The 57,671-nt window shown below is 59.4% G+C and carries 50 protein-coding genes (2 of these 50 only partly in view); 29 read left to right on the forward strand and 21 right to left on the reverse strand.

The window, feature by feature from the left end:
- The 9 genes in view from EC915_RS13445 to EC915_RS13485 are tightly spaced (at most 29 nt apart) and all read left to right on the forward strand, a layout consistent with a single transcriptional unit that may run on beyond the window.
- On the forward strand, positions 1–505 hold the 3' end of the coding sequence (locus EC915_RS13445; protein WP_133751023.1) for an NAD(P)/FAD-dependent oxidoreductase. 743 nt of this gene lie to the left of the window's left edge; only the last 505 of its 1,248 coding nucleotides appear in the window; its start codon lies off the left edge, out of view; it ends in the stop codon at positions 503–505.
- The gene (locus EC915_RS13450; protein ID WP_133751024.1) at positions 502–1,248 is read left to right on the forward strand and encodes a class I SAM-dependent methyltransferase; all 747 of its coding nucleotides are present in this window, start codon (positions 502–504) and stop codon (positions 1,246–1,248) included. The genes EC915_RS13445 and EC915_RS13450 overlap by 4 nt, the downstream gene beginning before the upstream one ends.
- Positions 1,245–1,733: a hypothetical protein gene (locus EC915_RS13455; RefSeq protein ID WP_133751025.1), complete on the forward strand. Its 489-nt coding sequence runs from the start codon at positions 1,245–1,247 to the stop codon at positions 1,731–1,733. Before EC915_RS13450 ends, EC915_RS13455 begins: the two co-directional genes overlap by 4 nt.
- Positions 1,730–2,926, forward strand: a complete 1,197-nt coding sequence (locus tag EC915_RS13460; RefSeq protein WP_133751026.1) for a beta-ketoacyl-[acyl-carrier-protein] synthase family protein — start codon at positions 1,730–1,732, stop codon at positions 2,924–2,926. The genes EC915_RS13455 and EC915_RS13460 overlap by 4 nt, the downstream gene beginning before the upstream one ends.
- The gene (locus EC915_RS13465) at positions 2,923–3,396 is read left to right on the forward strand and encodes a hotdog family protein (RefSeq protein ID WP_133751027.1); all 474 of its coding nucleotides are present in this window, start codon (positions 2,923–2,925) and stop codon (positions 3,394–3,396) included. Before EC915_RS13460 ends, EC915_RS13465 begins: the two co-directional genes overlap by 4 nt.
- Positions 3,389–4,117: a 3-oxoacyl-ACP reductase FabG gene (fabG, locus tag EC915_RS13470; protein WP_133751028.1), complete on the forward strand. Its 729-nt coding sequence runs from the start codon at positions 3,389–3,391 to the stop codon at positions 4,115–4,117. The genes EC915_RS13465 and fabG overlap by 8 nt, the downstream gene beginning before the upstream one ends.
- Positions 4,117–5,343, forward strand: coding sequence for a beta-ketoacyl-ACP synthase (locus tag EC915_RS13475; RefSeq protein ID WP_133751029.1), 1,227 nt, complete (start codon positions 4,117–4,119; stop codon positions 5,341–5,343). The genes fabG and EC915_RS13475 overlap by 1 nt, the downstream gene beginning before the upstream one ends.
- Positions 5,344–5,372: 29 nt before the next feature.
- The gene (locus tag EC915_RS13480; protein WP_133751030.1) at positions 5,373–5,828 is read left to right on the forward strand and encodes a hypothetical protein; all 456 of its coding nucleotides are present in this window, start codon (positions 5,373–5,375) and stop codon (positions 5,826–5,828) included.
- Positions 5,829–5,855: 27 nt separating this feature from the next.
- Positions 5,856–6,302 (forward strand): excinuclease, encoded by a 447-nt coding sequence (locus EC915_RS13485; RefSeq protein WP_133751031.1) that lies wholly within the window; start codon positions 5,856–5,858, stop codon positions 6,300–6,302.
- 167 nt (positions 6,303–6,469) lie between these two features.
- On the opposite strand, the gene EC915_RS13490 is transcribed toward EC915_RS13485, so the two are convergent.
- On the reverse strand, positions 6,470–7,360 hold the full coding sequence (locus EC915_RS13490; RefSeq protein WP_133751032.1) for a LysR family transcriptional regulator: 891 nt from the start codon (positions 7,358–7,360) through the stop codon (positions 6,470–6,472).
- A gap of 115 nt (positions 7,361–7,475) precedes the next feature.
- Between EC915_RS13490 and EC915_RS13495 the strand changes: the two genes are divergently transcribed.
- Positions 7,476–8,741: an MFS transporter gene (locus EC915_RS13495; RefSeq protein ID WP_256658727.1), complete on the forward strand. Its 1,266-nt coding sequence runs from the start codon at positions 7,476–7,478 to the stop codon at positions 8,739–8,741.
- 110 nt (positions 8,742–8,851) lie between these two features.
- On the opposite strand, the gene hemE is transcribed toward EC915_RS13495, so the two are convergent.
- The 12 genes from hemE to EC915_RS13565 all read right to left on the reverse strand — a co-directional run bounded on the left by hemE (position 8,852) and on the right by EC915_RS13565 (position 25,768).
- A complete protein-coding gene (hemE, locus tag EC915_RS13500; protein ID WP_133751034.1) occupies positions 8,852–9,916 on the reverse strand; it encodes a uroporphyrinogen decarboxylase in 1,065 nt (354 codons plus the stop codon).
- Between the two features lie 172 nt (positions 9,917–10,088).
- A complete protein-coding gene (locus tag EC915_RS13505) occupies positions 10,089–10,541 on the reverse strand; it encodes a DUF805 domain-containing protein (RefSeq protein WP_133751035.1) in 453 nt (150 codons plus the stop codon).
- 535 nt (positions 10,542–11,076) lie between these two features.
- Complete coding sequence (locus tag EC915_RS13515) at positions 11,077–12,495, reverse strand: FAD-dependent oxidoreductase (RefSeq protein WP_133751036.1); 1,419 nt, start codon at positions 12,493–12,495, stop codon at positions 11,077–11,079.
- 119 nt (positions 12,496–12,614) lie between these two features.
- The gene (gene gltB, locus EC915_RS13520; protein ID WP_133751037.1) at positions 12,615–17,060 is read right to left on the reverse strand and encodes a glutamate synthase large subunit; all 4,446 of its coding nucleotides are present in this window, start codon (positions 17,058–17,060) and stop codon (positions 12,615–12,617) included.
- A 358-nt stretch (positions 17,061–17,418) separates the two neighbouring features.
- On the reverse strand, positions 17,419–19,044 hold the full coding sequence (locus tag EC915_RS13530; protein ID WP_133751038.1) for an AAA family ATPase: 1,626 nt from the start codon (positions 19,042–19,044) through the stop codon (positions 17,419–17,421).
- A 9-nt stretch (positions 19,045–19,053) separates the two neighbouring features.
- On the reverse strand, positions 19,054–20,157 hold the full coding sequence (aroB, locus tag EC915_RS13535) for a 3-dehydroquinate synthase (protein ID WP_133751039.1): 1,104 nt from the start codon (positions 20,155–20,157) through the stop codon (positions 19,054–19,056).
- Positions 20,158–20,287: 130 nt separating this feature from the next.
- Positions 20,288–20,806 carry a shikimate kinase AroK gene (gene aroK, locus EC915_RS13540; protein WP_133751040.1) on the reverse strand — a complete coding sequence of 173 codons (519 nt, stop codon included), beginning with the start codon at positions 20,804–20,806 and terminating at the stop codon, positions 20,288–20,290.
- A 4-nt stretch (positions 20,807–20,810) separates the two neighbouring features.
- Positions 20,811–22,901 (reverse strand): type IV pilus secretin PilQ, encoded by a 2,091-nt coding sequence (gene pilQ / locus EC915_RS13545; protein WP_133751041.1) that lies wholly within the window; start codon positions 22,899–22,901, stop codon positions 20,811–20,813.
- Between the two features lie 53 nt (positions 22,902–22,954).
- A complete protein-coding gene (locus tag EC915_RS13550) occupies positions 22,955–23,482 on the reverse strand; it encodes a pilus assembly protein PilP (protein WP_133751042.1) in 528 nt (175 codons plus the stop codon).
- Complete coding sequence (gene pilO, locus EC915_RS13555) at positions 23,479–24,126, reverse strand: type 4a pilus biogenesis protein PilO (RefSeq protein ID WP_133751043.1); 648 nt, start codon at positions 24,124–24,126, stop codon at positions 23,479–23,481. Before pilO ends, EC915_RS13550 begins: the two co-directional genes overlap by 4 nt.
- Positions 24,123–24,704: a PilN domain-containing protein gene (locus tag EC915_RS13560; protein ID WP_133751044.1), complete on the reverse strand. Its 582-nt coding sequence runs from the start codon at positions 24,702–24,704 to the stop codon at positions 24,123–24,125. The genes pilO and EC915_RS13560 overlap by 4 nt, the downstream gene beginning before the upstream one ends.
- On the reverse strand, positions 24,704–25,768 hold the full coding sequence (locus EC915_RS13565; RefSeq protein ID WP_133751045.1) for a pilus assembly protein PilM: 1,065 nt from the start codon (positions 25,766–25,768) through the stop codon (positions 24,704–24,706). The genes EC915_RS13560 and EC915_RS13565 overlap by 1 nt, the downstream gene beginning before the upstream one ends.
- A 209-nt stretch (positions 25,769–25,977) precedes the next feature.
- Here EC915_RS13565 and EC915_RS13570 point away from each other — a divergent pair, with 209 nt between their 5' ends.
- Positions 25,978–28,452, forward strand: a complete 2,475-nt coding sequence (locus EC915_RS13570; RefSeq protein WP_372237897.1) for a penicillin-binding protein 1A — start codon at positions 25,978–25,980, stop codon at positions 28,450–28,452.
- 124 nt (positions 28,453–28,576) lie between these two features.
- Here EC915_RS13570 and EC915_RS13575 read toward each other — a convergent pair whose 3' ends face one another.
- The 3 genes from EC915_RS13575 to rpmE form a co-directional block, all read right to left on the reverse strand.
- Positions 28,577–29,845, reverse strand: coding sequence for a malic enzyme-like NAD(P)-binding protein (locus EC915_RS13575; protein WP_133751047.1), 1,269 nt, complete (start codon positions 29,843–29,845; stop codon positions 28,577–28,579).
- A gap of 180 nt (positions 29,846–30,025) precedes the next feature.
- Positions 30,026–30,829 (reverse strand): thermonuclease family protein, encoded by an 804-nt coding sequence (locus tag EC915_RS13580; RefSeq protein ID WP_133751048.1) that lies wholly within the window; start codon positions 30,827–30,829, stop codon positions 30,026–30,028.
- A 23-nt stretch (positions 30,830–30,852) separates the two neighbouring features.
- Positions 30,853–31,089, reverse strand: a complete 237-nt coding sequence (rpmE, locus tag EC915_RS13585) for a 50S ribosomal protein L31 (protein ID WP_133751049.1) — start codon at positions 31,087–31,089, stop codon at positions 30,853–30,855.
- A gap of 310 nt (positions 31,090–31,399) precedes the next feature.
- Between rpmE and EC915_RS13590 the strand changes: the two genes are divergently transcribed.
- From EC915_RS13590 to EC915_RS13615, 6 genes are all read left to right on the forward strand, one after another.
- Positions 31,400–33,619, forward strand: a complete 2,220-nt coding sequence (locus tag EC915_RS13590) for a primosomal protein N' (RefSeq protein WP_133751050.1) — start codon at positions 31,400–31,402, stop codon at positions 33,617–33,619.
- Positions 33,620–33,809: 190 nt separating this feature from the next.
- A complete protein-coding gene (gene argS / locus EC915_RS13595; RefSeq protein ID WP_133751051.1) occupies positions 33,810–35,546 on the forward strand; it encodes an arginine--tRNA ligase in 1,737 nt (578 codons plus the stop codon).
- 1 nt (position 35,547) lies between these two features.
- Entirely contained in the window at positions 35,548–36,240 is a 693-nt protein-coding gene (locus EC915_RS13600) for an SPOR domain-containing protein (RefSeq protein ID WP_133751052.1), read from the forward strand.
- A 225-nt stretch (positions 36,241–36,465) separates the two neighbouring features.
- A complete protein-coding gene (hslV, locus tag EC915_RS13605) occupies positions 36,466–36,996 on the forward strand; it encodes an ATP-dependent protease subunit HslV (protein WP_133751053.1) in 531 nt (176 codons plus the stop codon).
- A gap of 64 nt (positions 36,997–37,060) precedes the next feature.
- The gene (gene hslU / locus EC915_RS13610; RefSeq protein WP_133751054.1) at positions 37,061–38,398 is read left to right on the forward strand and encodes an HslU--HslV peptidase ATPase subunit; all 1,338 of its coding nucleotides are present in this window, start codon (positions 37,061–37,063) and stop codon (positions 38,396–38,398) included.
- 102 nt (positions 38,399–38,500) lie between these two features.
- Positions 38,501–38,878 (forward strand): gamma-butyrobetaine hydroxylase-like domain-containing protein, encoded by a 378-nt coding sequence (locus EC915_RS13615; RefSeq protein WP_133751055.1) that lies wholly within the window; start codon positions 38,501–38,503, stop codon positions 38,876–38,878.
- Positions 38,879–38,910: 32 nt separating this feature from the next.
- On the opposite strand, the gene EC915_RS13620 is transcribed toward EC915_RS13615, so the two are convergent.
- Entirely contained in the window at positions 38,911–39,189 is a 279-nt protein-coding gene (locus EC915_RS13620) for a polyhydroxyalkanoic acid system family protein (RefSeq protein WP_133751056.1), read from the reverse strand.
- A gap of 141 nt (positions 39,190–39,330) precedes the next feature.
- Between EC915_RS13620 and ubiE the strand changes: the two genes are divergently transcribed.
- From ubiE to EC915_RS13670, 10 genes are all read left to right on the forward strand, one after another.
- Positions 39,331–40,101 carry a bifunctional demethylmenaquinone methyltransferase/2-methoxy-6-polyprenyl-1,4-benzoquinol methylase UbiE gene (gene ubiE, locus EC915_RS13625; protein ID WP_133751108.1) on the forward strand — a complete coding sequence of 257 codons (771 nt, stop codon included), beginning with the start codon at positions 39,331–39,333 and terminating at the stop codon, positions 40,099–40,101.
- Complete coding sequence (locus tag EC915_RS13630; protein WP_133751109.1) at positions 40,101–40,724, forward strand: SCP2 domain-containing protein; 624 nt, start codon at positions 40,101–40,103, stop codon at positions 40,722–40,724. Before ubiE ends, EC915_RS13630 begins: the two co-directional genes overlap by 1 nt.
- Entirely contained in the window at positions 40,721–42,340 is a 1,620-nt protein-coding gene (gene ubiB, locus EC915_RS13635; protein ID WP_133751057.1) for a ubiquinone biosynthesis regulatory protein kinase UbiB, read from the forward strand. Before EC915_RS13630 ends, ubiB begins: the two co-directional genes overlap by 4 nt.
- Positions 42,341–42,396: 56 nt before the next feature.
- Positions 42,397–42,789 carry a phosphoribosyl-AMP cyclohydrolase gene (hisI, locus tag EC915_RS13640; protein ID WP_133751058.1) on the forward strand — a complete coding sequence of 131 codons (393 nt, stop codon included), beginning with the start codon at positions 42,397–42,399 and terminating at the stop codon, positions 42,787–42,789.
- 2 nt (positions 42,790–42,791) lie between these two features.
- Complete coding sequence (locus EC915_RS13645; protein ID WP_133751059.1) at positions 42,792–43,124, forward strand: phosphoribosyl-ATP diphosphatase; 333 nt, start codon at positions 42,792–42,794, stop codon at positions 43,122–43,124.
- Between the two features lie 42 nt (positions 43,125–43,166).
- Positions 43,167–43,439: a twin-arginine translocase TatA/TatE family subunit gene (locus EC915_RS13650; RefSeq protein ID WP_133751060.1), complete on the forward strand. Its 273-nt coding sequence runs from the start codon at positions 43,167–43,169 to the stop codon at positions 43,437–43,439.
- 10 nt (positions 43,440–43,449) lie between these two features.
- Positions 43,450–43,977 (forward strand): Sec-independent protein translocase protein TatB, encoded by a 528-nt coding sequence (gene tatB, locus EC915_RS13655; RefSeq protein ID WP_133751061.1) that lies wholly within the window; start codon positions 43,450–43,452, stop codon positions 43,975–43,977.
- Positions 43,974–44,768 carry a twin-arginine translocase subunit TatC gene (tatC, locus tag EC915_RS13660; protein WP_133751062.1) on the forward strand — a complete coding sequence of 265 codons (795 nt, stop codon included), beginning with the start codon at positions 43,974–43,976 and terminating at the stop codon, positions 44,766–44,768. Before tatB ends, tatC begins: the two co-directional genes overlap by 4 nt.
- On the forward strand, positions 44,765–45,472 hold the full coding sequence (locus EC915_RS13665) for a 16S rRNA (uracil(1498)-N(3))-methyltransferase (protein ID WP_133751063.1): 708 nt from the start codon (positions 44,765–44,767) through the stop codon (positions 45,470–45,472). The genes tatC and EC915_RS13665 overlap by 4 nt, the downstream gene beginning before the upstream one ends.
- A gap of 211 nt (positions 45,473–45,683) precedes the next feature.
- Positions 45,684–47,603 (forward strand): methyl-accepting chemotaxis protein, encoded by a 1,920-nt coding sequence (locus EC915_RS13670; protein WP_133751064.1) that lies wholly within the window; start codon positions 45,684–45,686, stop codon positions 47,601–47,603.
- Between the two features lie 271 nt (positions 47,604–47,874).
- On the opposite strand, the gene mdoH is transcribed toward EC915_RS13670, so the two are convergent.
- The 4 genes from mdoH to pip form a co-directional block, all read right to left on the reverse strand.
- Entirely contained in the window at positions 47,875–50,472 is a 2,598-nt protein-coding gene (gene mdoH, locus EC915_RS13675) for a glucans biosynthesis glucosyltransferase MdoH (RefSeq protein WP_133751065.1), read from the reverse strand.
- On the reverse strand, positions 50,465–52,444 hold the full coding sequence (locus tag EC915_RS13680) for a glucan biosynthesis protein G (RefSeq protein ID WP_133751066.1): 1,980 nt from the start codon (positions 52,442–52,444) through the stop codon (positions 50,465–50,467). The genes mdoH and EC915_RS13680 overlap by 8 nt, the downstream gene beginning before the upstream one ends.
- Before the next feature lie 265 nt (positions 52,445–52,709).
- Positions 52,710–53,147 (reverse strand): D-aminoacyl-tRNA deacylase, encoded by a 438-nt coding sequence (gene dtd / locus EC915_RS13685; RefSeq protein ID WP_133751067.1) that lies wholly within the window; start codon positions 53,145–53,147, stop codon positions 52,710–52,712.
- Positions 53,148–53,373: 226 nt separating this feature from the next.
- A complete protein-coding gene (gene pip, locus EC915_RS13690) occupies positions 53,374–54,345 on the reverse strand; it encodes a prolyl aminopeptidase (RefSeq protein ID WP_133751068.1) in 972 nt (323 codons plus the stop codon).
- A 454-nt stretch (positions 54,346–54,799) separates the two neighbouring features.
- Here pip and EC915_RS13695 point away from each other — a divergent pair, with 454 nt between their 5' ends.
- Together EC915_RS13695 and EC915_RS13700 are read left to right on the forward strand one after the other, a co-directional pair.
- Positions 54,800–57,283 (forward strand): glycogen/starch/alpha-glucan phosphorylase, encoded by a 2,484-nt coding sequence (locus EC915_RS13695; RefSeq protein ID WP_133751069.1) that lies wholly within the window; start codon positions 54,800–54,802, stop codon positions 57,281–57,283.
- Between the two features lie 228 nt (positions 57,284–57,511).
- Positions 57,512–57,671: the beginning of a DUF2339 domain-containing protein gene (locus EC915_RS13700; RefSeq protein ID WP_133751070.1), read on the forward strand. Its footprint extends 2,696 nt past the window's final position; the window shows 160 of its 2,856 coding nt (coding positions 1–160); it begins with the start codon at positions 57,512–57,514; the stop codon falls past the right edge of the window.

Consider the following 57,671-nt stretch of genomic DNA (forward strand, 5'->3'; position numbering starts at 1 on the left):
GGATGCGTGCCTGCATGCCTTCATCAATGAAACGCCAAGCCTGAGCCGGGTGTTGCAACATGCGGTCTGGGACACTCCGGCGCGTACCATCGGCGGCTATTCGGCCAATGTCAAAACCCTTCACGGCAAAGGTTTCGCGCTGTTGGGCAATGCGGCGGAATTTCTCGATCCGGTCTTCTCCTCGGGCGTAACGATCGCCATGCGCTCTGCGAGCATGGCTGCTGAAGTTCTGCATCGTCAGCTACAAGGCGAGAACGTTGACTGGGAAAGTGAGTTCGCCACACCCCTCAAGCGCGGTGTTGACACTTTTCGCGCCTACGTCGAGGGCTGGTACGAAGGCAGCTTCCAGGACGTCATTTTTTACCCCGGCCGCAGCGACGACATCGGCCGCATGATCAGCTCGATCCTTGCCGGATACGCCTGGGACGAGCGCAACCCTTTCGTGGCCGAGCCCAAGCGGCGTCTGCGCATGTTGGCCGAGATCTGTGCGAGCACCGGTTCATGAGCGAACAGTTCTATTCCGACAGCTATGTCGAAGAAACCCGGCTGGGGTTTGTATTCCTGCGCAGCCACACGTGGCAGCACCACGTCTTGCGTGTGGCTATCAACGACTTGCGCAGCCTGTTCAACGAGCAACCGCCCGAAAACCCGGTGATCCTCGATGCCGGTTGTGGTCAGGGAAAATCCTTCCAGTACCTGCACAAGGTCTTCGGTGCGGTGCAAATTCTTGGCGCCGATGCAGACCCGCTCAGCCTTCGGCTCAGTGCCCAGGAAGCCGAACGCCGTGGTCTGAATGTCGAGCTGATCGGCAGCGACTGCGCGGCATTGAAACTGGCCGATGCCAGCGTGGACATGGTTTTCTGCCACCAGACGTTCCATCATCTGGTCGAACAGGAAAAAGCCCTGACCGAGTTTTATCGCGTGCTCAAACCCGGCGGCTACCTGCTCTTCGCCGAGTCTACCGAGGCCTATATCGACACTTGGGTGATTCGCTGGTTTTTCCGTCATCCGATGCAGGTGCAGAAGAGCGCGTCGCAATACCTGGCCATGTTGCGCGAAGAGGGTTTTCAATTCGCTGCGCAGAACGTTTCCTACCCTTATCTGTGGTGGAGCCGAGCCAAGGATTTCGGCCTGCTGGAACGTTTCAAGCTGGTCCAACCCAAACCCTTTGGCGAACGTGAGGAGACGCTGGTCAACGTCGTCGCCCGCAAACCCTTACAGCCATCACTCGAAGGTGACACCCCATGACCCGCGCCCTTCTGCTGTTCTGCGTCGTTTTGTTGAGTGCCTGCACCAGTCACGCACCACTACCCGCACAAATTCCGCACATCAAATTTCCCAAACAGTTGCATGTCCAGCGCGAACAGGCAGGCCAGCGCCAGGACTGGCTGCTGGTGGTCCAGAAAGAACGTCACGGTCTGCGCTGGTCATTGATGGACCCGCTGGGTATCCCGCTGGCACGCCAGCAGTTGCAGGAGGATAGCTGGAAGGCTGATGGCCTGTTGCCGCCGAACCCCGAAGCCCGAGAGCTGTTCGCCGCAGTGCTGTTCGCGCTGACCTCCGATGACGAGGTGCGCTTCGACTACCCCGGCGCACAACTGCTGCCTCACGCACGCTCGCTGGAAGATCGCTGGCGCGTCGACTATGAGGCTGAAGGCGTCTTTCGCATCACCCTGGAAAGCGGTGAGCTGCACTACCTCGTCAGCCCGCTGGAAGGCAAGTCCAGGAAATGACCGCCTATCTCAATGCTCTGGGGTTGATCTGCGCGCTGGGCCATGACCGCTCCAGTGTCGCGCGGACGTTATTCGCTGGCGACACGTCGTGCATGCGTGCCGAAACCGGCTGGATTGCGGAGCGTTCGGTACCCGTGGCGGCCATCAAACATTCGCTGCCGGCAATACCGGCTGCCATGGCCCAGCAATCGAGCCGAAACAATCAGCTGTTGCTCGCTGCGGCGCTGCAGATCGAGCCTCAAATTCAGGAGGCGATCAGCCGATACGGCCGTGGGCGCATCGGCGTGATCCTCGGCACCAGCACGTCGGGGATCGACGAAGCCAGCCGTGGCATTGCGACGTACCTCAAGGACAACTCGTTTCCCGACGACTACGACTACCGCCAGCAGGAACTCAGCGCACCGGCGAACTTTCTGGCGACCTGGCTTGATTTGAGCGGCCCTGCCTACGTGATTTCAACGGCGTGCACCTCAAGCGCCCGCGCCCTGCTCAGCGCTCGCCGCCTGCTGGACATGAACCTGTGCGACGCGGTTTTGTGCGGGGGTGTGGACAGCCTGTGCAAACTGACGCTCAACGGTTTTTCATCGCTGGAAGCCGTTTCGGATGAGCGTTGCAATCCGTTTTCGATCAACCGTAATGGCATCAACATCGGTGAAGCGGCGGTGCTGTTTCTGATGACACGCCAGGCTTCAGGCAACCCAAGAATCGCCCTGCTCGGTGCAGGCTCCAGTTCGGACGCTCATCACATTTCTGCTCCCGACCCCACAGGCCTGGGCGCACAGCAAGCGATGCAGAAAGCACTGGATAACGCGCAGCTACACCCACGCGATATCGGTTATCTCAATCTGCATGGCACGGCAACCACGCACAATGATTCAATGGAGTGCGTGGCCGTCGATACCCTCTTCCCTGATGGCGTCCCCTGCTCTTCCACCAAGCCCATGAGCGGTCACACGCTGGGCGCTGCCGGTGCACTGGAAGCGGCATTCTGCTGGCTGGCGGTGTCGCCTGAAAACCGTGCGAACCAGTTGCCGCCTCATGTATGGGATGAACAGGCCGATACAGCCCTGCCCACGCTGGCCTGGGTCAAACAGGGTGACACGCTGCACCCCACCGCACCGCGCCGTCTGATGAGCAACTCGTTTGCCTTTGGAGGCAATAACGTCAGCCTGATCATCGGAGAGCAAGCATGAATGCCACGGTTTACCCGGGCTGGCCCGTTGCAGAACTGCTCCCCCACGCGGGTGACATGATTCTCATCGACGAGGTCACGGAGTTCGATGAAGAACAGATCCGCACCCGGATCAGCGTGCGCCCTGGGGGCTTGTTCAATCGCGCCGATGGAAGTCTGCCTGCGTGGGTTGGCATCGAACTCATGGCACAGAGTGTGGCCGCCTATGCCGGATGCCAGGCACGCATGAAAAGCGAGCCCGTCGAACTGGGGTTTCTGCTGGGCACGCGCAAATTCGAATGCAATGTCGATCACTTTCCAGCGGGATGTGAACTGAACATACACGCCCTGCGCTCATTGCAGGACGAGAGCGGCATGGGCGTGTTCGAATGCCACTTGCGTGGTCCCGGTATTCAAGCCAGTGCGCGGCTGAACGTTTATCGTCCGCCTCAAGCGGCGGGTTATCTGGCCGAAGGAGCCGACAATGACTGATTCAATCCTGGTCACCGGTTCCAGCCGAGGCATCGGCCGCGCCATCGCCCTGCGCCTGGCCCGGGCCGGTTACGACATCGTGCTGCATTGCCGCAGCGGTCGGGCAGAAGCTGCAACCGTGCAAGCGCAAATCCAGGCGCTGGGCAGGCAAGCGCGGGTGCTGCAATTCGATGTGGCCGAACGCGCCGACTGCAAAGCGATCCTTGAAGCGGATGTGGAGACTCATGGTGCTTATTACGGCGTGGTCTGCAACGCCGGTCTGACCCGCGACGGTGCTTTCCCTGCATTGACCGATGACGATTGGGACATGGTCATGCGCACCAATCTGGATGGTTTCTACAACGTGCTGCACCCGGTCATGATGCCCATGATCCGTCGCCGCGCCGCCGGACGCATTGTCTGCATTACCTCGGTTTCCGGCCTGATCGGTAATCGCGGGCAGGTCAATTACAGCGCCTCCAAAGCGGGCGTGATTGGCGCCGCGAAGGCGTTGGCCATCGAACTGGGCAAGCGCAAAATCACCGTCAACTGTGTGGCACCGGGTTTGATCGACACTGCGATGCTCGATGAAAACGTGCCGGTCGATGAACTGCTGAAGATGATTCCCGCGCAACGCATGGGCACCCCGGAAGAGGTTGCTGCGGCGGTGAACTTCCTGATGTCGGCAGAAGCTTCGTACATTACCCGTCAGGTGCTGGCAGTCAACGGAGGCTTGTGCTGATGAGGCGTGTCGTCGTCACCGGCATGGCCGGCATTACCTCATTGGGCAACGACTGGGCGAGCATCGAGGCCCATTTCAGCGCCAACCGCAGCGGCATCCGGCGCATGGACGAGTGGGATCGTTTTGTCGAGTTGAACACTCGTCTGGCGGGCCCTATCGATGATTTTGCCGTGCCCTCTCACTGGACCCGCAAACAACTGCGCAGCATGGGGCGAGTCTCGCGCCTGGCGGTTGCCGCATCGGAACAAGCGCTGCTGGACGCAGGGCTGCTGGGCGACCCGATCATTCGCGACGGACGCATGGGCGTTGCGTGCGGCTCATCCACCGGTAGCACCGACGAGATCAAGGCGTTCGGCAACATGCTGCTCAACTCGGTAGCCGAAGGGCTTAACGCCAACTCCTACGTGCGCATGATGCCGCATACCACTGCAGCGAATATCAGCATCTTCTTCAACCTCACCGGGCGCCTGATTCCGACGTCGAGCGCCTGTACAAGCGGCAGTCAGGGCGTGGGTTATGCCTACGAGGCGATCAAGTTCGGACGCCTGCCGCTCATGCTTGCCGGCGGTGCCGAAGAGTTGTGCCCGACCGAGGCGATGGTGTTCGACGCACTGTACGCCACCAGCCTGAAAAACGATGCGCCGCATACCAGCCCGCGTCCTTATGACAGTGGCCGTGACGGTCTGGTGATCGGCGAAGGCGGTGGCATGCTGGTGCTTGAGGAGCTGGAGCATGCGCTGGCACGCGGGGCGAACATTCACGCTGAAGTCGTCGGCTTCGGCAGCAACGCGGACGGCGTGCATACGACACGCCCCGAGCAGGTAACCATGCGCCGTGCCATGGAGCTGGCGCTGGAAGACGCGGGTCTGACGCCGGATGCGATCGGTTATGTCAACGGCCATGGCACCGCTACCGAACAAGGCGATATCGCTGAAACCCTGGCAACGCAGAGCCTGTTCGGTTCGCGCATGCCCATCAGCTCGCAGAAAAGCTTTCTGGGTCACACGCTCGGCGCGTGTGGCGCACTGGAGTCATGGTTCAGCATCGAAATGATGAACAGCGACCGCTATATCCACACCTTCAATCTGGACGAAGTGGACAGCCGCTGCGGCGAACTCGACTACTTGCGGGGAGAACCGCGACAGATGAGCCATGAGTTTGTGATGAACAACAACTTTGCCTTCGGCGGAGTCAACACCTCGTTGATCTTCCGTCGCTGGCCATGACCCCTGCCTCAACCCGCTGGAGAAATACAATGCGTGCCCTGCTTAGCACATCCCTGGTCGTCCTGGCCCTGTTGTCCGTCACGGCCTGTAGCAGCAAGCCGCTGGTCACGCCAGACCGTACGCTACCCACCACTCTGCACCCCGACCAGGCAGAGATGAAACAGGCGATCCTGACCACGTTGGTCAAACGCAAATGGGAAGTCCAGCGCGTCAGCCCTGAGCTGATCCAGGCGCAAATTACCGTGCGCGGGCAGTACCACGCCGAAATCGACATCCCATACACCACCGATCATTACCAGATCAACTACCGCGACAGCCGCGATCTGGACTATCAGGACGGCAAGATCCATAAGAACTACAACCGCTGGGTGCGCCTGCTGGACAAAGGCATCCTGCGTGAATTGCGCGATGATCAGGCTGAAACCACCGCCAGGAACATGGCAAACGGCGTATTGCCTCAGAGCGTGACCCAATCCGCGCAGTAACTGTTTATCACCTCAAGGAGCGAAACCATGAAACTGAAAGTCTTGGCCACCACGGCCGCTATCCTGTTGGGCATATTGCCGGGGATCAGTCAGGCACGCGACACGGCGCTGTACCTGCCGTTCGACAAAGTCGTCGCACAGATGGTGCAGGAGAAGAAGCTGGACGGCACAGTGAAGTTCTATCTGGCCGGCGTTACCCCCAAAGGTAAAGTATCGGTGCTGTCGCCGAATTCGGTGACCAACAAGAAAACCAATGCTTTCAACAAAACTGACAACGAGGCCTGCGAGTGGGCACTGCAATCGGCAATCCTTCAGCTCAATGAAGCGGCCAAAAGTGCAGGCGCCAACGCAGTCGTGAACATCGCCAGCTTCTACAAGAAGATCGAACGCAAGGACCCTGCGACCTATGAGTGTCACGCTGGCGCTGTGTTGGCAGGTGTGGCGTTGAAGGGTGATCTTGCGAAGGTGCGGTGAAACGCTCCTGTGAGCTGACGCCCACTTCGTCACCCACAGATGCTCGCTCCCCTTCTGGGGGAGCGGGCTTGCTGGCGAAAGTCGGTACGGCTCGGAGAAATCCGGAAGCGTGACCTCAGCCTTCGTGAGCAACTCAACCCGCAGTACTCAACCCGACACCCTGATCATTACCCCGCCTTTCGCGTCACCAGTTCGATGAACGCTTTGGCCATGGGCGATTTCTGATCCTTGCGCTGCACCAGCCATACAGCTGAAGTCGCCTCAGGGTCCAGCAGTGTGCGATAGACCACTCCGTCGATGCGCATGCGTTGATAGGACGCTGGCAACACGGTCACCCCCAGGCCCGCCGCCACCAGACCGATAATGGTCATAGCTTCCCCTGCCTCTTGAGCGAACAGCGGACTGAACCCCGCGTCCCGCGCCAGGTTCAACAGTTGTGCGTACAAGCCGCTGCCATAACTCCGAGGAAAAAACACGAAAGGCTCACCGGCCAGTTCCTCAAGGTAAATCCCCCGTTCGTTGCCTTCAGCCAGTGGATGATCGGAACGCAAGATCGCTACCAACGGCTCGCGTAGCAATTCAACCGCAACCAGTGAGTCAGGCAACGGCAGAGGGCGCATGATGCCGACCTGCATCGATTCCTCCTCCAGCCGCTCGGCAACTTCCCTGCTGCTCATCTCCTGCAGAGCCAGATGCACGTCCGGGTGACGCTGACGAAAGGCAAAAATGGCTTGCGGGATACTGGAGGTGAACGGCGCAGACGCGGTGAACCCGATTTTCAATTCGCCCAATTCACCGAGCTGCGCACGACGAGCCACGTCTGAAGCCTTTTCAACTTGGGCCAGCACCAATCGCGCCTCATCAAGAAACAGCCGCCCGGCCTCACTCAGCGCTACACGTCGGTTAGTGCGCTCGAACAAACGCGCGCCCAATTCGCTTTCCAGGGCTTGAATCTGCTGGCTCAGAGGCGGCTGGGAAATACCGAGGGTCTGGGCAGCACGACCGAAATGCAGCTCTTCGGCCACCGCAATGAAGTAGCGCAAATGACGTAATTCCATGAACCCTCCATTAGGTCGTAAAAGCTATCAAACAGGTCGAATAATATATTGGAGGAAAACGTTAGGGGGCTATATGCTTTTTTTCATTGCCGCATCGCCCGCTTCGAGGTCCCTTGTGAATACTGCTGCATCTCCCGCCACGTCTGCGTCTGAAATCAACGTCGCCATCCCGCTGGGTGATACCTATATCGAGAAAGACACGCCGGCTTTCATTCGTACAGTTCTTGCACTGTTTTCAGGCGGCTTCGCTACTTTTTCCCTGCTCTACTGCGTGCAACCCATGATGCCGGTGCTGTCCCGTGAGTTTTCCATCAACGCGGCCCAGAGCAGCCTGATCCTCTCCGTGGCTACCGCGATGCTGGCGATCGGTCTGCTGATTACCGGGCCAATCTCCGATCGCCTGGGACGCAAATCGGTGATGGTGTTTTCATTGTTCTCGGCAGCGCTGTTCACCATCGCCAGTGCGTTCATGCCGAGTTGGGAAGGCGTACTGGTGACACGTGCATTCGTTGGACTGTCGCTGAGCGGGCTGGCCGCGGTGGCCATGACTTACCTGAGCGAAGAGATCCATCCACAACACATTGGTCTGGCGATGGGCCTTTATATCGGTGGCAACGCTATCGGTGGGATGAGCGGTCGTTTGATCACCGGTGTACTCAGTGACTACGTCAGTTGGCATACGGCGCTGTCGATCATGGGCCTCATATCCCTGGCCAGCGCCTGTGTGTTCTGGAAAATACTCCCGCCATCACGCAACTTCAGCGCTCGCCCGCTCAACGCCCGCAGTCTGCTGGAAGGGTTTGTTCTGCAGTTCCGCGATGCCGGTTTGCCGTGGCTGTTTCTGGAAGGCTTCCTGCTGATGGGGGCTTTCGTGACCCTGTTCAACTACATCGGCTATCGCCTGTTGGCCGACCCATACAACCTGAGCCAGGCGGTGGTCGGGCTGTTCTCGGTGGTGTACCTGTCTGGCATCTACAGCTCGGCGAAGGTCGGTGCGCTGGCGGATAAACTAGGCCGCCGCAACGTGCTGTGGGCGGTGATCGTGTTAATGCTTGCTGGCCTTGCGCTGACCCTGTTCAGCCCACTGGCTGTGGTGCTCATCGGCGTGATCATGTTCACCTTCGGCTTCTTTGGCGCGCATTCGGTAGCCAGTAGCTGGATTGGCCGTCGCGCTGTCAAAGCCAAAGGCCAGGCTGCCTCGTTGTACCTGTTCAGCTATTACGTGGGCTCCAGCATCGCCGGCACCGGCGGTGGATTTTTCTGGCATTACGCAGGCTGGAACGGCATCGGGATGTTCATCGGCGTGTTGCTGCTGCTGGCACTGGGCGCAGCGTTGAAACTGGCGCGAGTGCCGCCGTTAGCGGCGAATGTGCAGGTTTGAGCTAGGCAGCCGCAGATACCTAGGTGGGAGCGGATGGGTTCTCGAGCGGGTAGTCAATCCAAACAAAATGCCCAGCACTGGCCGGGCGTTTCGTTTCTGCTTATCAGCGGTTACTGGTGATACTGCGCTGACATTTCATGCACGGCATTGATGAATGCACCCGCGTTGGCCGGGTCGACTTCAGGGGTGATGCCATGGCCGAGGTTGAAGACGTGGCCAGTGCCGCTGCCGTAGCTTTTGAGGATGTTGGAAACTTCCTGACGGATCGCCTGGGGGTTGGCGTAGAGCACGGTCGGGTCCATATTGCCTTGCAGGGCGACTTTGCTGCCCACACGACGGCGTGCCTCGCCAATGTCGCAGGTCCAGTCCAGTCCCAAGGCGTCGGCACCGGCGTCGGCGATGCTTTCCAGCCACATGCCACCGCCCTTGGTGAACAGGATCACGGGCACTTTACGGCCATCGTGCTCACGAATCAGGCCATTGACGATCTTGCGCATGTAAGCCAGGGAAAACTCCTGATACGCCGCCGCCGAGAGGCTACCGCCCCAACTGTCGAAAATCTGTACGGCTTGTGCGCCTGCCAGGATCTGGCCGTTGAGGTAAGCCGTGACCGACTGCGCCAGCTTGTCCAGCAACAGGTGCATGGCATGCGGGTTGTCATAGAGCATGGCTTTGGATTTGCGGAAGTCTTTGGATGAGCCGCCCTCGACCATGTAAGTCGCCAGAGTCCACGGGCTGCCGGCGAAACCGATCAGCGGCACACGGCCATTCAGTTCACGGCGAATGGTACTGACCGCGTCCATGACATAGCCCAGGTCCTTCTGCGGATCAGGGATCGGCAACGCTTCGATGTCGGCCAAGGTACTGACGGTTTTCTTGAAACGCGGGCCTTCGCCAGTTTCGAAATACAGGCCAAGGCCCATTGCATCGGGGACGGTCAGGATGTCGGAAAACAGGATCGCAGCGTCCAGCGGATAACGCTCGAGCGGCTGCATCGTGACTTCACAGGCAAAAGCAGGGTTCTTGCACAGACTCATGAAGTCACCGGCCTTGGCGCGGCTTGCGCGGTATTCCGGCAGGTAGCGACCGGCTTGACGCATCATCCATACGGGAGTGACGTCTACAGGCTGCTTGAGCAGGGCGCGAAGGAAACGGTCGTTCTTCAGGGCAGTCATGTCGGCATCCGGAAAAAAAGTGCGGGCATTTTCTCAGACACCAACATAAAAGGCACGGTCGGTGCCGTGCCTTTTATTTTATCGAGCCAATAGCAACAGTCTTAGCGACCACTGCCGCCAGCGCTACGCATGACCGCCTGTAACTGATCGACAGTGACAGGCGCCGTTACCTTTACTTTGGGCTGGGGCCAAAGCGGTTAGGACCCGGCGTGCTATCCGTAGCCAGAAAAACCAGATTAGCGATAGGCACCAGCAACCACCATCCACTGCGGTCAGTGTCGTGGAGCCTGCGTACGCCAACCGCTATGCCCGGGACCAACAGGACAAGACTGTAGAGATTGGAAATGTACTGTGGCCAACCCATCAGGCCTTCAACGACGCCGATGGCAATAGACACCAGAAAGTTGATCAGAAAGAACATCCAATATTCTTTTCTGCGCGCTCTTGCGTTGAACACCGCATATTTCTTCAGGACATCGAAATACCCTATTCCACCCGCTGCCGCTGAAGAAGGTGCGTGCAACGACGCTGCCCCCACTTCATAAACGGAATGCTGGGCCGCACCACAATGTGGACAGGTGGCTACTTCACCGACGTCTTTACCGCAACCATGACAAAATGCCATTTCACTCTTCCCTGGTTAATTGACAACTGGACCGATTAAACCAGCAGCAACACGGCAGCCAGCGCAATGCCGGCAGTCGCCAAGCCGTTCCGGTTCTTTCTTTGTTCATGCCTGCAATGCCCAACGCAAGTCCGGTCACTGCAAACATTCCGAGGCCAACGACAGTGCCCGTATCCCATTCACTGTCATCGAACAACGCGAACACACCGACGATGCCCAACACCAAAGCGGCGACAGCCATGTATCGCCAAGCGTGGTCTATCGGCGGTATTGGAGCGGCGACCTAGCATTGGGCTGCGCCGCATTGAGGCATGTAGTCGCCGTTTCGTGTACTTCCATTGCACAACCGCGACAAAACACCATCGCCATCAATGTCCTTATATGAGCGTGAGCGCAGCAGTGTATAGGCCACTGCTTATACGCGCTCAGTCACAGTGCGGTCTTTTACGCCAGTACAGTGCTGCACACCTGCAGCCCGGCGCACACGAGCCTCAACAGCCGTGCACACCCGACAGACGCCTCTGACTGTCAGGCGTTAAACGCCCAGGTAGTCCAAAATCCCCTCAGCCGCATTGCGGCCTTCGAAGATCGCCGTCACCACCAGATCAGACCCGCGAACCATGTCGCCACCGGCGAAGATTTTCGGGTTGCTGGTCTGGTGCTTGAACTTGCCTTGTTCCGGTGCAACAACGCGGCCCTGGCTGTCAGTCTCGATGCTGTGCAGCTCGAACCAGGAAGCCGGGCTTGGACGGAAACCAAAGGCGATGACTACGGCATCTGCCGGGATGATCTCTTCGGAACCGGGAATCGGCTCAGGGCTGCGACGACCACGGGCGTCAGGTTCGCCCAGACGAGTCTCCACCACCTTCACACCTTCAACCTTGTCTTCGCCGACGATAGCAATAGGCTGACGGTTGTAGAGGAACTTCACGCCTTCTTCCTTGGCGTTCTTCACTTCCTTGCGCGAGCCCGGCATGTTTTCTTCGTCACGACGATAGGCGCAGGTCACTGCTTTGGCGCCCTGACGAATCGACGTCCGGTTGCAGTCCATCGCCGTGTCACCACCGCCGAGCACCACGACCTTCTTGCCTTTCATGTCGACGAAATCTTCCGGTGCTTTTTCGAAGCCCAGATTGCGATTGACGTTGGCGATCAGGAAATCCAGTGCGTCGTGCACACCTGGCAGGTCTTCACCGGGGAACCCACCCTTCATGTAGGTATAAGTGCCCATGCCCATGAACACCGCATCGTACTCCTGCAGCAGCTGCTCGACGGTGATGTCCTTGCCGACTTCGGTATTGAGGCGGAACTCGATCCCCATGCCGGTAAAGACTTCACGACGGTGGCTGAGCACGCTTTTCTCGAGCTTGAACTCAGGGATACCGAAGGTCAGCAGGCCGCCGATTTCCGGGTTCTTGTCGAATACCACGGGAGTTACACCACCGCGCACCAGCACGTCGGCACACCCCAGACCCGCAGGGCCTGCACCGATGATTGCTACGCGCTTGCCGGTTGGCACGACGCGTGACATGTCCGGGCGCCAGCCCATGGCGAACGCGGTGTCGGTGATGTACTTCTCCACAGACCCGATGGTGACCGCGCCGAAACCGTCGTTGAGGGTGCAGGCGCCTTCGCACAGACGATCCTGAGGGCACACCCGACCACAGACTTCCGGCAAGGTATTGGTCTGGTGCGACAGCTCGGCGGCGGCGAGGATGTTGCCTTCGGACACCAGCTTGAGCCAGTTGGGAATGAAGTTATGCACAGGGCATTTCCATTCACAGTACGGGTTACCGCAACCCAGGCAACGATGGGCCTGATCGGCCGACTGCTGGGGTTTGAAAGGCTCGTAGATTTCCACGAACTCTTTCTTGCGTTGACGCAACAGTTTCTTCTTCGGATCTTTGCGCCCGACATCGATGAACTGGAAGTCGTTACTGAGACGCTCGGCCATTCTCTAGAACCTCTAACCACAGCCTCAAGTTATACACTTGAGGCTGCAAGAATCATTACGCAGGCGTTACGCGCACTGCTGTTCACTTGCGGCGTGAAGCTCACCGCTCGCAGCTGCTGTCATTGCGGATTCGCACGAGTACTCGATAGCAACGACTTCAAGTTGGCAGCCTTGGGCTTGACCAGCCAGAAGCGGCGCAGGTAGTCGTCCAGGTTTTCCCAGAGATTGCGGCCCCACTCGCTATCGGTTTCTGCGACGTATTCGGCAAGCACGCGCTCCAGATGGCTGCGATAGGCTTCCATCGCTTCACCGCTGATGCGCTGGATTTCCACCAGTTCATGGTTGACCCGGTCAACGAAGGTATTGTCCTGGTCGAGCACGTAAGCGAAACCGCCCGTCATGCCGGAACCGAAGTTGTACCCCGTTTTACCTAGCACGCAGACGAAACCACCGGTCATGTATTCGCAGCAGTGATCACCGGTGCCTTCAACGACGGTATAGGCGCCCGAGTTACGCACAGCAAAACGTTCGCCTGCAGTACCCGCAGCAAACAGCTTGCCACCGGTTGCGCCGTACAGGCAGGTATTGCCGATGATGGCGCTGTCCTGGGTTTTGAACGGGCTGCCTTTGGGCGGCACGATCACCAGCTTGCCTGCGGTCATGCCTTTGCCAACGTAATCGTTGGCATCGCCTTCCAGATACATGTTCAGACCGCCAGCGTTCCACACGCCGAAGCTCTGACCGGCAGTGCCCTTGAAGCGGAAAGTCACCGGCGAACCGTTCATGCCCTGATTGCCATGCAACTTGGCGATTTCACCGGAGATACGCGCACCGATGGAGCGGTCGCAGTTGCAGATAGCCAGCTCATATTCGCCACCGCTCTTGGCCTGAATCGCCGATAGCGCCATGTCGACCATTTTCTCGGCCAGCAAGCCCTTGTCGAACGGCGGGTTGCGATCTACCTGGCTGAACTGAGGCTTGTCCGCCGGAATATGATCGCTGCCCAACAGCGGCGTCAGGTCCAGATGCTGCTGCTTGGCGGTTTCGCCCGGCAGAATGTCCAGCAGGTCGGTACGGCCGATCAGTTGTTCCAGCGAACGAACGCCCAGTTTGGCCAGCCACTCACGAGTCTCTTCAGCCACGTAGGTGAAGAAGTTGATCACCATGTCGACAGTGCCGATGTAGTGATCCTTGCGCAGCTTTTCGTTCTGGGTCGCTACGCCGGTGGCGCAATTGTTCAGGTGACAGATGCGCAGGTATTTGCAGCCCAGCGCGATCATCGGTGCGGTACCGAAACCGAAACTTTCGGCGCCGAGAATCGCGGCCTTGATCACGTCCAGACCGGTTTTCAGTCCACCGTCGGTCTGCACCCGGACTTTGCCCCGCAGGTCGTTGCCGCGCAGGGTCTGGTGGGTTTCGGCCAGGCCGATTTCCCATGGCGCGCCGGCGTATTTGATCGATGACAGCGGCGAGGCACCGGTGCCACCGTCGTAGCCGGAAATGGTGATCAGGTCGGCGTAGGCCTTGGCCACGCCAGCGGCGATGGTGCCCACGCCCGCTTCTGCCACCAGCTTGACCGAGACCAGCGCCGCCGGGTTGACCTGCTTGAGGTCGAAAATCAACTGCGACAAGTCTTCGATCGAGTAGATGTCGTGGTGTGGCGGAGGCGAGATCAGGGTCACGCCAGGCACTGCGTAGCGCAGCTTGGCGATCAGACCGTTGACCTTGCCGCCTGGCAGTTGCCCGCCCTCGCCCGGCTTGGCGCCTTGGGCAACCTTGATCTGCAGCACGTCGGCGTTGACCAGGTATTCAGGGGTCACACCGAAACGGCCGGTGGCGATCTGCTTGATCTTGGAGCTGCGGATGGTGCCGTAGCGTGCCGGATCTTCACCGCCTTCACCCGAGTTGGAGCGCGCGCCCAAGCGGTTCATCGCCTCGGCCAGCGCTTCATGGGCTTCCGGCGACAGTGCGCCCAGCGAGATACCTGCCGAGTCGAAACGCTTGAGAATTGCCTCAAGCGGCTCGATGTCTTCCATCGGCAGCGGCGTCTCGAGTTCCTTGACCTTGAACAGGTCGCGGATCATTGACACCGGACGGTTATCCACCAGCGCGGTGTATTCCTTGAATTTGCTGTAGTCGCCTTGCTGCACGGCAGCTTGCAGCGTTGCCACTACGTCAGGGTTGTAGGCGTGGTATTCGCCGCCGTAAACGAACTTCAACAGGCCGCCTTGCTGAATCGGCTTGCTCGGACTCCAGGCTTCACCGGCCAACGCCTGCTGTTCGGCTTCGATATCAACGAAACGCGCACCCTTGATGCGGCTCGGCACGCCACGGAAGCTCAGGTCGCAGACTTCTTCAGACAGGCCAATGGCTTCGAACAGCTGTGCGCCGCGATACGAGGCAATGGTCGAGATACCCATCTTCGACAGGATCTTGAGCAGGCCTTTGGTGATGCCTTTGCGGTAGTTCTTGAACACTTCATACAGGTCGCCCAACACTTCGCCGGTACGGATCAGGTCGCCCAGCACTTCATACGCCAGGAACGGATAGACCGCCGACGCACCGAAACCGATCAACACGGCAAAGTGGTGCGGATCGCGAGCAGTGGCGGTTTCGACCAGGATGTTGCTGTCGCAGCGCAGACCTTTTTCGGTCAGGCGGTGGTGGACCGCGCCGGTGGCCAGCGAAGCGTGGATCGGCAGCTTGCCCGGTGCGATGTGACGGTCGCTCAGCACGATCTGGGTGCGACCGGAGCGCACGGCTTCTTCGGCTTGATCGGCAACGTTGCGCACCGCGGCTTCAAGGCCGGTGCTTTCGTCGTAGTTCAGGTCGATGACGGCGCGATCAAAGCCCGGACGCTCCAGGTTCATCAGCGAACGCCACTTGGCCGGAGAAATAACCGGGGAGCTGAGGATCACGCGCGAGGCGTGCTCCGGCGATTCCTGGAAGATGTTGCGCTCGGCACCGAGGCAGACTTCAAGCGACATGACGATGGCTTCGCGCAGCGGATCGATCGGCGGGTTGGTGACCTGCGCAAACTGCTGGCGGAAATAGTCGTAAGGGGTGCGCACACGGCGCGACAGCACCGCCATTGGCGTGTCGTCGCCCATCGAACCAACCGCTTCCTGCCCCTGCTCGCCCAACGGACGCAGGACCTGATCGCGTTCTTCGAACGTGACCTGGAACATCTTCATGTACTGCTTGAGCTGATCGGGGTTGTAGAACGCCGAACCGTGATCGTGATCTTCCAGGGTCGCCTGAATACGCAGCGCGTTCTTGCGCAGCCACTGTTTGTACGGGTGGCGCGACTTCAGACGGCTGTCGATAGCGTCGGTGTCGAGGATCTGGCCGGTTTCGGTGTCCACGGCGAAGATCTGCCCCGGCCCGACACGGCCCTTGGCAATGACGTCTTCGGGGGTGTAATTCCACACACCGATTTCCGACGCCAGGGTGATGTAACCGTTTTTGGTAGTGACCCAGCGCGCAGGACGCAGACCGTTGCGGTCGAGCAGGCAGACCGCGTGGCGACCTTCGGTCATCACGACACCTGCCGGACCGTCCCACGGTTCCATGTGCATCGAGTTGAATTCATAGAACGCACGCAGATCCGGGTCCATGGTTTCAACGTTCTGCCAGGCTGGCGGCACCAGCATGCGCACGCCACGGAACAGGTCGATGCCGCCGGTGACCATCAGTTCGAGCATGTTGTCCATGCTCGATGAGTCGGACCCCACGCGGTTGACCAGTGGGCCGAGTTCATCCAGATCCATCAGGTCGTTGGTGAATTTGGTGCGACGTGCCTGCGCCCAGTTGCGGTTACCGGTGATGGTGTTGATCTCACCGTTGTGCGCCAGGAAGCGGAATGGCTGGGCCAGCGGCCATTTGGGCAGGGTGTTGGTCGAGAAGCGTTGGTGGAACACGCAGATTGCGGTCTGCAGGCGCTCGTCGTTGAGGTCTGGATAAAATGCCGTGAGGTCACGCGGCATCATCAGACCTTTATAGATGACGGTCTTGTGCGAAAAACTGCAAATGTAGTGGTCGCTGTCAGTTGCGTTGGCTACCGACGAACGGCGGCGGGCACTGAATAGCTTGATTGCGAAGTCCTGATCGCTCAGGCCCTCCCCACCGATGAATACCTGCTCGATCTTCGGCAGACGCTCAAGCGCCAGACGGCCCAGAACGCTGGTATCGATAGGCACCTGACGCCAGCCGATCAATGTCAGGCCGGCAGCCAGAATTTCGCGGTTCATGTTTTCGCGGGCGGCCTGGGCCTTGGTGTCGTCCTGATTGAGGAACACCATGCCTACGCAATACTGGCGTGGCAACTCTACGCAAAAGTGTTCCTGCGCCACGGCGCGCAGGAACGTGTCGGGTTTTTGCATCAACAGCCCGCAACCGTCACCGGTTTTGCCGTCGGCGTTGATCCCACCACGGTGGGTCATGCAGGTCAGGGCTTCGATAGCCGTCTGCAACAGGTGATGACTGGGCTCGCCTTGCATATGGGCGATCAGGCCGAAACCACAGTTATCCTTGAATTCTTCTGGATGGTACAGACCTGCTTTCATAGACACATTCTCACCAGGCTGCCTCTTGAAGAGGCAAATTTCTTTTCAATTCAACCCGTTACCTTCCACGCTGAACGTATGCCAGCTTTGCGGGAGCAAAAGGGAGGTCATTGTACACACCGACACAAAGCCCCACAAATTTGGCGACGAAATGTCGCAAATTTATGTCGCATAAATGAAAGTCTTTAAAGCATTTCTCGTGCTAGTCAGAGCTATTTTGCGAGTCTGACCAATGAGAATCCAACGCTCATGGCGTGTCTGAGACGCAGACACCGCAAGGCGCGCTGCTCATTGGCGGCACGCTCATGCGTTGAGATTGGGGGGCCAAGCGAGCGACCTGGATAAGGTCGCTGCGTCATTAGCGAGCGGCGGCGAGTTCCTGTTGGATGCTGCCGACGGTACGAGGCCAAGGTTTACCAGCCTGAACCTTCTCTGGCAAGGCCTTGATAGCGGCGAGTGCTGCATTGCGGTCGGCAAAACTGCCGTAAGTCACTACGTACAGCGGCTTGCCCTGCAGGACTTTCTTGAAGTAACGGTACTCGGCGCCCTGCTCTTTCACGTAGCTCTGAGCCGCGGCTTCCGAACTGGTACCGAGGATCTGCACCACATAATGAGTAGGGGTCTGGCCGGCGTACCAGGTACCACCGGCAGATGCCGGAGCTACGGCGGCAGGAGCCGGTTTTTCAGCAGGTTTAGGCGCAGGCTTGGCGGTCACGACCTGAGTGGGCGCAGGCTTGGCTGTAGGTGCCGGAGCAGGTGCCGGTTTGGCAGCCGGGGCTGGCGCAGGACGCGGCGCTGGCACTGGCGTTTGTGTCATTGCCGGCGCTGGACCGGCAGCGGCGCCTGCAGGTGGCGCAGTGGTCGTTACGGTAGGCGGTTGCAACGGCTGGTTGGCAGCCGGACCGCCGTCTTCACCATCACCTTCACCGGAGCCTGCGGCTTCGGCCAAAGGACCGCGCATCACCGGTTGCGAGTTACCGCCCAACGGCAGCGGCACCGGCTGTGAATTACCGGCGAACTCGATGGCCGGGCCACCATTGTTCGATTGCTGGGCAGGCGGCGTGCCTTGGCCCAGCGGCAGTTGTGCCTGGGAGTTGGCAGGAGCCGTCGGCGCGCTGTTGCGCCCTGGAATCAACCATGCAGCGAGCACCGCTGCAACAACAACCCCACCCAAAGCCAACACGTGTTTCTTAGGCATCTTAAACCCCATACTTGGACGCTTGACCGCAGAGCGGCTGGCGATCATGGCTTCAATCATCGAGTCGCGCGCGACCTGGTTGATCGCACCCGGCCATCCATTGGACTGTTCGTGAATATCGGTGATCTGCTCGGCACTGAAGACTTCTACGCCTTGACCGGCGCCGTCCAGGCGTTGAGCCAGATATTCACGGGTTTCTTCTTCGGAATACGGTGCAAGCTCGATAACGTGGAAGCGTTCTTCTTCCGAACCGGTCTCGGCACACAGCTGATCCAGACGGTCGATGATCGAAGCCTCGCCGAACAGGAAGACGTGCGGACGCCCTTCCGGAGTGCCCGCCGCCAATCCCAACAACGCTTCGAGTGCGGATTCGCCCAGTTGTTCGGCGTCGTCTACCAGCACGTAGACTTCCTGGCCGGTCAGCGCCAGTTGCACCACCTGCGAAAGGATTGCGCGCATTTCCGGCTGGGTGACATTCAACGCTTGCGCCACCTGCCGCAGTACGCCGGCGGCATCGCTTGCGCCGCGGGCAGAAACGACCACGCTTTGCACCGACTGCTTGTTGGTGCTGGCAACCAGCGCCTGGCGCAACAAGGTCTTGCCGCTGCCTTGAGGGCCGGTGACGAGCAGCAGCAACTGGCTGTAACGGGCCAGATGGTGCAGTTGCCCCAGCACCGGTTTGCGCTGGGCAGGAAAGAACTTGAAGCCGGGGACCCGCGCGGCAAAAGGGTCATGACTCAATTGATAGTGACCGAGGAAGGCCTCATCGGCGTGCAGACTAGTCATGGGTTCTCATTAACCTCTAAGCTGATCCACCAAGGCGCGGTAATCCGCGGCCAGTGTGGCCTGTAGTACTTCTTTTGGATATTCGTCAGTCACCACCGCCTCGCCCATACGGCTCAGCAGCACCAGGCGCAGACGGCCATCAATCACTTTCTTGTCCACCGACATGTGCTCAAGGAAATGCTCAGGCGTCATGTCTTTAGGCGGCACCACTGGCAAACCGGCTAGCTGGAACACACGGATACCACGATTGCGGTCCTGTTCGCTGATCCAGCCCAGGCGCGCCGACATCTCCAGCGCCATGACCGTACCTGCAGCGACAGCCTCACCATGCAGCCAGACCCCGTACCCCATATGGGTTTCGATGGCGTGGCCGAATGTATGGCCCAGATTCAAGGTAGCCCGTACGCCCGACTCTCGCTCGTCGGCGCCGACCACGGCCGCCTTGGCGGCGCAGGAGCGCTCGATGGCGGAGGTCAGCGTGGCCTGATCCAGACTACGCAGCTTGTCCATGTTCTCTTCGAGCCATGCCAGGAACGGCTCGTCACATATCAGACCGTATTTGATGACCTCGGCGAGCCCGGCAGACAGCTCGCGTTCAGGCAGACTGTTCAGCGAGGTGGTGTCAATCAATACGGCATTGGGCTGATAGAACGCGCCGACCATGTTCTTGCCCAGCGGGTGATTGATCCCGGTCTTGCCGCCCACTGAAGAGTCGACCTGAGACAGCAGCGTGGTGGGTACCTGAATGAAGTCCACGCCGCGCTGATAGCAGGCAGCCGCGAAACCGGCCATGTCACCGATTACACCGCCACCCAGCGCGATGACGGTGGTGCGACGGTCGTGGCGCGCAGTCAGCAGGGCATCGAAGATAAGCTGCAGGGTTTCCCAGTTCTTGAAGGCTTCGCCATCGGGAAGCACGATCGGCAGCACGTTGTAGCCGGCCAGCGTGCTGGTCAGGCGCTCCATATAGAGCGGCGCGACGGTGCTGTTGGAAACGATCGCGACCTGTTTGCCGGCGATGTAGGGCGTGAACAACTTGGGCTGATCCAAAAGACCTTCGCCAATATGGATCGGGTAGCTCCGCTCGCCAAGCTCGACCTTAAGTGTCTGCATGTATCCCCACACTCTTATAACAATTGGATGCCTGTTCGGCACTGATGTACCGATACGGACCACAGCACAGGGCCATTTGGCGACCCTGCTTTATTATGGTCGCCGAGGATAGCGCATTTCCGTCCGCGCTTTAACGGGGAGCAAGCTCGGCCAACAGGGCAAGGATGTCAATAACCACCATTCGTGGTGGCCGCTCATCGGTTTCGATGATGACATCAGCGATTTCCCGATAGAACGGGTCACGGATAGCCAACAGCTCACGCAGCACCCGCGCCGGATCGGCGGTACGCAGCAGAGGCCGGTTACGATCACGTGAGGTGCGCCCGACCTGTTGCTCAACGGAGGCATGCAGATACACCACACGCCCGCCAGCATGCAGGGCACGACGGTTCTCCTCACGCATGACCGCGCCGCCGCCGGTCGCGAGCACGACGCCATCGCAGGCGCACAGCTCGGCGATCATCGCCTGTTCACGATCACGAAAGCCCGCTTCACCTTCCTTGTCGAAGATCCATGGGATATTGGCGCCCGTTCGCAGTTCGATTTCCTTATCGGAATCCTTGAACGGCAGTCGAAGCTCTTTGGCCAGCAGACGACCGATGGTGCTTTTGCCAGCCCCCATCGGCCCCACAAGTATTAAATTTCGCACAGAATCAACGACTCACAGCAATCGCCTGGTTGTTCATGATACGCGGAGTGAGGAACACCAACAGCTCGGATTTTTTCTCCGAGACCACATCCCGCCGGAAAAGGCGGCCAACATACGGCACATCGCCCAAAAATGGCACCTTGTCGACGACTTTACTCTGCGTATTTGAGAACACACCACCGATCACGATGGTTTCGCCATCGGCCACCAACACCTTGGCGTTGACTTCGTTTTTCTTGATTGGAGGTACGCCCAGCACCGTGTTCACGTAGTCAGGCTCATCCTTGGTGACCTTCACTTCCATGATGATGCGGTTGTCCGGGGTGATCTGAGGGGTCACTTCCAGGGACAGCGAAGCCTCTTTGAACGACACGGAGGTTGCACCGCTCGAACTGGCTTCCTGATACGGCACTTCCGTACCTTTGAGGATTTTCGCGGTTTCCTTGTCCGAGGTAACGACCTTGGGTTGCGACACGACTTCACCGTTGCCGGTTTTTTCCATGGCCGTCAGCTCAAGATCGAGAATAGTGTTGTTGGTCAGGAAACCCAGGCCGATCGACGATGTGGGGCTGGTCACACCCATGTCCACGTAGGGACCATTGGTTGCCGCGGCGCCGGTCACCGTACCGCTGCCGCCGGTGGTGTACTTGCCACCGGTTGTGGACCCGCCCCATTGCACACCCAGTGCTTTGTCATAGTCGACGTTGGCTTCTACGATGCGCGCTTCGATCATCACCTGACGCACGGGGATATCCAGTTGCGAGACGATACGCCGCAGCTCATCCAGGCGATCCTGAGTCTGGTAGGCAATGATGTTGTTGGTGCGCTCATCCACGGTGATCGAACCGCGCTCGTCGGTCTTGGACTCTGCGCTGGTGACCGACTGGAACAGTTTGGCAATGTCTGCGGCCTTGGCGTAGTTCACCTGCAACAATTCGCGGCGTAGCGGCGCAAGCTCGGCAATCTGTTTCAGAGACTCCAGCTCCTGACGCTCGCGGGCCGCAATCTCGTCAGCCGGTGCGACCAGCAATACGTTGCCGATCTTGCGCTTGTCCAGACCTTTGGTCTTGAGCACCAGGTCCAGCGCCTGATCCCACGGCACGTTCTGCAGACGCAGCGTTATGCCGCCCTGAACGGTGTCACTGGCGACCAGATTGAGGTTGGTGAAGTCGGCGATCAGTTGCAGCACCGAGCGCACGTCGATGTCCTGGAAGTTCAGCGACAGCTTTTCGCCTGTGTAGACCAGTTTGTCGGCGTTGCGACGCGCCACGTCTTCGTTGGTCAACGGACGCACGCTGATGGTCAGCTTGTTTTCGGTCTGATACGCGGAATAGTCGAAGGCGCCGGACGGCTCGATGGAGATACTCGCCTTGTCGCCGCTCACGCTTGAGTTGACGAACTGCACCGGCGTGGCGAAATCCTTCACATCGAGGCGCACGCGCAACGGCTCAGGCAGTTGGGTCCTGGCGAAGTCGACACGGATCTTGCCGCCCTGCTCTTGAATGTCCGGGGCGATCCCGGCATCGCTCAGTTCGATGACGACGTTACCCTCACCCAGCTCGCCACGCTGAAAGTCGACGTTTTTGACCGCTCTTGGGCCAGGGCCCCACGACCGGGCAGCCGGCTTGACGGGCGCGGAACTGACCGCTGCCGGCGGCACACTGACGCGTGGCGCACTCTGAGCGGAGCTCGGCTGCGAGCCTTGGGCAGCCGTTGCGCCCTGGCCGACAACCACGAACAGGTTATTGCCATCGACACGGGAGCTGTAGGGCGCCAGCGTGGTCAGGTTGATGATGACGCGAGTACGATCCCTGGCTTCCACCACCACGACGCTGTGGGCATTACCCGACCCCAGGTCACGGCTCTTGATCGCCAGCTGGCTGGTGACGCCGGGCAGGTCCAGGGCAATTCGCGCCGGCTGCTCGGTGGTGTAACCGCGCGGGGCCGCCACCGGACCGTCGAAGGACAGTTTCAATTCGACCCGATCCCCCGGCAGGGCGGCGACATCCAGCGTCTTGAGGTTGGCCGCCTGGAGAATCGGTGAAAGCATCGCCATCCATAGCGACACGCCGATAATCGAAAGAATCCTAGTCATGTTCACATTCCACCACTGTGCAGATCCGAAGGTGTTTCGCTTGCTTGCCGTCTTCATGAGCGTTCTTTAAGGGATATGCTGCGCGGCCGCTCCAGCCACGCTCCCTCTCCATCAGGAACGATTTCAATCACCTGCACCTCGGAATCGGTGATAGAGACAATCCGGCCATCGTTGCGACCCAGATAATCGCCCACCTTGACGCGATGAACCCCACCGGCACCACGCAACAACGCGAACATCCCGGTTTCGTTGCTCAGCGTCCCGACCATTACAAAGCCGTCGATATTGAAGCCTTCCAGGAACTGCTTGACCCGCGTCGGATCCGGCTGTACCAGATGCGAGCCTTTCTGGCGCGCCACCAGATCGACCTTGATGGGTGGCTGAAACGGGCTGCGCAAACTCGCCGCTGCGTAGGTAAAGGCTTTGTAGGGTCGAAACTTGGGCATCGGCTCGATATTGCCTACCGGCCGCGTGCGCACCTCGGACATGAACTGCTTCAAATCGTCGAACTCAGTGGAACTGTCGCAACCTGCCAACCCCATCAGCGCGGCGCCGATGCACAAACAATGCACGGCCCTCATTTCGCCTGTCCTTTGTTGTCAGCGCCCTGAAGGCCCTTGTCGTTGTAGCGATACGTCTTGGCAAGAATGCTCATCCGCAGCTTTCCAGGGGACTTGGGATCCACCGGTTTGATTGCGAAATCATGCAGGGTGACGATGCGCGGCAGGCTGGCGACACCGCTGACGAAGGTCGCCAGGTCGTGATACGCGCCCGTGACGGTGATCTGGATCGGCAGCTCGATATAGAACTGCTGAGCGGCCTCAGGCAGGAGCTTGATCTCCTCGAACTCAAGCCCGCTGCCAAGGCCGGTGCGAGTAATGTCTTCAAGCAAGCCAGGCACTTCGGTGTCGCTGGGCAACTGCCGCAGCAATGCGCCGAACGTATTCTCCATTTCCACCATCTGGGCCTTATAGGCTGGCAGGTTAGCGGCCTGAAACGCCTTGCTGGAGAACTGCTCCCGCAGCGCGGTTTCTTCGTTGCGGGACTGGTCCAGTTGAGCCTGCATGTCCTGGATGTAGAAAAAGTATCCTGCCGCCAGCACCAGCACCAGCAGCAACGCGCCGGCGATGGTTTTGACCGCGGCGGGCCATGAGCCCAGGTTGTGAAGGTCCAGATCGTTGATGTCGATCTTGCGCAGGCTATCCAGCCATTCCTTCAGATTCATGGCTTGCCCCCTTGGACGTCAGGGTCCGCCGCAGGCTGAGTCTGACGTACCGTCAGCTGGAAGGCGTTGGATTGATCAGATGAACCAGCAGCGCCATTGGCTTTCACCTCGGTCAGATTTGGCGCATCCAGCCAGTCCGAGGCCTCAAGATTACGCAGCAGATCGGATACCCTATTGTTGGAGTCCGCGACGCCGGAAATGCTGATCAGCTTGTCGGTCATCTTCACTTCGTTGAAATACACCCCGTCCGGCAGCGTGCGCGCCAATTGATCGAAAATGCGCCCGATGATCGGCCGGTTGCCTTGCAGGTCCTGGATAATCTTCATCCGTTCCAGCAGCTGTTTGCGCCGGGACTTCAGTTCGCTGATCTCTTTGATTCGCGCATCGAGCTGGACGATTTCGGTTTTGATGTATTGGTTGCGGGCGTTCTGGTGGCTGATGGCACCGCTCAAATATTGATCAACCAACAGAGTGGCACCGACCCCTGCGATCAAGACGCCAACCAAAGAAAGCAGGAAGCGCTTTTTGCGCTCTTCGCGCTGCTGTTCGCGCCAGGGCAGTAAGTTGATCCGGGCCATCAGTCGAAGCTCCTCATCGCCAGACCGCACGCGATCATCAATGCAGGGGCATCACTGGCCAGCGCGCCGGCGTTGACCTTTGAACTGAGCGCCATGTCGGCGAACGGGTTGGCAACCATGGTCGGGGTGCCCAGGCGCTCCTGGATCAAGCGATCCAGCCCGGCAATGGACGCCGTCCCGCCCGCCAGCATCACATAGTCGACGCGGTTGTACTGGCCTGCGGCGAAGAAGAACTGCAAGGATCGGGAAACCTGTTGCACCACGGCGTCCTTGAACGGCTGCAACACCTCCATGGTGTAGTCGTCCGGCAAGCCGCCCTGCTTCTTCGCAAGACCCGCCTCGCCTTGGGACAGGCCGTAACGGCGCTGAATTTCCTCGGTCAATTGACGCCCGCCGAACAGTTGCTCGCGGGTATAGATGATGCGGCCGTTGTGCAGCACGCTGAGGGTGGTCATGGTGGCGCCAATGTCGATGACCGCCACCGTAAGCTGGTCATGATCCTGACCAAGCTGAGCGGACAGCAGCCCGAAAGCACGCTCAAGCGCATAGGCCTCGACGTCGACCACACGCGCCGTGAGATTGGCGAGTGCCAGCGCGGCTTCGCGGACTTCAACGTTTTCCTTGCGACAGGCGGCGAGCAGCACCTCCACGCGCTCGGGATTGCGCGCCGAATAGCCCTGCACTTCGAAATCGATGGCCACTTCTTCCAGCGGATAAGGAATGTACTGGTCGGCTTCGATCTTGAGCTGGTTTTCCATCTCATCATCGGAAAGGCCAGCGTCCATCTCGATGGTTTTGGTAATGACTGCGGAGCCTGCTACCGCAACCGCCGCGATTTTGACGTTGGTCTTGGCCTTTACCAGCACGCGCGTCAAAGCACTGCCGACCCCTTCCAGCTCGGCAATGTTTTTCTCCACCACAGCGTTGGCAGGCAATGGTTCGACCGCATAAGACTCGACCTTGTATCGGGTGCCAGAACGACTCAGTTCAAGAAGCTTTACCGAGGTGGAGCTAATATCGATCCCTAGAAGGGTTTTGGCCTTCTTACCGAAGAGTTCGAACACAACCGATTCCCTATGCGTTTCCGTCACTTACGGACATTTTTCTGTCAAATACCACTGCCGGCAGCCTTGACAGTAGCGCAAATAACGCTTGGCGACGAAAAATGCTTATAATGCCCAGCGTTTTTTTCGTGTAGCAAAGCTTCAAGGCGTGTTCATTTGTAAATGCCTGCGCTTAACTCATTCTTTTTTCTGGAAATCCAAAAGCCTTGATACGCCTGCTGAAGTTTTTCTGGTGGTCCCTTGTCGCTGTCGTCTGCGGGCTGCTGCTCGGCTTGAGCGGTGCCTTCCTTTACCTGTCGCCGAATCTTCCTTCGGTCGACGCTCTGCGCAATATTCAGCTGCAAATCCCGCTGCGCGTGTTCAGCAGCGACGGCAAGCTGATTGCAGAGTTTGGCGAAATGCGCCGTTCCCCGATCCGTTTTGCCGACATTCCGCCCAATTTCATACGCGCTCTGCTGTCTGCCGAGGACGACAACTTCGCCAATCACTATGGCGTAGACCCTGGCAGTCTGATGCGCGCCGCCAGCCAACTGCTCAAGAGCGGCCACATTCAGTCCGGCGGCTCGACCATCACCATGCAGGTCGCCAAAAACTACTTCCTGACCAGCGAGCGCAGCTTTTCACGCAAAACCACCGAGATTCTTCTGGCCTTGCAAATCGAGCGCCAACTTACCAAAGACGAGATTCTCGAGCTTTACGTCAACAAGATTTACCTGGGCAACAGGGCTTACGGTATCGAGGCCGCAGCGCAGGTGTATTACGGCAAATCCATTCGCGATCTGAGCGTTGCGCAGATGGCGATGATTGCCGGCCTGCCCAAGGCACCGTCACGATTCAACCCGCTCGCCAATCCGGTACGCGCCAAAGAACGTCGCGACTGGATCCTGGGTCGCATGTTCAAACTGGGCAAGATCGATCAGAACACTTACCAAACCGCGCTGGCCGAGCCGATCAACGCCAGCTATCACGTCCAGAGTCCGGAAGTGAACGCGCCGTATATCGCTGAAATGGCCCGTGCCGAGATGGTGGGCCGCTACGGCAGCGAAGCCTACACAGAAGGTTTCCGTGTCACCACTACTGTTCCGAGCAATCTTCAGGAAGACGCCAACCATGCGGTTCAGGAAGGCTTGATCGAATATGACCAACGACATGGCTATCGCGGGCCTGAAAGCCGCTTCCCGGGCCAGACCCACGACGGCTGGGTGCAGGAGCTGACCAAACAGCGTCCGATCAGCGGTCTGGAGCCGGCGATCGTGAGCATGGTGGACAAGAGCGGCATCCACGTCCTGACTCGTAATGGCGAGAAAGAAGAAACCGTTGCCTGGGACACCATGAAGTGGGCCAGGACCTTCCTGAACACCAATAGCGTTGGCGCCAATCCGAAGCAGCCTGCGGATGTCGCGCACGTTGGCGATCTGGTGCGCGTGCAGCGTCAGGCTGACAACTCGCTCACGTTCAGCCAGATCCCTCAGGTACAAAGCGCACTGGTCTCGCTGGATCCTGGAAATGGTGCAATCAGGGCACTGGTCGGTGGCTTTGCCTTCGAGCAGAGCAACTACAACCGTGCCATGCAGGCCAAGCGTCAGCCGGGTTCGAGCTTCAAACCGTTCCTTTATTCAGCGGCGCTGGATAACGGCTACACCGCTGCCAGCCTGGTCAACGATGCACCTATCGTGTTCGTAGACGAGACCGTCGACAAGGTCTGGCGTCCGAAGAACGACACGGGCACCTTCCTGGGTCCGATCCGCCTGCGCGAAGCGTTGTACAAATCGCGCAACCTGGTGTCGATCCGCTTGTTGCAGAGCCTTGGGGTCAACACGGCGATCAACTACATCACCCGCTTCGGCTTCAACAAACAAGACCTGCCGCCGAACCTGTCGCTGGCGCTGGGGACTGCGACGCTGACACCGATGGAAATCGTCAGCGGCTGGAGCACCTTTGCCAACGGCGGTTACAAGATCAGCCCGTACCTGATCGACAAGATCGAGGACCGCGAAGGCAAGACCCTGTTCGTCGCCAACCCGCCGACCGTTCCGGCCAATGACCCGAACCCCAAGGCGGTCAATCAGGCGGCCATCAGCGATGCTTCGACGTTCGCCGCGCCGCAAACCCCGGCCCTGACAGCCAACACCGTGCCGAACGCACTGGATACCAACGGCGCGCCGCCCACACCTGCCGTGGCCGAACGCATTGTCGACGGCCGTACCACGTACATCCTTAACAGCATGCTGCAGGACGTGATCAAGCGCGGTACGGGGCGACGTGCGCTGGCGATGAATCGCCCGGACATCGCGGGCAAGACCGGCACCACCAACGACTCGAAGGATGCCTGGTTCACCGGCTACAACGGCGACTACGTGACCACCGTCTGGACCGGCTTCGACCAGCCGGAAAGCCTTGGACGCCATGAGTTTGGCGGCACCGTTGCCCTGCCGATCTGGATGAATTACATGGGCGCGGCACTGAAAGACAAGCCGCCACATGTCCAGGCCGAGCCGGACGGCATCCTTAGCCTGAGGATCGACCCGGTCAGCGGCCGCTCTGCCACGCCAAGTACGGCAGGCGCGTTCTTCGAGCTGTTCAAAAGCGAAGACACCCCGCCGAGTGTAAATGAACTGAACGGCAGCCCTGCACCGGGCAGCCCGTTGCCAGCAGACGAGTCGGCACCGATCGATCTGTTCTAAAGCAGAAGCTAGCTGCGAGCCACACGCTGAAGCAAGTGCGGCTCGCAGCCTTCAACTCGAAGCTGCCCCCACAAAAAAACCGGCTCCAGCGCCGGTTTTTTTTGTGGGGGGCAGCGAGTGCTCTTTAGCCGTTGAAGACCTGATCCACATTAGTTAGTGGGTAGTGCTTCGGATACGGCAGGGTCGCCACCCCGCTCTCGATGGCCGCCTTGGCAACAGCGTCGGAGACGACGGTCAACAGGCGTACATCGAGAGGTTTCGGAATGATGTACTCGCGACCGAACTCCAGCTTGATGCCACCGTAAGCGTCGCAGACTTCCTGAGGTACAGGCTGTTTGGCAAGTTCACGCAACGCATTGGCTGCGGCGATTTTCATCTCTTCGTTGATGCGCTTGGCGCGAACGTCCAAAGCGCCACGGAAAATGAACGGGAAGCCCAGCACGTTGTTGACCTGGTTAGGGTAGTCCGAACGGCCGGTTGCCATGATCACGTCGTTGCGAGTCGCATGCGCCAGTTCCGGGGCGATCTCCGGATCAGGGTTCGAGCACGCGAAGACGATCGGGTTGGGCGCCATCGACTTCAAGCCTTCAGCGCTCAGCAAATTCGGGCCAGACAGACCAACGAACACGTCAGCACCGTCCAGGGCGTCAGCCAGCGTGCGCTTGTCGGTCGCATGAGCGAATTGAGCTTTGTACTGGTTCAGATCGGAACGCTCGGAGTGGACCACACCATTACGGTCGATCATGAAGATGTTTTCGATCTTCGCACCCATGCTGACCAGCAACTTCATACAGGAGATGGCCGCGGCGCCCGCGCCCAGGCAAACGATCTTCGCTGCTTCCAGGGTTTTGCCAGCGATTTCCAGCGCGTTGATCATGCCGGCTGCGGTGACGATTGCAGTGCCGTGCTGGTCATCGTGGAAAACCGGGATGTCGCACTGCTCGATCAGCGCCTTTTCGATCTCGAAGCACTCAGGTGCCTTGATGTCTTCCAGGTTGATGCCGCCGAACGTGATGGAAATGCGCTTAACGGTGTCGATGAAGGCTTGCGGGCTCTCGGAATCGACTTCGATGTCGAACACATCGATGCCTGCAAAGCGCTTGAACAGTACGCCCTTACCTTCCATTACCGGCTTGGAGGCCAATGGACCGAGGTTGCCCAGGCCAAGAATCGCGGTGCCATCGGAGATAACCGCTACCAGGTTGCCTTTGCCGGTGTACTTGTATGCCAGCTCAGGATCGCGGCCAATTTCGCGTACAGGCTCGGCTACGCCCGGGCTGTAAGCCAAGGACAGGTCGCGGGCAGTGGCGGTGGCTTTGGTGAGTTCGACGCTCAGTTTCCCAGGGCGAGGGTTGGCGTGATATTCGAGCGCGGCAGTTTTCAAATCTGACATGGGGGCATTCCGCTTTTTTGCTGTTGGACAGACGGACGGACGAGCATACGCAAGTCATAAAGTCCTAACAAGACTGCCGAGTCACCTGTGTCAAGAGGCCGCATCTACGACTTTCAGCGTATAACCGCGAAATACAAGGCCTGCAACGAGAACAATACACCACACGAATTGTTCACAATATTAGCTATTTTCTGTATTCAACATGACAGGATGAGTGATGGGCATCATCCAGCGCGACTGTCCAGGCTTGAGACCGCCGCGGCGGGAACGATCCACGACCCATCCACGGGCTTCAACCTGCAGCCCTTTCAGAGCCTGTAGCCCAGCAACGTCGAATTCTGCGACGAGATCCGGCGCCACACGCAGCACCAACGCATCGCCAAGTTCGATCCAGATACCGCCACGGTTGTGCTGCACGCTACTGACCCGGCCGGAGACCACTGCGAATCCGCCGCTGCCTATCTGATCAGCCGATTGCACCGGCGAATTGCGCCACAGCCCAAGCCCCGCCTGCCGCGCGGCCTTTTCGGCAGCCTGCTGGCAATCGACCAGCGCCACGTTCGGCGACACGGCCACCAGATAGCCCAGGCCTTCAGCCAGCAATATGGCTTCGAGGTTCTCGCCGTCGCGGCCATAGACGTTGGCCAGCGTGCGCCCGTAGCGATCGGTGGCCTGCTCGCCGATTCGTAGGCTGACCTGCCCGTCACTATCATCGACCAGGGCCTGCAAACGACGCTTGGCAGCCTCGGCAAATGGCTGGGCTGACTGACCTTTCTTGCCAGTCTCAGGCGCATTCAGGCCAATCATGCGCACGCTGCGCCCGTCATTCAGACGCAGCGTATCGCCATCGACCACGCGCTGAACCTGCGCAGCGGGCAGATTCGCAGGCGCCGGGCATAAGGCGTTAGCGGCGCCGAGCCAAATCGCAGACATAAAAAAGGCGCCCACGAGGGACGCCTTCTTTAGCAGTCTGGAGAAATCCACTGGAGCCCCCAGAGCGACCAACCTTACTCTGCAGCCGGAGCTGGAGCTTTGGTTGCGCCGAACGCACCGAAACGCGACTTGAACTTGTCGACACGACCGCCAACGTCCAGAGTCTTTTGCTTACCGGTGTAGAACGGGTGGCACTCGTTGCAAACGTCCAGGCTCAACGGCTTGGCCAGGTTGGAACGGGTGTGGATGACGTTGCCGCAGCTGCAGGTTGCAACGACGTCTTCGTAAACTGGATGGATATCAGCTTTCATCGGTATTTCCTCAGGCTAGCGTGCCGCCACCCAACACTATTGTTGAATACCGCACGGAATTAGGCCGCGTATTTTAACAGGCATTACAAATCAAGCAAGCAGGCGGTGTGAAAACCCCTGCACTTGCCAATCCTGCGTTAAAACGGGCGAAAAACGCTCATTTAGAACATACAGGCTCCGCTTTTCGTCCGTTTTTGCCTTGTCTTGGCTTCGCTCGCCACATTTTCACGCGGCCTGCCAGAGAACGTTAACGCGGGTCGTCTGCTAAGATCGCGCCCTTGGTCATACTCCGTAACAGGAAATTCCCCGCGTGCCCGACGCCATTCTGCGCCTCGCCCTGCCCTCGCCTCTGCGTCGCCTGTTCGACTACCGCGCCCCCGCCGGCATCGCACTCAGCGCGTTGCAGCCCGGTATGCGTCTGCGCGTGCCGTTTGGCCGCAGGGAGATGATCGGCATTCTGGTGGAAATCACCGATCACAGCGAAGTCCCCGCCGACAAACTCAAACCGGCCATCGCTCTGCTCGATAACCAGGCCCCGCTGCCACCGGCCCTGTTCAAGCTGTGCCTGTGGACCGCACAGTATTACCAGCACAGCCTCGGCGACACATTAAGCTGGGCATTGCCGGTGTTGCTGCGCCAGGGCGAGCCGGCCGAGGTGCGGCAAGAGCGCTTCTGGCACATTGCGAACGGTGCCAGCGTCGATGATCCGCGTATCGCCCGCGCCCCGAAACAGAAAGAAGCTCTGAGAACACTGGCGCAACATCCCCACGGTGTTGCCCATCAGTTGTTGAGCAAATTGATGCTTAACCGCGACAGCCTGAACCTGCTGCTGGCCAAGGAACTGGTGACGGTAGAAGTACGCGGCCATGCACCGGTGGCGCGACACGAGCATTGGCTGGCTCAGCCGGAACTGCCTCTCAATGCCGAGCAGCGCGCGGCGTTTGAAGCGATACGCTCCGGTTTCGGCAGTTTTCACGCGTCATTGCTTGCAGGCGTCACCGGCAGCGGCAAGACAGAGGTTTACCTGCAACTGATTCGCGAAACGCTGGAAGCGGGCAAACAGGCACTGGTGCTGATCCCGGAAATCAATCTTGGCCCGCAGACACTGGCCCGCTTCGAGCAACGCTTCAATGCGCGCATCGCCTTGCTGCATTCGGCGGTCAATGACCGGGAGCGTCTGGACGCCTGGCTGGCAGCACGGGACGGCGAGGCTGACATCATCATCGGCACGCGCTCGGCGCTGTTCACGCCTATGAAGAACCCCGGCCTGATCATCATCGACGAAGAGCACGACGGCTCTTATAAACAGCAGGAAGGGTTGCGCTATCACGCCAGGGACCTCGCTTTGGTCCGCGCGCGTCAGGAAGACATCCCGATCGTGCTGGGTTCGGCCACGCCTTCACTGGAAAGCCTGCACAACGCCTACACCGGCCGGTACGCTCTCCTGCGCCTGAATCAGCGGGCCGGTGGTGCGCAACAACCCCGATTCCTGCGCCTGGATGTAAAAAGCCGTCCGCTGGACAGCGGTATTTCCGGGCCGATGCAACAAGCCATCGGACAAACCCTGGCCGCCGGGCAGCAAGTGCTGGTGTTTCTCAACCGCCGCGGATTCGCGCCGACCCTGCTTTGTCACGACTGCGGCTGGCTCTCGGAATGCAATCGCTGCGATGCACGCATGACGGTTCATCAACGCTCAGGCGAGCTGCGCTGTCATCACTGCGGTCATGTCGAGCGCGTGCCGCGTAATTGCCCGGCCTGCGGCAAGGTTGACCTGCGCCCTGTCGGTGCCGGCACGGAGCGCGCCGAAGAACGCCTGGCGATTCTGTTCCCCGACTACCCGGTACTGCGCGTCGATCGCGACAGCACCTCGCGCAAGGACGCGATGAACCAGCTGTTTGCCACCATTCAGAAGGGCCATCCGTGCATTCTGGTAGGCACCCAAATGCTTGCCAAAGGGCATCACTTTCCACGCGTAACGCTGGTGTCGATTCTGGACGCGGACGGCGGATTGTTTTCCGGAGATTTCCGCGCCAGCGAGCGCATGGCGCAATTGATCGTGCAGGTCGCGGGGCGTGCCGGGCGCGCGGAAGAACCGGGCAAGGTCATCATCCAGACGCATCTGGCCGATCACCCGCTGCTGATTCAGCTCACCGAACAAGGTTACTTCGCCTTTGCCGAACAGGCGTTGAGCGAGCGCCGCGCTGCTGGTCTGCCACCTTTTTCGCATTTGGCGTTACTGCGTGCCGAGGCTCATAAACCTGGACAGGCCGAAGGGTTTCTCGATGAGGCCTGTAGGGAAGCAGAGCACCTGCTGAAAGAAATGACGCTAGGTGGCATAGAGCTGCTAGGGCCTGTGCCAGCGCCAATGGAACGCCGCGCAGGACGGTATCGCGCTCAGCTATTGGTCCAGGCCAATGCGCGCGCGCCACTGCACAAGCTGCTGGCGACCTGGATGCTGGCCCTTGAGAATATGCCCAGCGGGCGGCAGGTGAGGTGGTCGCTGGACGTGGATCCGGTGGACTTGTACTGACGGAACGTCATCACGCTAATGATCGTTCCTACGCAGAGCGTGGGAGCGATCAAGAGGCAACCGTGTAATCGGTGACAAATAACAACCGTGTATCCAACGCGGTTGGCAAGGTGGCTCCGGCCACGGATAATGCCCAGTTTTTCCACCCGCGCATCGAAGCGCTGCCGCGCTTGCGGTCGAAGAGAGCACCATGAAAGACATCATCCGCCAGCTGATTCAACAAGCTCTGAGCCAACTCGTCACAGAAGGCGTCTTGCCGGAAGGGCTGACGCCGGCGATTCAGGTGGAAAACGCCAAGGACAAGAAAAACGGCGACTTCGCCAGCAACATCGCCATGATGCTGGCCAAGCCTGCGGGCATGAAACCACGCGATCTGGCTGAGAAAATCGTCGCTGCCTTGCCTGCCGACGAGCAGATCAGCAAGGTCGACATCGCCGGGCCCGGCTTCCTCAACTTCTTCCAGAACACCCAGGCGCTGGCTTCGCGTCTGGACGCGGCTTTGATCGACCCTGCCCTTTCGGTGCACAAGAACGGTCCTGCCCAGCGCGTGGTAGTCGACCTGTCCGCACCGAATCTGGCCAAAGAGATGCACGTCGGCCACCTGCGCTCGACCATCATCGGCGACGGTGTTGCCAACGTTCTGGAATTTCTTGGCGACACAGTGATTCGTCAGAACCATGTCGGCGACTGGGGCACCCAGTTCGGCATGCTGCTGGCCTACCTGCAGGAAACCCCGGCCACCAGCGACGAGCTGTCGGACCTGGAAAACTTCTATCGCGCCGCCAAGGGCCGTTTTGACGAGTCCGAAGTATTCGCCGGGCGCGCCCGTGGTCTGGTGGTCAAGCTGCAAGCAGGCGACCCCGAATGCCTGACGCTGTGGACCCGTTTCAAGGACATTTCCCTGTCGCACTGCCAGCAAGTGTACGAGCGTCTGAACGTGAAACTGACGCCGAACGACGTCATGGGCGAAAGCGCCTATAACGATGACCTCGCCAATGTAGTCGCCGACCTGAAAAAAGCCGGGCTGCTGGTCGAGAGCAACGGCGCGCAGTGCGTATTCCTCGAAGAATTCAAGACCGCCGAAGGCACGCCGCTGCCGGTGATCGTGCAAAAGGCCGGTGGCGGCTATCTTTACGCCACTACCGATCTGGCGGCCGTGCGTTATCGCAGCAACGTGTTGAAAGCCGATCGTGCGCTGTACTTTGTCGACCAGCGCCAGGCCCTGCATTTCCAGCAAGTGTTCGAAGTGGCCCGTCGCGCGGGTTTCGTGACCAACGACATGCAAATGGAACACATGGGCTTCGGCACCATGAACGGCACCGACGGCCGCCCCTTCAAGACTCGCGATGGCGGCACTGTCAAGCTGGTGGACCTGCTGGACGAAGCCGAAGAGCGCGCCTACGTACTGGTGAAAGAGAAGAACCCGGAATTTGCTGAAGACGAATTGCGCCACATCGCCAATGCGGTAGGGATCAGCGCAGTCAAATACGCCGACCTGTCCAAGCACCGCGCCAGCGATTACAGCTTCAACTTCGATCAGATGCTGAGCTTCGAAGGCAATACCGCGCCTTACCTGCTTTATGCCTATACCCGCGTGTCCGGAGTGTTCCGCAAGCTGGACGAAAGGTTCGACAAAAATAAGGGCAAGATTACCCTTGAGACGCCGCAGGAGCTGGATCTGGCAGCACGTCTGGCTCAGTTCGGTGAGACGGTGAACAACGTCGCTGAAAAAGGCACGCCACACGTGCTCTGCGCTTACCTGTACGATCTGGCCGGGCTGTTTTCCAGCTTCTATGAAAACTGCCCTATCCTGAGCGCGGAAAACCCCGAGCAACAGCAAAGCCGTCTGCGCCTGGCGCACCTGACCGGCCGCACTCTCAAGCAAGGCCTGCAACTGTTGGGTCTGGAAACTCTGGAGCGTATGTAAGTTGGCCGTCAAAAAGAAACCTGCTCCCAAGCGCGGCGCCAGCCGATATCAGGCCCCCGCAAAAAAGCCGATTCCGGGATGGGTCTGGATGGCAATCGGCCTGTCCGTGGGCGCATTCGTCGTTTTCCTGATGAAGCTGGAACCCGGCAGTGGTGAGGACATCAAGCGGGTCAAGGCTGATGCCAAGGCGGCAAAAATCGCCGAGGCCAACAAGACCCCGCCGAGCCCGACCGCGCCCGTGAAGCCCAAGTACGATTTCTACACCCTGCTGCCGGAGTCGGAAGTGATCGTGCCGAACGAAGCGGTGCCAGAGAAGACCCCGCCTTCCGTCGCGGCGCCAACGACGCCGGTCAGCCCTGAGCAGGCCGCGAAGATCGATACCGCACGTGCCCAGGCGGCGCTCAGCGGCCTGACGCCGCCGCCCGCGCCTGCGGTGTCGAAACCTGCACCGGTGACGACGTTCTTCCTGCAGGCGGGCTCGTTCCGCAAACAGACGGATGCCGACAAGGTCCGTGCGCAGATCATTCTGCTGGGGCAAGCGGCGACGGTTGAATCCGGTACCGTGAAGGATGAAACCTGGTACCGCGTACTGGTCGGCCCGTTCAGCAATCGCGAACAACTGACGACCGCCCAGAAGCAATTGGCCGGTGGTGGCTTCAGCAATCTGTTGCTGCAACAACGCCAGGCTCGCTAAGACCTTACTGAGTAGCTGCCGCGGGTAAGCCCCGTGGCAGCTAATTCATTCTCGATGGGCAATACAGCTTGACCCATTTTTAACGAATGAATCAGCCCCACAGGGCTAAACCTCATAACGCTGTCCCAGCGCTGCCGTTCATCCCACGCGGTTGAAATACCCGCCTGCACCCCCATATGAGTTTTCATCAGGGCATTTTCGCCCAACAGCGTGGAGACTCTCCCCTTGACCACCATCGTTTCAGTACGCCGCCAAGGCAAAGTCGTCATGGCGGGTGACGGCCAGGTTTCTCTGGGCAATACCGTCATGAAAGGCAACGCCAAAAAGGTTCGACGCCTTTATCACGGTCAGGTAATCGCCGGTTTCGCAGGGGCCACTGCCGACGCCTTCACCCTGTTCGAACGCTTTGAAGCCCAACTGGAGAAACACCAGGGGCATCTTGTTCGCGCTGCTGTCGAGCTGGCTAAAGACTGGCGCACCGATCGCTCCCTGAGCCGTCTCGAAGCCATGCTGGCTGTGGCGAACAAGGACGCCTCGCTGATCATCACCGGCAACGGCGACGTCGTTGAGCCCGAAGACGGGCTGATCGCCATGGGTTCCGGCGGCGCGTTCGCCCAGGCGGCTGCACGTGCCCTACTGCTGAAAACGGAACTGTCGGCGCGTGAAATCGCCGAGACCGCGCTGCACATTGCTGGCGACATCTGCGTATTCACCAACCACAACATCACCATTGAGGAGCAGGACCTCACTGAGTGAGGTCCTGCCACGGGCCGCAATGCATCGCGGCCTGCACTCACTCGTCCAAGGACCGTTGAAAACCATGTCCATGACTCCCCGTGAAATCGTCCACGAACTCAATCGCCATATCATCGGCCAGGACGACGCCAAACGCGCCGTTGCCATTGCGTTGCGCAACCGCTGGCGCCGGATGCAGCTGCCCGAAGAGCTGCGCGTCGAAGTCACCCCGAAAAACATTCTGATGATCGGCCCGACCGGTGTCGGTAAAACCGAAATCGCCCGTCGTCTGGCCAAGCTCGCCAACGCGCCGTTCATTAAGGTCGAGGCCACCAAGTTCACCGAAGTGGGCTATGTAGGTCGCGACGTCGAGTCGATCATTCGTGACCTCGCAGACGCGGCGATGAAGCTGTTGCGCGAGCAGGAAATAACCAAGGTGCGCCACCGCGCCGAAGATGCCGCCGAAGAGCGAATCCTGGATGCGCTGCTGCCGCCAGCGCGCGTGGGCTTTAATGAAGATGCCGCCTCCAGCAGCGATTCCAACACCCGCCAGCTGTTCCGCAAGCGCCTGCGTGAAGGTCAGCTGGACGACAAGGAAATCGAGATCGAAGTGGTGGAGATGGCCGGTGTCGACATTTCCGCGCCTCCGGGCATGGAAGAGATGACCAACCAGCTTCAGAGCCTGTTTGCCAACATGGGCAAGGGCAAGAAGAAGAGCCGCAAACTCAAGGTCAAGGACGCGCTGAAGATGGTCCGCGACGAAGAAGCGAGCCGTCTGGTCAACGATGAAGAACTCAAGGCCAAGGCCCTCGAAGCGGTCGAGCAGCACGGCATTGTGTTCATCGACGAAATCGACAAGGTCGCCAAGCGCGGCAATGTGGGTGGCGCGGATGTCTCCCGCGAAGGCGTCCAGCGTGACCTGCTGCCGCTGATCGAAGGCTGCACCGTCAATACCAAGCTGGGCATGGTCAAGACCGACCACATTCTGTTCATCGCCTCTGGCGCGTTCCATCTGAGCAAGCCAAGCGACCTGGTGCCTGAACTGCAGGGTCGTCTGCCGATTCGTGTCGAGCTGAAAGCCCTGAGCCCGCAGGATTTCGAGCGTATCCTCAGCGAGCCTCATGCATCGCTGACCGAGCAATACCGCGAGTTGCTGAAAACCGAAGGGCTGAACATCGAGTTCCTGCCTGAAGGCATCAAGCGCCTTGCCGAGATCGCGTGGCAGGTCAACGAAAAGACCGAAAACATCGGTGCCCGTCGCCTGCATACCCTGCTCGAACGCCTGCTGGAAGAGGTCTCGTTCAGTGCAGGGGACATGGCCAGCGCACAGGACGGTGGCACGATCCAGATAGACGCGGAGTACGTGAACAGCCATCTGGGCGAGCTGGCCGAAGACGAAGATCTCTCTCGCTACATCCTTTAAACGCAGTGACAAGTTACGGGCTTCAAGCTGCAAGCAGATATCAGTCACCACCGAAATTTGCTCCACTTGAAGCTTGTCGCTTGAAGCTCAAAGGCTGCTTTTATGTCCCGAATGCCATCCGCCATTCAGCTTCACAAAGTCTCGAAAATCCTCACGCTGGAATATGGCCCGGGTGAGCGGTTTCACCTTCCCGCCGAATTCCTTCGTGTGCACTCGCCTTCCGCTGAGGTTCAAGGCCATGGCAAGCCGATCCTGCAATTCGGTAAGTTGGGTGTCGGCCTCATCAAAGTAGAACCCGCCGGTCAGTACGCATTGAAACTGACCTTTGACGATGGTCATGACAGCGGATTGTTCACCTGGGAATACCTTGAGCAACTGGCGCAGCGTCAACAGCAACTGTGGCAAGACTACCTGACCGAGCTCAAAGCCGCCGGTAAATCCCGTGATCCTTCCGAGCAGGTCGTTCGGCTAATGCTCTGATCGTGCCAGGCCGCGCCAGCAATGAGCGTTGATCAGGCAGCCAACGCCTTGTCCAACTGGCGCTCTACCTCGGACTGAATCGTGCTGCTCATGGCCGAAAGGAAAAAATTCAATTCTAGGTTCACGCGCACCAACGCGTCCTCGACCTGGACGGTGCCCTTGGCGCCTTTGCCTTCCAGCGACACAGTGTCGCCTTCCCAGCTGTGCTCGATGCCATATTTTTCGCCCAGCTTCCCGGCCAGCAACTCGGCTTTTTCACGGGCCTTGTCCTTACCCAGCGCATGCGGGCGTTCTACGGTAATTCGGGCCATCAATGGGCTCCTTCATCGAGGTAAATCGTCGGGCCACTATACCAGTGGCGCTCGCTGAAGAAACTGTTGGCCGTGAGCCTTGTCAAGACAAAGCCAGCCCCGGCGATTAGAATGGCCGCACTTTATTCCGGTGACAGCGATATGAACGATCCGCGCAAAGGCAGCGATGCCGAACCCACCACCCACTTCGGCTATAAAACCGTAGCGCAAAGCCAGAAGGCCGAGAAAGTCGCCGAGGTTTTCCACTCCGTCGCCGCCAAGTACGACCTGATGAACGACGTACTGTCCGGTGGCATGCACCGCCTCTGGAAACGCTTCACCATCGAGCTTTCCGGTGTGCGTACCGGCAACCGCGTGCTGGACATCGCTGGCGGTACTGGCGATCTGGCGAAGAAGTTTTCCCAACTGGTCGGCCCGACCGGTGAAGTGGTGCTCGCCGACATCAACGCCTCGATGCTCAAGGTCGGTCGCGACCGTCTTCTTGATCGTGGCGTGGCCGGCAACATCAAGTTCGTTCAGGCAGACGCTGAAAAGCTGCCGTTCCCGGACAATCACTTCGACTGCGTGACCATCGCCTTCGGCCTGCGCAATGTGACGCATAAAGAAGACGCCATCCGTTCGATGCTGCGCGTCCTGAAACCCGGTGGTCGCCTGCTGGTGCTGGAGTTCTCAAAGCCGACCAACAAGGTCATGTCCAAGGTATACGACGCTTACTCGTTCGCCTTCATGCCCCTGGCAGGCAAGCTGATCACCAATGACTCGGAAAGCTACCGCTATCTGGCTGAGTCGATCCGCATGCACCCGGACCAGGAAACCCTGAAGTCGATGATGGTAGAAGCCGGCTTCGACCGCGTGACTTACCACAACATGACTTCAGGCATCGTCGCCCTGCACCGCGGCATCAAACCTTGATGCTGATCAGCGGCTTGCTCGCCAGCGTCGAGCACGGCATCAATCGCGTGCTGCACATGGACAGCACGGCCTTGCCACGCTTTGAGAGATTGAGCGGTAAGGTGATTGCTGTCGAATGCACCCGCCCGGCATTCCTTCTGCACATCTTGCCCAGCGATCAGGGCCTGATGCTGGCCACTCGCTGGGAAGCGGGTGCGGACGTGACGCTACGCGCGCCCGCCGCCAGCCTGATGCGCCTGGCGCTGAGCAAGGACAAGAACGCGGTGTTACATAGCCCGGAACTCGAGCTGGACGGCGAAAGCGCCGTGCTGCTGGAGCTGGTGAGTGTGCTACAGGATTTGGATCTGGACTGGGAATACGAGCTGCAACGCTGGCTCGGTCCGGTTGCCACGCCGCTGGTGGGTGGCCATTTGCGCAACAGCGCACGCTGGACCCGCGACAGTTTCGCCAACCTGAGCCACAACATGGCCGAATACTTGGCAGAAGAATCACGCACTCTGGTCGGCAAACGCGAGGCACAAGCCCGCTTCGCCGAACTGGATCAGACCAAACAAGACCTGGAACGCCTCGAAGCCCGCTTCGAACGTCTGGCCCAATCCCTCAAATCCAGCGATCACGCATGAGCCTGCTTGCCGTCCGTCGCCTGTTTCGCATCCAGCGCGTCGTAATCCGTTACCGCCTCGATGACCTGCTGTTCGCCCTGCCTCTGCCCTGGTGGTTGCTCGCCGTGCGCTTCGTGCTGCCGTGGCGGTGGATTCCGCGACGCAAGAATGCGTTGAGCCGAGGTGCGCGCCTGCGTCTGGCCCTGCAGGACCTTGGGCCGATCTTCATCAAGTTTGGCCAGTTGCTTTCGACCCGACGCGACCTTCTGCCGGAAGACATCGCCGACGAGCTGATGATGCTGCAGGACCGAGTACCGCCCTTCGAGTCCCAAAAGGCCATCGCCCTGATCGAGTCGCAGCTTGGTGCGAAGATCAGCGAAGTGTTCAGCCGTTTCGACGTCGCCCCGCTGGCCTCTGCATCGGTGGCCCAAGTCCACGCCGCCCGTCTTAAGACCGGCGAAGAGGTGGTGGTGAAAGTCGTGCGCCCAGGTTTGAAACCCATCATCGGCTCCGACCTCGCCTGGCTGTTCATCCTCGCGAAAATTGCCGAACGCCTGTCGGCCGACGCCCGTCTGCTCCACCCGGTGGATGTGGTGGCCGATTACGAACGAACCATCTACGACGAACTCGACCTGTTGCGCGAAGCGGCCAACTCCAGCCAGCTGCGCCGTAACTTTGAAGGTTCTAGCATGCTGTATGTGCCGCAGGTCTATTGGGACTGGTGCCGACCGAAGATACTGGTGATGGAACGCATCTATGGCGTCCAGGTCACCGATCTGGCGACCCTTGCCGATCAGCGCACCGACATGAAGAAGCTCGCTGAACGCGGTGTGGAGCTGTTCTTCACCCAGGTGTTCCGCGACAGTTTCTTCCACGCCGACATGCACCCCGGCAACATTTTCGTCAGCACGGTCACGCCGTGGGACCCACAGTACATCGCCATCGACTGCGGCATCGTCGGCAGCCTGACACCCGAAGACCAGGACTATCTGGCGCGCAACCTGTTCGCCTTTTTCAAGCGTGATTATCGTCGCGTGGCTCAGTTGCACATCGATTCGGGCTGGGTCCCGGCGGAAACCAAACTCAATGAGTTCGAGGCCGCCATTCGTACGGTATGCGAGCCGATTTTCGAGAAGCCACTCAAGGATATTTCCTTCGGTCAGGTGTTGATGCGCCTGTTCCAGACCGCGCGCCGCTTCAATATGGAAGTGCAGCCGCAACTGGTGCTGCTGCAGAAAACCCTGCTCAACATCGAGGGGCTGGGCCGTCAGCTGTACCCGGAACTGGACCTTTGGAGCACTGCGCAACCCTTTCTGGAACGCTGGATGCGAGAGCGCGTCAGCCCCAAAACGCTACTCGGTAACCTGCAATCCCAGGTCGAACAGATCCCGCATCTGGCCAACATGACCCGCGACCTGCTCGAGCGTCTGTCGCAGCCACACAGGTCGGATCCGCCACCGCCCTACGCGCACCGGGACGATCATTGGGCCCTGCGCCTGCTCGGTGCCGGGCTGCTGGCCGGGGGCGTGATCCTGGCCACTGCCCACACGCGCTCGGGCGCCGAGCTGATGGCAATCAGCGCTTGGCCCGCGCTGCTGATGCTGGTTGCGGGGCTCTATCTGGTCGTACGCCGATAGCCATCGGCGGTCACCGCTGGCACACTAACCCATCCACCCATCGGCCGGAGCCGACGATGAAAGACTGGCTGGACGAGATTAAATGGGACAGTGACGGTTTGGTCCCGGCGATCGCGCAGGATCATAAAACCGGGCGCGTCCTGATGATGGCTTGGATGAACCGCGAAGCCCTGAGCCTGACCGCCGCCGAAAATCGCGCCATCTACTGGTCACGTTCGCGTGGCAAATTGTGGCGCAAAGGCGAAGAATCAGGCCATGTACAGAAACTTCACGAGCTGCGCCTGGACTGCGACGCCGACGTCATCATCTTGATGGTCGAGCAGATTGGCGGCATCGCCTGTCATACCGGCCGTGAAAGCTGCTTCTACCGCGTCTATGACGATGCAGCCTGGAAAGTCGTCGAGCCGGTGCTGAAAGACCCGCAAGCCATTTATCAAGCAGGACACTGAACATGACTGATACCTTGTCTCGCCTGGCGCAGGTACTCGAAGAGCGCAAAGGCGCGGCTGCCGACTCTTCCTACGTCGCCAGCCTGTATCACAAGGGATTGAACAAGATTCTGGAGAAGGTCGGCGAAGAGTCGGTCGAAACCATCATCGCCGCCAAGGACGCCGCCCTCAGTGGCGACTGCAGCGATGTCATCTATGAAACAGCGGACTTGTGGTTCCATAGCCTGGTGATGCTCGCCGCGCTTGGCCAGCATCCACAAGCTGTACTCGATGAACTGGACCGCCGTTTCGGGCTGTCCGGCCACGCCGAAAAAGCCGCGCGCTCGGCGGACTAAACACCGGGCCCAAGGGCCCCGAATTTTTGTGAGGAACGTTTGATGGGCATCTTTGACTGGAAACACTGGATCGTCATTCTTGTGGTCGTCGTATTGATATTCGGCACCAAGAAGCTCAAGAACCTGGGCACTGACGTGGGCGAGTCGATCAAAGGCTTTCGCAAGGCCATGAACGATGACGAAAAAGGCCCGGAGCAACCGCCTGTGCAGCCACAGCCGACCGCGCAGCCAACGCCACCGACCCCACCGCTGCATCAGCCGCACACCATTGACGGCACTGCGCAGAAAGTCGAAGACCCCCTCCGCAAAGACTAGGTCGTGACGCATGTTTGGTATCAGCTTCTCTGAACTGCTGCTGGTCGGTCTCGTTGCCCTGCTGGTGCTGGGTCCTGAGCGCCTGCCGGGCGCAGCACGTACCGCCGGGCTTTGGGTCGGGCGTCTGAAACGCAGCTTCAACGCGATCAAACAGGAAGTGGAACGCGAAATCGGCGCCGATGAAATTCGGCGTCAGTTGCACAACGAACATATTCTTTCGCTGGAAGAAGAAGCGCGCAAAATCATGCAACCGCAGCAACCGCCGGCCCCGCCAGTGGTGCAGCCGACGGTTCAGCCTGCTGCCGGGCCCCCCGGCGAGCCGAGCACGCCGGTCATGGGCGCTGCGCCCTCGCCGGGGCCCAGCGCAGACCTGGGCCCCGCAGCACCGGCAGAAAGCGCCTCGGTGTCTCCACCGCCTGCGCATGTGGAGCAGGCTCAACCCTCGACACCTGCACCCGCGCCCGTGACCACGCCTGCCGCTGCCGTGCAGAGCGCGCCTTCCGCCAATGATTCGACACTGCCCCCACGAGCCCCATGAGCGAAATTCCGGAAAACGACCAGCAAATGCCCTTGGTCTCGCACCTCACTGAACTGCGCTCGCGTCTGCTGCGTTGCGTGTTGGCGATCTTCGTGATCTTCGGTGCGCTGTTTTATTTCACGCAAAAGATCTACACCTTCGTCTCAGCGCCCCTGCGCAAGTTTCTGCCCGAAGGCGCGACGATGATCGCCACCGATGTGGCCTCGCCGTTCCTCACGCCGTTCAAGCTGACCATGATGGTCGCGCTGTTCCTGGCCATGCCGGTGATTCTGTATCAGATCTGGGGCTTCATCGCGCCGGGGCTGTACAAGCACGAGAAGCGCGTGGCCGTGCCATTGCTGATTTCCAGCATCTTTCTGTTCTACGCCGGGATGGCATTCGCTTACTTCCTGGTGTTCCCGCTGATATTTCACTTCTTCGCCAGCGTGACCCCGGAAGGCGTGTCGATGATGACCGACATTGCCAGTTATCTGGACTTCGTCATGACGTTGTTCCTGGCGTTCGGCGTAGCATTCGAGATCCCGGTGGCAGTGGTGCTGCTGGTGTGGATCGGCGTCGTCGACGTGAAATACCTGAAAAAGATCCGCCCCTACGTCGTGATTGGCTGCTTCGTGGTCGGCATGATTCTCACACCGCCGGATATCTTTTCGCAGACCTTGCTGGCCGTGCCGATGTGGCTGCTGTTCGAAATCGGCGTGCTGTGCAGTTCAATGGTGACCAAGCGCGGTGACCATGAAGACGATGAGAAGGCAGAAGACCGGCAAGATCAGCCCCCAGCGACCCAGCCGTGAATCTGCTGCTTTTGGAAGAGGCCGACTTCATCTCGGCCGACCGGGTAGTTCTGCGTGACCGGCGCCTCAAGCACCTGCAAGAGGTGCATCGCGCAGAAATCGGCGACTGCCTGCGCGTGGGTCGCGTGGGCGGTCTGCTCGGCAGTGCAGAGTTGCTGCGCCTTGAAGGCCGAGAAGCCGAGCTTTGCGTCACCTTTGATCGCCCTCCTCCATCCAAGCTGCCCCTGACGCTGATCCTGGCCCTGCCTCGCCCGAAAATGCTGCGCCGGGTGTTCCAGACGATCGCCACCATGGGCGTGCCAAAGGTCATCCTGATCAATAGCTACCGCGTCGAGAAAAGCTTCTGGCAAACCCCGTTCCTTGAGCCTGCGGCCATTCGTGAGCAGTTGATTCTGGGGTTGGAACAAGCACGGGACAGCGTGCTGCCGGACATCATCATCGAGAAGCGCTTCAAACCATTTGTCGAAGATCGCCTGCCGGCTATCGTTGAAGGGACGCTGGGGCTGGTCGGGCATCCGGGTGGCTTTCCGGCCTGCCCACGTGTGGTAGGGCAGCCGGTGACGTTGGCCATCGGCCCGGAAGGTGGCTGGATCCCTTACGAAGTGGATCTGCTGCGCGAATCTGGACTGGCTCCGGTGCAGTTGGGCGAACGCATCTTGCGTGTCGAAACCGCTGTCACTGCTCTTCTGGCGCGATTGTTCTGATATCTCCCTTGCAGGCACCGGTGAGTGTGTTCGAATGCGGTGTATCCGAGCCATTGATGCCTTCTTATCCACCGCATTCGCGGCCTCCAAGTGACCCTTTGTGCGTACCAGCGGCAGCACTTGGCAGGATCGCCGCCTAAGCGCTGCTTCAGCTTTAATCCATTTGCGCCGATAACCAGACGTCCATAAAAACAATGCGCAAGGAATCGTCATGTATCGCTGGACTGCTCAACGCCTCGGAAATATCAATGTCGGCCGCAAACTCGGAATAGGGTTCGGGCTGGTTCTGTTGCTGACGCTGATCATCACCGCCACAGGTTGGTCGAGCCTGGCGTCGCTGATCGAACGCGGCGACAAGCTGGCGACGATCTCGCAAATCTCTGAGCGGACGCTGGAACTGCGCACCGCGCGCATGGTGTACGAAGCCCAGTTCAGCGCCGATGCTGAAAAGGCAGTCATGACCGCGCTGGACAAACTCGACGCCGACCTCAAAACAGCCCATGGCCAGATCACTGCAGGTGAAGACCAGAAGCTGCTCAATACCCAAACCCAGTCTGCCAACGACTACCGCCACGCCTTCGAAGACATGACCAAGGCCATTAAGGTGCGCGAAGCCACCCGGGTTAATCTGGGTACCACGGCGGATGCCGCCGTTGTCGAGGTGAACAAGATCGAAGAAGCGCTGATTCAGCATGACAACATCCTGCAATTCAACAGTGCGGTGGATGTCAGCAAACTGATTCAGCAGGCCCGATTCCAGGTACGCGGTTACACGTTCAGCGGCAATCCTGACTTCGAAAAAAATGCCAACACCGCCATCGACGATGCCATCATCGGCGTGAACACCCTGGCAGGGGACGTGTCGTCTCAATACATTGCGCAGTTGCAAAGAGCGAATCTGGCGCTCAAGGACTACCACGCCGCCGTGGGGCAGTACCGGGACGCGCAACAGGTGAGTCGTCAGGCGCTGGATAAAATGACCGGTCTTGGCCAGCAATTGCTCGACAGCAGCGACCAACTAACCGCCTCGCAGAACTCAAAACGCGACGCCGATAGCCGTCAGGCGCAGTTGATGTTGAGCCTTGCCACTTTGCTGGCTTTGTTCCTGGGCGTGCTGGCGGCCCTGACCATTACTCGCCAGATCACCCTGCCGTTGAAACAAACATTGGCGGCAGTCGACCGTGTCGCGTCCGGCGACTTGACCCACGACCTGCATGTGGACCGCCGCGACGAGTTGGGCCAGCTGCAGGGCGGCATTCAGCGCATGACCCTCAGCCTGCGCAACCTGATCGGGGGTATCAGCGAGAGCGTGACGCAAATCGCCAGCGCAGCCGAGCAGCTTTCTGCTGTGACAGAGCAGACCAGCGCCGGGGTAAACAGCCAGAAAGTCGAAACCGACCAGGTCGCCACGGCGATGCACGAGATGGCCGCAACGGTCCAGGAAGTCGCGCGTAACGCTGAAGAGGCCTCGGAAGCTGCGGTGGCGGCCGATCAGCAGGCGCGTGAAGGTGACAAGGTGGCCAATGAAGCGATCGCCCAGATCGAGCGTCTGGCCAGTGAGGTGAGCCATTCCACCGAGGCCATGGGTGAACTCAAGCGTGAAAGCGACAAGATAGGCAGCGTGCTGGATGTGATCAAGTCGGTCGCCCAGCAGACTAATTTGCTGGCCCTTAACGCGGCTATCGAAGCGGCCCGTGCCGGAGAGGCCGGTCGTGGCTTTGCCGTGGTCGCCGATGAAGTTCGCAGCCTCGCGCTGCGTACACAGAACTCCACCGAGGAAATCGAAGCGCTGATTGCCAGTCTGCAGAACGGCACACAACAGGTGGCGACGATCATGGACAACAGTCGTGACCTGACCGCCAGCAGCGTAGAACTGACGCGCCGGGCCGGTAGTTCGCTGAAAAGCATCACCCAAACCGTGTCAGCCATCCAGGCCATGAACCAGCAGATCGCCGCGGCCGCCGAGCAACAGAGCGCCACCGCAGAAGAAATCAACCGCAGTGTGTTGAATGTTCGGGATGTATCGGAGCAGACGTCGGCAGCCAGTGAAGAAACCGCCGCCTCCAGTATCGAACTGGCACGCCTGGGGACGCATTTGCAGAGTCTGGTGGGGCAGTTTCGGGTGAGTTGAAACGCAGATGGCTGATACAGGCGGGAGCCGCACCCGCGTTTAAGCTCGGCATGGGTGCACGGCCAGCACGTTTCTATGGGAGCGCATTCATTCGCGATCAAGGTGTCAGGCAACAAAATTTGACGACTGCGCCAGCCGTTCGCGAATAAATTCGCTCTCACAGGTTTGCGTCACCCACTCATTAGGCTCTGCGGCAGACTGAGAATCCCAGAAACAAAAACGCCGCTAAAGATCACTCTTTAGCGGCGCCTTCAATGCATCGAGCCCTTAATCAGACATTGGCAAGCGACGACACATTGACGTGGTTCGCAGGCTGCAAAGGCAGCAGCGGCGCGTGAGGATCGGCCTTGACCGACGCTCTCCATGCCGCCAACCAAGCCTCATTGCCTTCCGTCCACACCGCTTCGTGCAACCGAGCCAGCGCAACCGGATCGCTCAACAGCTGCAAGCGTTCGTGGTTGTTCAGATGCTCAGGGCCACCTTTGATCGCATGCCGCACGCGTTCGACACGCATCCACTCGATCGGCTCGGCGTGACGATGACGCGAGGTCGCCAATGCACACGCCAAGGCGTTCTGCTGTGGATCGACAACCGCGCGTACAAACCCGTCGTTCAGCGCATGCCAGCGATTCTCGTGGGTGTACTGATCGGTGGAAACCAGCTCCTGCGGCGGCGTGTGTTCTTCCGGAATCAGGAACAGGTTTTCGTCACGCGCCTTGAGCCCCAGATTGGTCCGGCTGGAAATCACGGACACCGGGATCGACAGCATCAACGAACCGACAATCGGCGCCAACCACCACAGAAAGCTCGGGTTCAGCCAAGCCACCAGCAGTGCCCAACAGAAACCCAGTAGCGTCTGTGGACCGTGACGCTTGAGCGCTTCGCTCCATGGGGTGGAGTCGTCATCACGCTGTGGCGAGTTCCAGGTTGCCGCCCAGCCCAGAAACGCAGCCAGTACGAAACGGGTGTGGAAGATCATCCGTACCGGCGCCAGCAGCATGGAGAACAGCATCTCCATCAGCATCGACAGGGTGACCTTGATCCGACCGCCATAACCGACCGCGCCTTTGGCCCAGATCAGGATAATGCTGAGCAGTTTTGGCAGGAACAACAGCACAACGGTGGTCGAGAACAGGGCGACGGCTTTTTCCGGGTGCCATTGAGGCCAGAGCGGATACAGCTGACGCGGCTCCATGAAGTACGTTGGTTCCATCAGCGTGTTGACCGCCAGCAGCGCCGTCGACAACACGAGGAAGAAGAACCACAACGGCGCCGACAAATACGACATCACACCTGTGAGGAACACCGCGCGGTGCACCGGGTGCATGCCTTTTACCAGGAACAGGCGGAAGTTCATCAGGTTACCGTGGCACCAGCGACGGTCACGCTTGAGTTCATCCAGCAGGTTCGGCGGCAGCTCTTCATAGCTACCTGGCAAGTCATAGGCAATCCACACGCCCCAACCGGCACGACGCATCAGCGCGGCTTCAACAAAGTCGTGAGACAGAATCGCTCCGGCAAAGGCGCCTTTACCGGGCAACGGCGCCAGCGCGCAGTGCTCGATGAATGGCTTCATGCGGATGATTGCGTTATGACCCCAGTAGTGGGATTCACCCAGTTGCCAGAAGTGCAGACCGGCAGTGAACAACGGGCCATAAACGCGAGTGGCGAACTGCTGCATGCGTGCATACAACGTGTCCATGCCCGAAGCGCGCGGCGCGGTCTGGATGATGCCGGCGTCCGGCGTAGCTTCCATCAAGCGCACCAGACTGGTCAGGCATTCACCGCTCATCACCGAGTCGGCGTCGAGCACGACCATATAGCGGTAGTCACCACCCCAACGGCGGCAGAAGTCATCGAGGTTGCCACTTTTGCGTTTTACGCGACGGCGGCGGCGACGATAGAAGATCTTGCCAAAGCCACCGGTTTCGCGGCAGACGTCCAGCCAGGCTTGCTGCTCAGCCACGGCGATGTCGGTCTCGTTGGTATCGCTGAGTACGAAGAAATCGAAGCGATCCAGATCGCCCGTCGCGGCGACCGATTCGAACGTAGCGCGCAGACCTGCGAAGACGCGAGGCACGTCTTCGTTACAGATCGGCATGACCAGCGCAGTACGAGCGCCGGCTTCGATAGGTTCGTTACCGGCGCTGGCGCCGGAGATGCGGTACTTGTCATGGCCGGTGAGCAGCTCGAGGAAGCCCATCAGCGCAGTCCAGAAACCGGCGGAGACCCAGCAGAACAAAATCCCGAACAACAGCAGAATGCTGGTCTGCAGCGCGTACGGCATGACCTGGACGGCGGTCTGCCACAGGGTCTGATGACTGATTTCGTCGAACGAAACCAGCGACCAACCTTGATACGGCAGGATGCCTTTCATGTACCAGCCAGCGACGATGGTCTGGCCGAGCATCAAGATCAGCAGGATGTAGCGACGAATCGAGCCAACCGTACGCCAGCGAGACTTGGGCAAGTCGCGCGGCAGGTCGTCCTTGGGCTGTGGCGGGTTCGACTTACCGGTCATCCGGCGCCAACCGCGGTGCAGGATGTTGGTGCGCCACGGTTCAGGCACGACCTTGGTGCGGCGAATCGGCGGCGTAGCCTTCAGGGTCACCCGACCGCTGGCATCTACTGCCAGCATTTCTGCCTCGTGCAGCGCGTCAGCGGTGGTCAGGGTCAGGCGACGGCCCACCGAAGCTTGGGCGGCCTCGGTAGCGTCGGTAACGGTCTGCGCCGAAAGGCGCTCATGCAGCTCGGCGAACGAAGCGCAGCTGGCAAGCTCTGACCGCTGCTCATCACTCATTGGCAGATGAGCGAGGTACTCACTCAGAGGCTCGCTCGAAGGCTCTGGTACGTCTTGTGAATTACTCATCGGCTGGCAACTGGTAGCTCCAGGTTTCGGTCAGAATCTGTTGATTCATGGCCGGCCCCTGCGGGTTGGATGCGGCCCCTACAGCTGGCTGCGGGGTTTCTTTGCTGCCTTTATTGGCCTTGGCAGCGTCGCCCAGAGCGGCTTCAGGTCTTGAAGCTTCGTCGGACCGGGCTTCAGCGACCTTCGCAGCGTCTGCCGGTTTGGCAGCATCGGCCTTGTCACCCTTGGCAGCGTCTTTGCCATCAGCCTTCGTGTCGGCTTTGGCCACTTTCGCGTCTTTAGCGTCGCCAGCCTTCACCGCGTCGGTTTTGACGATTTCTGCCTTGTCATCCTTGGGCGCCGCAGCAACTACAGCCGGTTTGGCGTCTGCTTTTTTCTCAGGTTTGCTGTCTGATGTGTCAGCGGTGATGAGCGCAGGCTCCTTGCCAGGCTCGACCGGTGTTTCACGCAACAGGTAAGCGCGCATATCCACCGACTTGTTCGCGTCCTTGACCTTCAGGCGCAGCGTCAGGCGCCAGCCCTTGGTGACCGGGTTGTAACGCAGGTTGTTTTCGACCAGCTCGGTATTGTCATCAGTGGTGACCTGGCTACGAATCGCCGGGTCTTCACCCAGTTTGGCCAGGTTCGGACCGACGAAATCGACCAGATAGGCAACGCTGCCATCGGGCTGACGAATCAGGTTGGACTGCTTTACGTCACCGGTCGAACGCAGGGTCTGCTTGACCCAGCCCAGATCCGGCGAGTGGATGGAGTCTTCATCCATGGTCCAGTGCAGACGGTAGTTGAAGTCGATTGGCTGACCGGGCTCAGGCGGGGTTTCCGGCTTCCAGAAGGCAACGATGTTGTCGTTGGTTTCGTCAGCGGTCGGGATCTCTACCAGATCGACAGTGCCTTTGCCCCAGTCGCCTTTAGGCTCGATCCAGGCGCTTGGACGCTTGTCGTAACGGTCGTCCAGGTCCTCGTAGTGGCTGAAGTTACGGCCACGTTGCAACAGACCAAAGCCGCGCGGGTTCTCGACCGAGAAGCTGCTGACCGCCAGATGCTTGGGATTGTTCAGTGGACGCCAGGTCCACTCGCCATTGGCTGCCTGAATCGACAGACCGCTGGAATCGTGAAGTTCACGACGGTAGTTGAGGACCTTGGACGGCTGATTGGCGCCGAACAGGTACATGCTGGTCAGCGGGGCAACGCCCAGTTTGTTCACCTTGTCACGCAGGTACATGCGCGACTGCACGTCAACCAACGTATTGGTGCCCGGACGCAGGGTCATTTTGTAAGCGCCGGTGGCACGCGGAGAGTCCAGCAGCGCGAAAATCACCAGATGGTTGTCATCCGGGTTGGGCTTCTCGATCCAGAACTCGGTGAAACGCGGGAATTCTTCACCCGATGGCGTCGCGGTGTCGATGGCCATGCCGCGAGCGGACAACCCGTAGACCTGACCTTTACCGATGACGCGGAAATAACTCGCGCCCAGCATGGTCATTATTTCGTCCTGCTTGTCGTCCTTGTTGATCGGGTACAGCACACGGAAACCGGCGTAGCCGAGATTTTCGGTGGCCTTGGGGTCGACTTTCACATCACCGAAATCGAAACGGCTCGGATCATATTTGATCTCGTTGACGGTCGTGGCGGTGACTTCGTTGATTTTCACTGGCGTGTCGAAGTGCATGCCCTGGTGATAGAACGAGATTTTGAACGGGGTCTTGTCGTTAGCCCATTCAGCCTTGTCCTGCAGGAAACGGATCTTTTGGTAATCGGCAAACTTCATGTCGCGGAATTCCGCTGGAAGGTTGCTCTTGGGCGTTACGAATTTCTGTCCGGCCAGATCTTTGGCCTTTGTCGCCACGTCGTCGAGATCGAACGCCCACAGCTGGCTGGCGCCGAAAAGACAAAACAGAGTCGACCCGGCCAACAAGGCGCTGCGCAGGCGCTTGCCAGGGGTCTTTGGTGCATTACATGGACTAACAATCACGAGCAACCCTCGCCGAAAACAGATGAAGAAACCAACGGCCAGCTTTCAAATGCCGGGTTGGCGAGCATTGTTCCGACTCCAAAAGGGGCCAATGATTCCCCAAACGGATTCGGACCAGTCTGCGTTTGTATCGTTTTGACGTGCAATGGCCCGTCCTTAACAGCGCGCGATTATCCAGTAGCGCGCGTTACAACGCATCAGGCGATACAAAGTATTTGTGGCATTGCGCCTAAGAAATCGGGGTCCGCCAGGTAAAATCGGCGGTTTAGCTCTCCAGCAAAAATGTCACAGGGCCATCATTCACCAAATGCACCTGCATATCCGCGCCAAATTGGCCCGAAGCGACCGTCGCATGCGAAGTTTTAGCCTCTTCCAACAGGTAGTCGAACAACTCGGCACCCCACGCAGGAGGCGCTGCCTTGGAGAAACTCGGCCGCATGCCGCTGCGTGTATCGGCTGCAAGGGTGAATTGGGAGACCAGCAACAATCCGCCGCCTACGTCTTTGAGGGACAGGTTCATCTTGCCGTCTGCGTCGCTGAACACCCGATAGTTGAGCAGCTTGTGCAGCAGTTTATCGGCGCTTGCGCGAGTGTCTTGAGGCTCGACGCCCACCAGCACCAGCAAACCCTGATTGATGGCGCCAACTGTTTCGCCCGCCACATCGACACGTGCCCCGCGCACGCGCTGGAGTAATCCTTTCATTCACAGCCTTTGCGGTAGTTGTCTGGATTCACAGTTCAATGGAACCGCCTCACCGCTATCGCGCCGCTGAGACGGGTCCTGCCGGACTGCACTATCTTGCGTCTGGCCCGTATCCCCTGTGGGAGCGAATTCATTCGCGAAGCATCTATCAGGCCAAATGTGCATGAACAGTCCCGCCCTCTCGCGAATGAATTCGCTCCTACAGGTTCCATTCGCGTACAGCCGTTTATGCCTCTTCCGGCGGAAGCTCCAGCAACCGCCGCGCCACTTGTGAGGCGGCACGCACCAGTGCGTCGGTTATACCGGGCTCGGAGGCGGCGTGGCCTGCGTCACGGATGACCTGCAGTTCACTGTTCGGCCAGGCCTGATGCAGTTCCCATGCGTTATCCAGCGGGCAGATCACGTCATAACGGCCGTGCACGATGATCCCTGGCAGATGAGCGATCTTGGGCATGTCGCGGATCAGCTGGTTTTCGTCCAGAAAGGCATTGTTGGTGAAATAGTGGCATTCGATACGGGCGATGGACAGCGCACGTTGTGGCTCGGAGAAACGGTCGACCACCAGCGGGTTCGGGCGCAACGTCGCGGTGCGGCCTTCCCATGTCGACCAGGCCTTGGCGGCGTGCATCTGGGCGATCTGATCGTTGCCCACCAGCCGCTTGTGGAATGCGGTCAGCAGATCGCCACGCTCATCCTGAGGAATCGGCGACAGGTAGTCCTGCCAGTAATCCGGGAACAGACGGCTCGCCCCTTCCTGATAGAACCATTTGATCTCCTGCGGGCGGCACAGAAAGATGCCGCGCAGAATCAGGGCATGCACATGATCCGGGTGGGTCTGGGCGTACGCCAGCGAGAGGGTCGAACCCCAGGACCCGCCGAACAGCACCCACTTGTCGATGCCCAGGTGCTTGCGGATGCGCTCCAGGTCTTCGACCAGGTGCCAGGTGGTGTTGTTTTCGAGATTGGCGTGAGGGATAGAACGACCGCAACCGCGTTGGTCGAAGGTGATGATGCGGTACAGGTTCGGATCGAAGTAGCGACGGCTTTGCGCATCGCATCCCGCTCCTGGCCCACCGTGGATGAACACCACCGGCAAGCCTTCCGGCGAGCCGCTTTCATCGACATACAGCACATGAGGCTCTTCCACTGCCAGATCGTGCCGGGCATAGGGTTTGATCTGCGGGTACAAAGTCTGCATAGGTGCTCCACAAGTCCGATTCAGGGGCTTCTATCTATCTGCCGTTGGGCATCATAAACCCGAATCGGCAAATGATCATATTTGCGCATCAGCAGGCTTTTGTAGCCTGCTGACTTGCTGGCGGAATGCGATCTGTCAGCCGTCATCTGCGTCAATGATTCGACGCATTCGGTGGCCAGCCGCCGCCTCTTTTGCGGTGACTAGCCACGGTCGTAAGCCGCGTTGACAGGCATCAGCGCTCGGAAGCAAACCTTATCCGCCGAAACTGGAACGATCAATGCAAGCGGGCCAGGCCGCCTTGCAGCGAGAGAAACCGGCGAACCAGAGCGCTGCGTCCGAGTCGAACCGAGGGCCGTGCTGCCGGATATTTTTCCCTTGAGCAGGAAATAACCGGTAACACGCCCTACAGTCAAACAACCCATCAAATCGTCCAACCAACTTGAGGTCGTACCCGATGTCTCCGGAACCCAACGTTCGTGACGCTGAAGTGGCAGCCTTTCGGGAAGCTGTGCTGAATAAACTCGAGTTTGCCGTCGGCAAGGATCCCGACCATGCGTTCGACCATGACTGGTTCATGGCAATCGCCTTGGCGACCCGCGACAAGATGGCCGAAAAGTGGATGAACCATACGCGTTACATCTATCGGCAAGAGAAGAAGCGCGTTTATTACCTGTCGCTTGAATTCCTGATCGGACGCCTGATGTTCGACAGCCTGAGCAATCTGGGCATCCTGGAAATTGCGCGCGAAGCCCTCAAGGACCTGAAAGTCGATCTGGAAAGCATCCGCACGCTGGAACCCGACGCGGCGTTGGGCAACGGCGGCCTGGGTCGTCTGGCCGCCTGCTTCATGGAAAGCATGTCGACGCTGGGCGTCGCCGGTCACGGTTATGGCATTCGTTATGAGCATGGCCTGTTTCGTCAGGCGATCGTCGATGGCTGGCAACAGGAACAGACCGAGAACTGGCTGGACTTCGGCAACCCGTGGGAGTTTGAACGCCCTGAGGTGATCTACCAGATTGGCTTCGGCGGCAGCGTACAGCCCGTGCTCGATGCCAGCGGCGCACCGGTACTCGATGCCTCGGGTGAAACCCGGCAGACCTGGAGCGCAGGCGAAACCGTGCGGGCGATTGCCTACGACACGCCAGTGGTCGGTTGGCGCGGCAAAGCCGTGAACACCCTGCGCCTGTGGCGCGCCCGTGCGGTGGAAGATCTACACCTGGAGCGGTTCAACGCCGGTGACCACGTGGGCGCCGTTGCAGAGGTTGTACGGGCCGAAAGTATCTCGCGTGTCCTGTACCCCAACGACAGCACCGAAGCCGGTCAGGAGCTGCGCCTGCGCCAGGAATACTTCTTTGTCTCGGCATCGCTGCAAGACCTGCTGCGCCGTCACAAGAACATGGGCTACACCATCAATAGCCTGCCGGAACACGCAGCGATCCAGATGAACGACACGCACCCCTCGATTGCTGTGGCGGAGCTGATGCGTATCCTCATCGACCTGCACGACGTGCAGTGGGACGAGGCGTGGCGCATCACCGTCGGCACGCTGGCTTATACCAACCACACCCTGCTGCCCGAAGCGCTGGAAACCTGGTCGGTCGGCCTGATGGAGCGCATGCTGCCACGGCACATGCAGATCATTTACATGATCAATGCCCAGCACATCGACAAGGTTCGCGCCGACCACACCGACGACCCCGATCTGTTCGGGCTGCTGCGCGCCGTTTCGCTGATCGAAGAAGACAATGGCCGCCGTGTGCGCATGGGCAACCTTGCCTTTCTCGGTTCGCACAGCGTCAACGGTGTATCGGCCCTGCATACCCAGTTGATGCGCAAAACCGTGTTTGCTCAGTTGCACAATCTGTATCCAGAGCGGATCAACAACAAAACCAACGGCATCACCTTCCGCCGCTGGCTGTTCCAGTCCAATCCGCAGCTCACCGCAATGCTGGTCAAGGAACTGGGCGAGCAGGTGCTCGACAACCATGAGACGGCGTTACTCAAGCTGGAGCCATTGGCTGACGATCCGGCGTTCCAGAGAGAGTTCGCGGCGCAACGGCTGCAGAGCAAGACCGCGCTGGCCAGCATCGTTCAGGACCGCCTGGGTATTACCCTGAACCCTGAAGCGATGTTCGACGTACAGGTCAAGCGGATTCACGAGTACAAGCGCCAGTTGCTCAACCTGTTCCACACCGTGGCCCTTTATCAGGCCATGCGTGCCGACCCGAGTACTGATTGGGTACCACGGGTGAAGATCTTTGCCGGCAAGGCAGCGGCCAGTTATCACTCGGCCAAACTGATCATCAAACTGGCTAACGACATTGCCCGCACGGTGAACAACGACCCGACCCTGCGCGGTCGCCTGAAAGTGGTGTTCCTGCCTAACTACAACGTAAGTCTGGCGGAAAGCATCATTCCGGCGGCTGACTTGTCCGAGCAGATTTCCACTGCGGGCCTTGAGGCATCAGGCACCAGTAACATGAAATTCGGCCTCAACGGCGCGCTGACCATTGGCACACTGGACGGCGCCAACGTGGAAATGAGCGAGCAGGTCGGGCTCGATCACATGTTTATCTTCGGCATGACCTCTCAGCAAGTCGAAGCGCGTAAACATGCGGGCGAGTTCAACGCCCACAACGACATCGCCTCCTCCCCGCGTCTGAGCGATGTACTGCAAGCGATCCGGGGCGGGGTGTTCTCGCCGGATGATCCGTATCGCTATGCAGGGCTGATCGAGCAATTGATCAACTACGACCGTTTCTTTGTTTGTGCCGATTTCGAATCGTACTGGGCAGCCCAGGCCCGCGTCGAAAAACGCTGGCATGACAACCAGCAATGGTGGCGCTCGGCGGTGCTCAACACCGCGCGCATGGGTTGGTTCTCTTCGGACCGGACCATCCGCGAATATGCGACCGATATCTGGCAAGCGCTGGATTAAGTTAGCGACGCTGCCGTAGCTTTACTTGCAGCACCGCGCTTGCCCGCGATGAACGATGACGCCGTCTCCAGATACCGCGTCGTTGTTCCTCGCGGGTAAGCTCGCTTGTGCAGTCGTGGTTGAATATTCGACCCTGTTCACGGCCCCGACACAAACTGTCTTCTCTCGCCCTACGCCCGATATACTCGCCGCCATCGCCGCTTAACGGCAGAGAACGGATGTCATCGCGTGCAATGGATTCTTTTGCTGGCTGGCCTGCTCATCGGTGCAGTGCTGGACGAGTCGTTGATGGGCGGGGCTGTGGGCGCGGTTGTCGGACTGACGCTGGGGCTTGGCATTCGCCTGTCCGCCGTAGCTCATGACGCAGCTGCGCAAAAAGCTGAACTTG

The organism is Pseudomonas sp. LP_7_YM, from assembly GCF_004364435.1.
In the GTDB taxonomy this organism is placed as follows: Bacteria; Pseudomonadota; Gammaproteobacteria; order Pseudomonadales; family Pseudomonadaceae; genus Aquipseudomonas.

Excerpts from the sequence above, each read along its gene's own strand:
- EC915_RS13450 (WP_133751024.1), top strand. The coding sequence starts at position 502 with ATGAGCGAACAGTTCTATTCCGACAGCTATGTCGAAGAAACCCGGCTG.
- EC915_RS13455 (WP_133751025.1), top strand. The coding sequence starts at position 1,245 with ATGACCCGCGCCCTTCTGCTGTTCTGCGTCGTTTTGTTGAGTGCCTGC.
- EC915_RS13460 (WP_133751026.1), top strand. The coding sequence starts at position 1,730 with ATGACCGCCTATCTCAATGCTCTGGGGTTGATCTGCGCGCTGGGCCAT.
- EC915_RS13465 (WP_133751027.1), top strand. The coding sequence starts at position 2,923 with ATGAATGCCACGGTTTACCCGGGCTGGCCCGTTGCAGAACTGCTCCCC.
- fabG (WP_133751028.1), top strand. The coding sequence starts at position 3,389 with ATGACTGATTCAATCCTGGTCACCGGTTCCAGCCGAGGCATCGGCCGC.
- EC915_RS13475 (WP_133751029.1), top strand. The coding sequence starts at position 4,117 with ATGAGGCGTGTCGTCGTCACCGGCATGGCCGGCATTACCTCATTGGGC.
- EC915_RS13480 (WP_133751030.1), top strand. The coding sequence starts at position 5,373 with ATGCGTGCCCTGCTTAGCACATCCCTGGTCGTCCTGGCCCTGTTGTCC.
- EC915_RS13485 (WP_133751031.1), top strand. The coding sequence starts at position 5,856 with ATGAAACTGAAAGTCTTGGCCACCACGGCCGCTATCCTGTTGGGCATA.
- EC915_RS13490 (WP_133751032.1), bottom strand. The coding sequence starts at position 7,360 with ATGGAATTACGTCATTTGCGCTACTTCATTGCGGTGGCCGAAGAGCTG.
- hemE (WP_133751034.1), bottom strand. The coding sequence starts at position 9,916 with ATGACTGCCCTGAAGAACGACCGTTTCCTTCGCGCCCTGCTCAAGCAG.
- EC915_RS13505 (WP_133751035.1), bottom strand. The coding sequence starts at position 10,541 with ATGGCATTTTGTCATGGTTGCGGTAAAGACGTCGGTGAAGTAGCCACC.
- EC915_RS13515 (WP_133751036.1), bottom strand. The coding sequence starts at position 12,495 with ATGGCCGAGCGTCTCAGTAACGACTTCCAGTTCATCGATGTCGGGCGC.
- gltB (WP_133751037.1), bottom strand. The coding sequence starts at position 17,060 with ATGAAAGCAGGTCTGTACCATCCAGAAGAATTCAAGGATAACTGTGGT.
- EC915_RS13530 (WP_133751038.1), bottom strand. The coding sequence starts at position 19,044 with ATGACTAGTCTGCACGCCGATGAGGCCTTCCTCGGTCACTATCAATTG.
- aroB (WP_133751039.1), bottom strand. The coding sequence starts at position 20,157 with ATGCAGACACTTAAGGTCGAGCTTGGCGAGCGGAGCTACCCGATCCAT.
- pilQ (WP_133751041.1), bottom strand. The coding sequence starts at position 22,901 with ATGACTAGGATTCTTTCGATTATCGGCGTGTCGCTATGGATGGCGATG.
- EC915_RS13550 (WP_133751042.1), bottom strand. The coding sequence starts at position 23,482 with ATGAGGGCCGTGCATTGTTTGTGCATCGGCGCCGCGCTGATGGGGTTG.
- pilO (WP_133751043.1), bottom strand. The coding sequence starts at position 24,126 with ATGAATCTGAAGGAATGGCTGGATAGCCTGCGCAAGATCGACATCAAC.
- EC915_RS13560 (WP_133751044.1), bottom strand. The coding sequence starts at position 24,704 with ATGGCCCGGATCAACTTACTGCCCTGGCGCGAACAGCAGCGCGAAGAG.
- EC915_RS13575 (WP_133751047.1), bottom strand. The coding sequence starts at position 29,845 with ATGTCAGATTTGAAAACTGCCGCGCTCGAATATCACGCCAACCCTCGC.
- rpmE (WP_133751049.1), bottom strand. The coding sequence starts at position 31,089 with ATGAAAGCTGATATCCATCCAGTTTACGAAGACGTCGTTGCAACCTGC.
- argS (WP_133751051.1), top strand. The coding sequence starts at position 33,810 with ATGAAAGACATCATCCGCCAGCTGATTCAACAAGCTCTGAGCCAACTC.
- hslU (WP_133751054.1), top strand. The coding sequence starts at position 37,061 with ATGTCCATGACTCCCCGTGAAATCGTCCACGAACTCAATCGCCATATC.
- EC915_RS13615 (WP_133751055.1), top strand. The coding sequence starts at position 38,501 with ATGTCCCGAATGCCATCCGCCATTCAGCTTCACAAAGTCTCGAAAATC.
- EC915_RS13620 (WP_133751056.1), bottom strand. The coding sequence starts at position 39,189 with ATGGCCCGAATTACCGTAGAACGCCCGCATGCGCTGGGTAAGGACAAG.
- ubiE (WP_133751108.1), top strand. The coding sequence starts at position 39,331 with ATGAACGATCCGCGCAAAGGCAGCGATGCCGAACCCACCACCCACTTC.
- EC915_RS13630 (WP_133751109.1), top strand. The coding sequence starts at position 40,101 with ATGCTGATCAGCGGCTTGCTCGCCAGCGTCGAGCACGGCATCAATCGC.
- ubiB (WP_133751057.1), top strand. The coding sequence starts at position 40,721 with ATGAGCCTGCTTGCCGTCCGTCGCCTGTTTCGCATCCAGCGCGTCGTA.
- hisI (WP_133751058.1), top strand. The coding sequence starts at position 42,397 with ATGAAAGACTGGCTGGACGAGATTAAATGGGACAGTGACGGTTTGGTC.
- EC915_RS13645 (WP_133751059.1), top strand. The coding sequence starts at position 42,792 with ATGACTGATACCTTGTCTCGCCTGGCGCAGGTACTCGAAGAGCGCAAA.
- EC915_RS13650 (WP_133751060.1), top strand. The coding sequence starts at position 43,167 with ATGGGCATCTTTGACTGGAAACACTGGATCGTCATTCTTGTGGTCGTC.
- tatB (WP_133751061.1), top strand. The coding sequence starts at position 43,450 with ATGTTTGGTATCAGCTTCTCTGAACTGCTGCTGGTCGGTCTCGTTGCC.
- tatC (WP_133751062.1), top strand. The coding sequence starts at position 43,974 with ATGAGCGAAATTCCGGAAAACGACCAGCAAATGCCCTTGGTCTCGCAC.
- EC915_RS13670 (WP_133751064.1), top strand. The coding sequence starts at position 45,684 with ATGTATCGCTGGACTGCTCAACGCCTCGGAAATATCAATGTCGGCCGC.
- mdoH (WP_133751065.1), bottom strand. The coding sequence starts at position 50,472 with ATGAGTAATTCACAAGACGTACCAGAGCCTTCGAGCGAGCCTCTGAGT.
- dtd (WP_133751067.1), bottom strand. The coding sequence starts at position 53,147 with ATGAAAGGATTACTCCAGCGCGTGCGCGGGGCACGTGTCGATGTGGCG.
- pip (WP_133751068.1), bottom strand. The coding sequence starts at position 54,345 with ATGCAGACTTTGTACCCGCAGATCAAACCCTATGCCCGGCACGATCTG.
- EC915_RS13695 (WP_133751069.1), top strand. The coding sequence starts at position 54,800 with ATGTCTCCGGAACCCAACGTTCGTGACGCTGAAGTGGCAGCCTTTCGG.